This is a genomic window from Streptomyces sp. NPDC048718 (assembly GCF_043198875.1).
In the GTDB taxonomy this organism is placed as follows: domain Bacteria; phylum Actinomycetota; class Actinomycetes; order Streptomycetales; family Streptomycetaceae; genus Streptomyces.
In genome coordinates, this window is record NZ_JBICVG010000029.1 from 1 (window position 1) to 48459 (window position 48459).

General features: G+C 69.8%; 31 protein-coding genes and 6 pseudogenes. 15 read left to right on the plus strand and 22 right to left on the minus strand.

What is annotated here, in order from left to right; genetic code table 11:
• Positions 1-143 precede the first annotated feature (143 nt).
• Positions 144-644 carry a VOC family protein gene (locus tag ACGFRB_RS32800; protein ID WP_393248260.1) on the minus strand — a complete coding sequence of 167 codons (501 nt, stop codon included), beginning with the start codon at positions 642-644 and terminating at the stop codon, positions 144-146.
• A 128-nt stretch (positions 645-772) separates the two neighbouring features.
• Here ACGFRB_RS32800 and ACGFRB_RS32805 point away from each other — a divergent pair, with 128 nt between their 5' ends.
• Positions 773-2152, plus strand: coding sequence for a cytochrome P450 (locus ACGFRB_RS32805; protein WP_393248262.1), 1380 nt, complete (start codon positions 773-775; stop codon positions 2150-2152).
• A gap of 132 nt (positions 2153-2284) precedes the next feature.
• Here the strand turns inward: ACGFRB_RS32805 and ACGFRB_RS32810 are convergent, their stop codons facing one another.
• Positions 2285-3076: a putative protein N(5)-glutamine methyltransferase gene (locus ACGFRB_RS32810; RefSeq protein WP_363007837.1), complete on the minus strand. Its 792-nt coding sequence runs from the start codon at positions 3074-3076 to the stop codon at positions 2285-2287.
• A complete protein-coding gene (locus ACGFRB_RS32815; RefSeq protein WP_363007839.1) occupies positions 3069-3551 on the minus strand; it encodes a glutathione peroxidase in 483 nt (160 codons plus the stop codon). Before ACGFRB_RS32815 ends, ACGFRB_RS32810 begins: the two co-directional genes overlap by 8 nt.
• Before the next feature lie 56 nt (positions 3552-3607).
• Here ACGFRB_RS32815 and ACGFRB_RS32820 point away from each other — a divergent pair, with 56 nt between their 5' ends.
• Positions 3608-3847: a DUF6011 domain-containing protein gene (locus ACGFRB_RS32820; protein ID WP_393248264.1), complete on the plus strand. Its 240-nt coding sequence runs from the start codon at positions 3608-3610 to the stop codon at positions 3845-3847.
• A gap of 105 nt (positions 3848-3952) precedes the next feature.
• Here the strand turns inward: ACGFRB_RS32820 and ACGFRB_RS32825 are convergent, their stop codons facing one another.
• Entirely contained in the window at positions 3953-4816 is an 864-nt protein-coding gene (locus tag ACGFRB_RS32825; protein WP_363007843.1) for an acyl-CoA thioesterase II, read from the minus strand.
• 52 nt (positions 4817-4868) lie between these two features.
• Positions 4869-7391 carry a DEAD/DEAH box helicase gene (locus ACGFRB_RS32830; RefSeq protein ID WP_393248266.1) on the minus strand — a complete coding sequence of 841 codons (2523 nt, stop codon included), beginning with the start codon at positions 7389-7391 and terminating at the stop codon, positions 4869-4871.
• Between the two features lie 147 nt (positions 7392-7538).
• Here ACGFRB_RS32830 and ACGFRB_RS32835 point away from each other — a divergent pair, with 147 nt between their 5' ends.
• A complete protein-coding gene (locus ACGFRB_RS32835) occupies positions 7539-8330 on the plus strand; it encodes a metal-dependent hydrolase (RefSeq protein ID WP_393248268.1) in 792 nt (263 codons plus the stop codon).
• 469 nt (positions 8331-8799) lie between these two features.
• Here the strand turns inward: ACGFRB_RS32835 and ACGFRB_RS32840 are convergent, their stop codons facing one another.
• The 8 genes from ACGFRB_RS32840 to ACGFRB_RS32875 form a co-directional block, all read right to left on the minus strand.
• Positions 8800-9432: a hypothetical protein gene (locus ACGFRB_RS32840; protein ID WP_393248306.1), complete on the minus strand. Its 633-nt coding sequence runs from the start codon at positions 9430-9432 to the stop codon at positions 8800-8802.
• 591 nt (positions 9433-10023) lie between these two features.
• Positions 10024-11157 carry an FAD-dependent monooxygenase gene (locus ACGFRB_RS32845; RefSeq protein WP_393248270.1) on the minus strand — a complete coding sequence of 378 codons (1134 nt, stop codon included), beginning with the start codon at positions 11155-11157 and terminating at the stop codon, positions 10024-10026.
• An 89-nt stretch (positions 11158-11246) separates the two neighbouring features.
• Entirely contained in the window at positions 11247-11816 is a 570-nt protein-coding gene (locus ACGFRB_RS32850; protein ID WP_393248272.1) for an ATP/GTP-binding protein, read from the minus strand.
• A 6-nt stretch (positions 11817-11822) separates the two neighbouring features.
• On the minus strand, positions 11823-12248 hold the full coding sequence (locus tag ACGFRB_RS32855; protein ID WP_393248274.1) for a DUF742 domain-containing protein: 426 nt from the start codon (positions 12246-12248) through the stop codon (positions 11823-11825).
• Positions 12245-12676: a roadblock/LC7 domain-containing protein gene (locus ACGFRB_RS32860; RefSeq protein ID WP_361235554.1), complete on the minus strand. Its 432-nt coding sequence runs from the start codon at positions 12674-12676 to the stop codon at positions 12245-12247. Before ACGFRB_RS32860 ends, ACGFRB_RS32855 begins: the two co-directional genes overlap by 4 nt.
• A complete protein-coding gene (locus ACGFRB_RS32865) occupies positions 12673-15777 on the minus strand; it encodes a nitrate- and nitrite sensing domain-containing protein (RefSeq protein WP_393248276.1) in 3105 nt (1034 codons plus the stop codon). Before ACGFRB_RS32865 ends, ACGFRB_RS32860 begins: the two co-directional genes overlap by 4 nt.
• A 506-nt stretch (positions 15778-16283) precedes the next feature.
• Complete coding sequence (locus tag ACGFRB_RS32870) at positions 16284-19214, minus strand: FAD-binding and (Fe-S)-binding domain-containing protein (RefSeq protein ID WP_393248278.1); 2931 nt, start codon at positions 19212-19214, stop codon at positions 16284-16286.
• Positions 19215-19305: 91 nt separating this feature from the next.
• Complete coding sequence (locus tag ACGFRB_RS32875; protein ID WP_393248280.1) at positions 19306-19776, minus strand: MarR family winged helix-turn-helix transcriptional regulator; 471 nt, start codon at positions 19774-19776, stop codon at positions 19306-19308.
• Between the two features lie 289 nt (positions 19777-20065).
• Here ACGFRB_RS32875 and ACGFRB_RS32880 point away from each other — a divergent pair, with 289 nt between their 5' ends.
• Positions 20066-21901, plus strand: coding sequence for an ABC transporter ATP-binding protein (locus tag ACGFRB_RS32880; protein WP_393248282.1), 1836 nt, complete (start codon positions 20066-20068; stop codon positions 21899-21901).
• Between the two features lie 315 nt (positions 21902-22216).
• On the opposite strand, the gene ACGFRB_RS32885 is transcribed toward ACGFRB_RS32880, so the two are convergent.
• Positions 22217-23359, minus strand: a complete 1143-nt coding sequence (locus ACGFRB_RS32885) for an NAD(P)-binding domain-containing protein (RefSeq protein WP_393248284.1) — start codon at positions 23357-23359, stop codon at positions 22217-22219.
• Positions 23360-23445: 86 nt separating this feature from the next.
• On the opposite strand from ACGFRB_RS32885, the gene ACGFRB_RS32890 reads away from it, so the two are divergent.
• From ACGFRB_RS32890 to ACGFRB_RS32900, 3 genes and pseudogenes are all read left to right on the plus strand, one after another.
• Positions 23446-23838: a secondary thiamine-phosphate synthase enzyme YjbQ gene (locus tag ACGFRB_RS32890; protein WP_393248286.1), complete on the plus strand. Its 393-nt coding sequence runs from the start codon at positions 23446-23448 to the stop codon at positions 23836-23838.
• Positions 23839-24020: 182 nt separating this feature from the next.
• Entirely contained in the window at positions 24021-27755 is a 3735-nt protein-coding gene (locus ACGFRB_RS32895; RefSeq protein ID WP_393248288.1) for an ATP-binding protein, read from the plus strand.
• A 50-nt stretch (positions 27756-27805) separates the two neighbouring features.
• A pseudogene (locus ACGFRB_RS32900) lies at positions 27806-28692 on the plus strand (IS5 family transposase).
• 5 nt (positions 28693-28697) lie between these two features.
• Here the strand turns inward: ACGFRB_RS32900 and ACGFRB_RS32905 are convergent.
• Together ACGFRB_RS32905 and ACGFRB_RS32910 are read right to left on the minus strand one after the other, a co-directional pair.
• Entirely contained in the window at positions 28698-29276 is a 579-nt protein-coding gene (locus ACGFRB_RS32905; RefSeq protein WP_393248290.1) for a DUF6368 family protein, read from the minus strand.
• A 170-nt stretch (positions 29277-29446) separates the two neighbouring features.
• The gene (locus ACGFRB_RS32910; RefSeq protein WP_393248292.1) at positions 29447-29611 is read right to left on the minus strand and encodes a hypothetical protein; all 165 of its coding nucleotides are present in this window, start codon (positions 29609-29611) and stop codon (positions 29447-29449) included.
• Between the two features lie 79 nt (positions 29612-29690).
• Between ACGFRB_RS32910 and ACGFRB_RS32915 the strand changes: the two are divergent.
• The 3 pseudogenes from ACGFRB_RS32915 to ACGFRB_RS32925 all read left to right on the plus strand — a co-directional run.
• A pseudogene (locus tag ACGFRB_RS32915) lies at positions 29691-30008 on the plus strand (IS5/IS1182 family transposase); the annotation flags it as partial.
• Between the two features lie 15 nt (positions 30009-30023).
• Positions 30024-31225, plus strand: a pseudogene (locus tag ACGFRB_RS32920) (IS110 family transposase).
• Positions 31216-31452, plus strand: a pseudogene (locus ACGFRB_RS32925) (IS5/IS1182 family transposase); the annotation flags it as partial. The pseudogenes ACGFRB_RS32920 and ACGFRB_RS32925, both read left to right, overlap by 10 nt.
• Before the next feature lie 40 nt (positions 31453-31492).
• On the opposite strand, the gene ACGFRB_RS32930 reads toward ACGFRB_RS32925, so the two are convergent.
• The 4 genes and pseudogenes from ACGFRB_RS32930 to ACGFRB_RS32945 all read right to left on the minus strand — a co-directional run bounded on the left by ACGFRB_RS32930 (position 31493) and on the right by ACGFRB_RS32945 (position 42224).
• Positions 31493-32383, minus strand: coding sequence for a serine peptidase (locus ACGFRB_RS32930; protein ID WP_363007870.1), 891 nt, complete (start codon positions 32381-32383; stop codon positions 31493-31495).
• On the minus strand, positions 32383-36966 hold the full coding sequence (locus ACGFRB_RS32935; RefSeq protein ID WP_393248294.1) for an AAA family ATPase: 4584 nt from the start codon (positions 36964-36966) through the stop codon (positions 32383-32385). Before ACGFRB_RS32935 ends, ACGFRB_RS32930 begins: the two co-directional genes overlap by 1 nt.
• Positions 36967-37175: 209 nt before the next feature.
• Entirely contained in the window at positions 37176-41201 is a 4026-nt protein-coding gene (locus ACGFRB_RS32940; RefSeq protein ID WP_393248296.1) for a hypothetical protein, read from the minus strand.
• A gap of 254 nt (positions 41202-41455) precedes the next feature.
• Positions 41456-42224, minus strand: a pseudogene (locus ACGFRB_RS32945) (transposase).
• Between the two features lie 93 nt (positions 42225-42317).
• Between ACGFRB_RS32945 and ACGFRB_RS32950 the strand changes: the two are divergent.
• Positions 42318-42868: pseudogene (locus ACGFRB_RS32950) on the plus strand (hypothetical protein).
• Between the two features lie 199 nt (positions 42869-43067).
• Here ACGFRB_RS32950 and ACGFRB_RS32955 read toward each other — a convergent pair.
• Complete coding sequence (locus ACGFRB_RS32955) at positions 43068-43271, minus strand: hypothetical protein (RefSeq protein ID WP_393248298.1); 204 nt, start codon at positions 43269-43271, stop codon at positions 43068-43070.
• A gap of 365 nt (positions 43272-43636) precedes the next feature.
• Complete coding sequence (locus tag ACGFRB_RS32960) at positions 43637-44803, minus strand: hypothetical protein (protein WP_393248300.1); 1167 nt, start codon at positions 44801-44803, stop codon at positions 43637-43639.
• A gap of 144 nt (positions 44804-44947) precedes the next feature.
• Between ACGFRB_RS32960 and ACGFRB_RS32965 the strand changes: the two genes are divergently transcribed.
• From ACGFRB_RS32965 to ACGFRB_RS32980, 4 genes are all read left to right on the plus strand, one after another.
• The gene (locus tag ACGFRB_RS32965) at positions 44948-45139 is read left to right on the plus strand and encodes a hypothetical protein (protein ID WP_393248302.1); all 192 of its coding nucleotides are present in this window, start codon (positions 44948-44950) and stop codon (positions 45137-45139) included.
• Between the two features lie 1399 nt (positions 45140-46538).
• Entirely contained in the window at positions 46539-47357 is an 819-nt protein-coding gene (locus ACGFRB_RS32970; RefSeq protein WP_363007889.1) for an ATP-binding protein, read from the plus strand.
• Positions 47354-48016 (plus strand): response regulator, encoded by a 663-nt coding sequence (locus tag ACGFRB_RS32975; protein ID WP_393248304.1) that lies wholly within the window; start codon positions 47354-47356, stop codon positions 48014-48016. Before ACGFRB_RS32970 ends, ACGFRB_RS32975 begins: the two co-directional genes overlap by 4 nt.
• A gap of 144 nt (positions 48017-48160) precedes the next feature.
• A complete protein-coding gene (locus tag ACGFRB_RS32980) occupies positions 48161-48283 on the plus strand; it encodes a lasso RiPP family leader peptide-containing protein (RefSeq protein ID WP_363007893.1) in 123 nt (40 codons plus the stop codon).
• The last annotated feature ends 176 nt before the right edge of the window (positions 48284-48459 follow it).

Genomic DNA, 48459 nt, shown 5'->3' on the forward strand with positions numbered 1-48459 from the left:
CCCGCCCGCGGGGGGGCGGGGCGGGGGGGGGGGCGGTGGGGGGGGGGGGGGGGGGGGGCGGGGGGGGGGCGGGGCGCGCGCCCCCCGCCCCCCCCCCCCCCCCCCCCCCCCCCCCGCTTCCGCTTCCGCCGCCCGCCCCGCGCTCACACCAGACAGAACTCGTTGCCCTCCGGGTCTTGGAGGACGACGGCGTAATAGGCCATCCCTTGCGGCTCGTCCATCACGTACGCCACGGACGCACCCAAGGCCGTCAACCGGGCCACTTCCGCGTCCACTCGGGCCCGGCGGACCGCGAGCGGCACCGCCCGACCGCCGCCGACCTTGAGATCCAGATGCAGCCGGTTCTTGACCGTCTTCGGCTCCGGCACCTGCTGGAACCACACCCGAGGTCCCCGCCTCTCGGGATCGACGATCGACTCCGGGATCTCCCCGGCGTCCCCGGCCAGTTCGTCCTCCGGAACGCCGGTGGCCTCCCAGTACGCGCGCCACGTCGGGTGGCCCTCGGGTGGCGGCTCGGGTACGTAGCGCAGGGCCTCGGCCCAGAAGGCGACCAGGCGCCGGGGATCGGCGCAGTCGATCGTGAGCTGCAGAAGCGGCCGGGGTGCGGCGGGCCGGCCGGATGCGTCCAACTCGGGGGTGTCCATGGGGAAAGCGTCCCAGGTACCACTGACAACGCCCCGAGACCGAGATCGCGGCCGCCGTCCGCGCGCCGGTCACGGCCGTGCGGCAGAATCGTTCGCGCCACCGAAGCGCACAAGGGGGAATGGCCACGATGGCGAACACCACACGGACAGTGCCCGAACTCACGGGAATGCCGCTGATCGGCTCCCTGCTCGAACTCAAGAACGACTCGCTCGGCACCTTCCTCAAGGCCTGCCACGAGCACGGCGACGTCGTCCGCATCACCGCCGGACCGCCCGGGATGCGGGCCACCATCCACTGCGTGTTCTCCGCCGAGGGCGCACAGCAGGTGCTCGCCACCCAGTCGGCCAACTTCCGTAAGGACAACAACTTCTACGAGGAGCTCCGGGTCTCCTTCGGGAACGGACTGCTCACCAGCCAGGACGACGACTACCTGCGTCAACGGCGGCTCGTCCAGCCGCTGTTCACCCGTCGCGCCGTCGACACGTACGCCGCCGCCATCGCCGCCGAGGTCGACCGGCTCACCGGCGTCTGGAGCGCGGAGCGGCGCGAAACGGTCGACGTCGTCCACGAGATGGGCCGGCTCGCGCTGCGCGCCGTCGCCCGCATCATCCTCGGCACGGACGTGGATGCCGCCGTCGGCATCGTCGAGCGCTGCTTCCCGGTGCTCGCCTCGTACGTCACCAAGCGAGGCTACGCGCCCCGCAGTGTTCCGCGCGAGTGGCCCACGCCCGGCAACCGGAAGGCCCTCGCCGCCCACGAGGAGCTGTACGCCGTCTGCGACCGCATCATCGCCGACCGGCGCGCGGCCGGCACGGACGAGCGGGAACGCGACCTGCTGACCCTGCTGATGGGCGCCGGGGGAGAGGAGGACGGGAGCGGCGTCGAGGGCTTCGACGCCACCGAACTGCGCGAGCAGGTCCTGGTGTTCCTGCTCGCCGGACACGAGACGACCGCGACCTCGCTCGCCTTCACGCTGCATCTGCTGGCCCGTCACCCCGAGGCGCGGCGGCGGGTCCACGAGGAACTGGACCGGGTGCTGGACGGCCGCACGCCCGGCGCCGCCGACCTCGACGAACTCCCTTACCTGGGACAGGTGCTGAAGGAGTCCATGCGGCTCTTCCCGGCCGCCCCGGCGATCGGCCGCCGGGCCGTCGAGGAGTGCGAGATCGACGGGCACCTCATCCCGGCCGGTGCCGACGTCATCCTCGCCCCGTGGGTGACGCACCGTCACCCCCGTTACTGGGAGGACCCGGAGCGCTTCGACCCCGACCGCTTCACGCCCGAGGCGGAGGCCGCCCGCCCCCGCTACGCCTGGTACCCCTTCGGCGGCGGCCCGCGCGCCTGCATCGGGCAGCACTTCTCGATGCTGGAGTCGGTGATCGCGCTCGCGATGATCCTCCAGCGCTACGAACTGGAGGCCATCGACACCCATGTTCCGCTGGACTCCGCGATCACCCTCCAGGCCGTCGGCCCGGCCCGCTGCCGGTTGAAGCCGCGGAGGGGCTGAGCGGCGGGAAGCGCGCGCTCGTTGGACAGTGTGACGCCCCGCTCGAAGGACGGAGACGGGTAGGGCGTCACCTGTGCCACAAGGACGGCCGGCCCGGAGCGAAGGCCCCGGCGCCGGGCGCCGCGCGTCAGGTCAGGCGCGGGTCGCCACGACCACCGTGGCGTACAGGTCCTCGTCTTCGAGGACCCGGGCCGTCAGGCCGTGGGCGGCGACCGCCGCCACGGCGGCGCCGGTCTGCCGCTCGCTCGTCTCGAACAGCAGATGGCCGCCCGGGGCGAGCCACTCGGCCGCCCCCGCCGCGACCCGGCGCAGCACCGCGAGGCCGTCCGCCCCGCCGTCCAGGGCGACGAGGGGCTCGTGCTCGCGGGCCTCGGCGGGCAGCAGGGCCACCTCGGCGGTCGGGACGTACGGGACGTTGGCGACCAGCACCTCGATCCGGCCGCGCAGGACGCCCGGCAACGGCGCGAAGAGGTCGCCCTCGTACACCAGCCCGCCGCGCGGCTCCACGTTCCGCCGCGCGCAGCGGACGGCGGCCGGCTCGATGTCGGCCGCGTGCACCTCCGCGTCCGCGACGGACGCGAGCAGCACCGCGGCCGCCGCGCCCGAGCCGCAGCACAGATCGACGCAGACGCCGCCGGGCCGGGCCAGCCGGACGGCCTCGGCGGCCAGGAACTCGGTACGGCGGCGCGGTACGAACACCCCGGTGTCCACCTCGATCCGCAGCCCCGCGAACTCGGCCCAGCCCACGACGTGTTCGAGCGGCAGCCCGGAGGCCCGGCGGCCGACCATGGCGTCGAGTTCGGCGGGGCCGGCCGCCGCCGCGGACAGCAGCTCCGCCTCCTCCTCGGCGAAGACGCAGCCGGCCGCCCGCAGGCGCGCCACGACCTCGGGTATCGGTCCTGGCGGCGCGACGTGGTCAGACAAGCCGGGCCTCGATCGCCGCCACCAGCTCCGGGGCGTCGGGCTCGGTGCGCGGACGGAACCGGGTCACCGAACCGTCCGGGCCGACGAGGAACTTCTCGAAGTTCCACTGCACGTCACCGGCCTCGCCGCCGGCGTCGGCGACCCGGGTCAGCTCCGTGTAGAGCGGGTGCCTGCCGGCCCCATTGACCTCGGTCTTCGCGAGGAGCGGGAAGCTCACCCCGTACGTCGTCGAGCAGAACGTCTCGATCTCCTCCGCGCTGCCCGGCTCTTGGCCGCCGAACTGGTTGCACGGCACGCCGAGCACGGTGAAGCCGCGCTTGGCGTACTCCTGCTGGAGCCGCTCCAGACCGGCGTACTGCGGGGTGAGACCGCAGCGGGAGGCCACGTTCACGATCAGGACGACCTGGTCGCGGTAGTCGGCGAGGGAGGTGGGGGCGCCGGCGAGTGTCGTCAGCGGAATCTCGTACAGGCTCAAGGAACGCTCCTCGTAGCGATGGGGCTTGCTCCACCCGGATGGGGTTTGATCTGACCATGGGAGACGAACCGCTGGCAATCGACATCGGGACGGCCGAACCGGCCGGGAACGCACGGGAAACGGGCGGCGGCGCGGCACGCCGCGTGTGGTGCCGGCTGTGCGGGCGCCCGCTGACCGGTGCCGCGTCCCGCCGCACCGGCCTCGGCCCGGCCTGCGACGCCAAACTGCACCCGCCGGGCCCGGACATCCGCACCCGGCGGCACGAGGTCGTGCAGGACACCCTGCCCGGACTCTGAACCGCCCGTCGCCCGTCGCCCGCCGCCCGTCGCCCGCCGCCCGTCGGCCGGGATTCTGCGATCCGTCACCGGCGAGCGGCGTCGGGCGTGTTCAGGGCGACACCGTCACAGCGCGCGGAACAGCCCCTCCTGCACCACCGACACCAGAAGCCGCCCCTCGCGGTCGAAGATCCGACCCCGGGCCAGCCCCCGGCCGCCGGTCGCGACCGGCGACTCCTGGTCGTACAGGAACCACTCGTCCGCCCGGAACGGCCGGTGGAACCACATGGCGTGGTCGAGCGAGGCCAGGTCGTACCCGCGCGGCCCCCACAGCGGCTCGACCGGGATCCGGACCGCGTCGAGAAGGGTCATGTCCGAGGCGTACGTCAGCGCGCAGGTGTGCACCAGCGGGTCGTCGCCCAGCGGCCCCACCGCCCGCATCCACACCGCGCTGCGCGGATCCGCGCCCCGGACCTCCTCGGGCGACCAGCGCAGCCGGTCCACGTACCGGATGTCGAACGGCTGACGGCGCGCCATCCGCTCCAGGGCCTCCGGCAGCGCCCCCAGATGGTCGCGGATCTCGTCCGCGAGCCGAGGCAGGCTCTCCGGGTCGGTGAGGTGCCGAGGCGGCAGCTGGTGCTCGAACGCGGCCTCCTCGGGCCGGTGGAAGGAGGCCGTCAGGGTGAAGATCGTCCGCCCCTCCTGGACGGCCGTGACCCGCCGGGTGGTGAAGGAACGGCCGTCGCGCACCCGCTCCACCTGGTACACGATCGGCACCCCCGGCCGGCCCGGCCGCAGGAAGTAGGCGTGCAGCGAGTGCACCGGCCGGCCGTCCTCCACGGTCCGCCCGGCCGCCACCAGGGCCTGGCCGGCGACCTGCCCGCCGAAGACCCGCTGCAACGACTCCTGCGGGCTCTGCCCGCGGAAGATGTCCACCTCGATCCGCTCCAGATCGAGCAGATCCACGAGTCCCTCGGCGGGATTGGTCACCTCGTACTCCTCCCGGAGCGCCCGGCCTCCTCCCGGAGTGCCCGGCGCGGCGCTACAGCTGTCCGACCGACGTCACACGGACGATCGCCCGGCCCTCCTCGTCCGAGGCCGCCAGGTCCACCTCCGCGCTGATACCCCAGTCATGGTCGCCGTTCGGGTCGGCGAAGGTCTGCCGGACGCGCCAGAGACCGTGCGCCGGATCCTCCTCGATGGCCAGCAGCTTCGGGCCGCGGGCGTCCGGACCGGTGCCGAGGTCGTCGTACTCGTCCCAGTACGCGTCCATCGCCTCGCCCCACGCGTCCGCGTCCCAGCCGGACTCGCCGTCCAGCTCGCCCAGCTCGTCCACGTGGTCCAGGGCCGCCAGCTCCACCCGGCGGAACATGGCGTTGCGCACCAGCACCCGGAAGGCGCGGGCGTTCGCCGTGACCGGCCGGACCTGGTCGGCGCGCTCCTGCGCCTCCTCGGCGGTCTCCACGTCCGGGTTGGCCAGCTGCTCCCACTCGTCGAGCAGCGAGGAGTCGACCTGCCGCACCATCTCGCCGAGCCAGGCGATCAGGTCCTCCAGATCCTCCGTCTTCAGGTCGTCCGGGATGGTGTGGTCCAGCGCCTTGTACGCGCCCGCCAGATAGCGCAGCACGATGCCCTCGGTCCGCGCCAGCTCGTAGAAGGACGTGAACTCCGTGAAGGACAGGGCCCGTTCGTACATGTCACGGATGACCGACTTCGGCGAGACCGGGTGGTCGCCGACCCACGGGTGCGAGGTGCGGTACACGCCGTACGCGTGCCACAGCAGCTCTTCGAGGGGCTTGGGGTACGAGACGTCCTGGAGCCGCTCCATGCGCTCCTCGTACTCGACCCCGTCGGCCTTCATCGCCGCGACCGCCTCGCCGCGCGCCTTGTTCTGCTGCGCGGCCAGGATCTGCCGGGGGTCGTCGAGGGTCGACTCCACGACCGAGACCATGTCGAGGGCGTACGAGGGGGACTGCGGGTCCAGCAGGTCGAAGGCGGCGAGCGCGAACGTCGACAGCGGCTGGTTGAGCGCGAAGTCCTGCTGGAGGTCGACCGTCAGCCGGATCGTGCGGCCCTCCGCGTCCGGGGTGTCCAGCTGCTCCACCACACCGCCGTCGAGCAGCGAGCGGTAGATCGCGATGGCCCGGCGGATGTGCTTCAGCTGGTTGCGGCGCGGCTCGTGGTTGTCCTCCAGGAGCTTGCGCATGGCCTCGAAGGCGTTGCCCGGGCGGGCGATCACCGACAGGAGCATGGTGTGGGTGACCCGGAAACGGGAGGTCAGCGGCTCCGGCTCGGCGGCGATCAGCTTCTCGAAGCTGCCCTCCGTCCAGCCGACGAAGCCCTCCGGGGCCTTCTTGCGGACCACCTTGCGGCGCTTCTTCGGGTCGTCGCCCGCCTTGGCGAGCGCCTTCTCGTTCTCGATGACGTGCTCGGGCGCCTGCGCGACCACCAGACCGGCGGTGTCGAAACCGGCCCGGCCGGCCCGGCCGGCGATCTGGTGGAACTCACGGGCGCGCAGCGTCCGCACCCGGTTGCCGTCGTACTTCGTCAGGGCCGTGAACAGCACCGTGCGGATGGGCACGTTGACGCCGACACCGAGGGTGTCCGTACCGCAGATGACCTTCAGCAGACCCGCCTGGGCCAGCTTCTCCACCAGCCGGCGGTACTTCGGCAGCATGCCCGCGTGGTGGACGCCGATGCCGTGCCGGACGTAACGCGAGAGGTTCTTGCCGAACTTGGTGGTGAACCGGAAGTTGCCGATCATCTCGGCGATCCGGTCCTTCTCCTCCCGCGTGCACATGTTGATGCTCATCAGCGACTGCGCCCGCTCCACGGCCTGCGCCTGGGTGAAGTGGACGATGTAGACCGGCGCCTGGCGGGTGTCGAGCAGCTCGGTGAGGGTGTCGGTGATGGGGGTCAGCCGGTACTCGTACGACAGCGGCACCGGCCGGGTCGCCGAGCGGACGGTCGCGGTCGGCCGGCCGGTCCGCCGGGTCAGGTCCTTCTCGAACATCGACACGTCGCCGAGCGTGGCCGACATGAGGATGAACTGCGCCTGCGGCAGTTCGAGGATCGGGATCTGCCAGGCCCAGCCGCGGTCCTGCTCCGCGTAGAAGTGGAACTCGTCCATGACGACCTGGCCGATGTCGGCGTTCGTGCCGTCGCGCAGCGCGATCGAGGCGAGGACCTCGGCGGTGCAGCAGATCACCGGCGCGTCCGCGTTCACGGAGGCGTCGCCGGTGAGCATGCCGACGTTCTCGGTGCCGAAGATCTTGCACAGGTCGAAGAACTTCTCCGACACCAGCGCCTTGATCGGCGCGGTGTAGAAGGTGACCTGGTCATTGGCCAGGGCCGTGAAATGCGCACCCGCCGCCACCAGCGACTTTCCCGAGCCGGTGGGGGTGGAAAGGATCACGTTGGCCCCGGAGACCACCTCGATCAGCGCCTCCTCCTGGGCCGGGTAGAGCGTGATGCCCCGCTCTTCGGCCCAGGACGAGAAGGCTTCGAAGAGGGCGTCGGGGTCGGCGGTCGGCGGCAACTGATCGATAAGGGTCACGCCCCCCATCTTGCCTGGATTCCGCTCCGATGCGGGAACCGGCCACCGCCCTGAAGATCACGGACGGTAGGCTGACCCGTCGGCCGGCCGCCCGGGCGGCCGGCGTACCGGACGCCAACTGGGCACCGGTGGAGGAGAAATGGGGCGGGAACGACCATGATGGGACCGGCGCACTCGCTGTCCGGAGCGGCGGCCTGGCTGGGCGTCGGAGCGGCGGCAGCGGCCTTCGACCAGCCCATGCCCTGGCCAGTCCTCCTCGTCGGCGCGCTCATCTGCGCGGGCGCGGCCCTCGCCCCCGACCTCGACCACAAGTCGGCGACCATCTCGCGCGCCTTCGGCCCCGTCTCCCGGGGCCTGTGCGAGATCGTCGACAAACTGTCGTACGCCGTCTACAAGGCCACCCGCTCCAAGGCCGACCCGCGCCGCTCCGGCGGCCACCGCACCCTCACCCACACCTGGCTGTGGGCGGTCCTGATCGGCGGCGGCGGCTCCTTCGCCGCCGTCACCGGCGGTCGCTGGGCCGTCCTCGGTATCCTTTTCGTCCACCTGGTCCTCGCGGTCGAAGGCCTGCTGTGGCGGGCCGCGCGGATGTCCAGCGACGTGCTCGTCTGGCTGCTCGGTGCCACCAGCGCCTGGATACTCGCCGGCGTCCTCGACCAGCCGGGCAACGGCTCGGACTGGCTCTTCAGCGGCCCCGGCCAGGAGTATCTGTGGCTCGGCCTGCCGATCGTGCTCGGCGCCCTCGTCCACGACATCGGCGACGCGCTGACGGTCTCCGGCTGCCCGATCCTGTGGCCCATCCCGATCGGCCGCAAGCGCTGGTACCCGCTCGGCTCCCCGAAGCCGCTGCGCTTCCGGGCGGGCAGCTGGGTCGAGCTGAAGGTCCTCATGCCGGCCTTCATGGTCCTCGGCGGGATAGGCGGGGCGTCGGCGCTGAATCTCTTCTAGCGCGGGTACGGGGGCGGGCGGCGTCTTTCGAAGGTACGTCTCCCGACGGGGAGGCCCCCGTACGCCCCCGTGACGCCACAAGGGCCGCACCGGAGATGGTGGTTTCCAGGGGTCGTTGCAACACGTGGTTGTTTGTTTAGGCCGCGATGAGTTTATGCAGGCGCTCGGCCGGGGTTTCCCAGCCGAGTGTTTTGCGTGGGCGGCGGTTGAGCTGGTCGGCGACGGCCGCGAGGTGCTCGGGGCTTGTAGGGTCCGCGTTCCGATGTCACATGGCGAGTCCGTGAGGTGTGCGTTTCTTTGAATCCGCGCTCTGTGTCACCTTGATCGTTCCGGGTTTCATGTCACTTCCCCGGACGGTGTTGGCGTACGCCTGAAGATGCTCAGCCAGGTACACGCGAACGTGCTCGCTGCGGCCGGGCACGACGGCCGTGTCAGCTCGGTCCAGCCGGCGGAAACTGGGACCGCTGCTCTACTGCTCGGAGGGTACGGCCGGCGCGGGCAGGTCGAGGACTCGGGCGAGGGCGGCGGTGACGGGAGCCTGGTGGCACGGCAGGTGCCGGTGGGCCCAGTCGGCGGCCAGTGCGAGGAAGTCGGTCAGGTCGCGTTCAGCAGTGGCGAGCAGGTGGCGGAGTTCGGTGACTGGCAGCTCGATCACCGGGCTGTTGCTCTGCTCGGCGTTGACCGTGAGCCGGACGGTGTCGCCGAAGCGCTCCGCGACTGGTGACACCGGATCGTGGCCGAAGCCGAGCAAGCCGCCGCCCTCCACGAGCCGGTGCCAGTCACGCCAGTCCTCCAGCCCGTCGCAGCAACCGGGCATGAACGTGACACCGGTGGACTCGTCGGTGACCCCAAGGCCGCCGGCCGCGAAGGGCTTGTCAAAAGTCAGCAGTCCGTGGAGGAAGGAGCCGAGTGGGTCGGCGGGCCGGGGCAGGCGGTCGCCGTCGGGGTCAATGTCGTTGCAGCTTACGATGCGCATCACGGCCATCCCGACCTCGGCGGTCGAGAGCCCGCCGCTGAGGGGCAGGAAGGCGGCCGACCCAACATCGGCGACCGGCCAGAGGTCGAAGCCGTCGGGGGCGCTGAGTTCCAGGACGGGCTGCATCACGATCACCCGGAGAAGTGTTCCGCATCGCCCGCCCGTGACGCCTCCCGATTATGCCGGGCCGCCTCTCTTGTGCCGAGCCTGAATCAGCACGGGAGCTGAGCACCTTTGGCTGTACCGCCCTGGGCAGATACAGGTGTACGGTGAGGCGCCAGCGCAGGGGCCGGCGGCCGGCGTCTTCGGCCAGGCACTGCGGGCAGTAGCGGGAGCCGATCGGCACCTCCTGATGGGGCTCTCCAACCCACATCACCAAGGTGAAGCTGCAACCACCGGGTTGGGGCCGCAGGCCGGAGGTATCACAGCTGCTACATCGAATCCGGCCCGCCCGCCGGCCGCCTGCCGGGTGGTCAGCCCGTCGGCTGATCTTCGATCGGCGGATCGGGCGAGATCCGGCATGACCGTGGTCCGCGAAGCGCACCGCTTCGCGGACCACGGCTACATCGGAGGCTTGGATCGGCCGTACAGCCACGGCTGGAAGACCCGTGCGCAGCGAGCGCCCGGCGTCCCGCTCGGCGAACGCCACGAAATCCTCGGGGGCCCGCGCCTGACATCCCTGGTCGACCCGGTTACGGCCCGCGGTCCCGCGGTGCCTCAGTAGGGCTGGACCAGGACCGTCGACGAGCCGGCGACACCGACCTTCAGAAGCTCGTCCTCCTCCGGCGTGGTCGGCGCGCCCATCTCGTGCCGCAGCACCGCGCGGGACAGCGCCTGCACCCACATGGCCCGGGGCCGGCGCCGCTCCTCCCACGCCTTCAGCGCCGCCGCCACGTCCTCGTGCGCGTCCAGCGACTCGGCCAGCACGACCGCGTCCTCGACCGCCATCGCCGCGCCCTGCGCCAGCTGCGGGGCGCTGGCGTGCGCCGCGTCACCGGCCAGCACGACCCGGCCCACGTGCCACGGCTCCTCGACCGTCACCTGGGAGATCCGGGAGTAGACCACGTCGGAGGGGGACGTGACCGACGCGAGCGCCTCGGCGACGGGACCGGAGAACATCGAAAGACGTTCGGTGAGCTGCTCGTGGGCGCGCTCGGGGTCCGGGCGGAAGTCCTCGGACTCGGCGAACACCGAGGCGAGGTACATCGACTCCTCGGAGATCGGGTTGAGCATCGCCTTCGCGTCCGATCCGGCCACGCTCATCACCACCCCGCGCACCCGGGGCAGCCGGGGCACGGTCGCCCGCCAGTTCGCGAAGCCGGTGTACTCGGGGGTGTAGCGGTCCCCGTACAGCCGGGTGCGCAGCGGCGAGCCGATGCCGTCGAAGCCGACCACCAGGTCGAAGCGGCCGGTGGTGCCGTCGGACAGGACGACGTCGACGCCCGTGCCGTCGTCGGTGAGGTCGGTGAGGGTGGTGGAGAAGCGGATCGTGGCCCCGGCCGCCGCGGCGGCCTTCCCGAGCAGCTTGGCGAGCGCCGGGCGCGGGATGCCGTTGTTCGGCGGGATGTCGCCCATCCGGGGCTGCGGTATCTCGGCCAGGGTGGTGCCCGAGGGGTCGGCGATCGTCAGCACCTCCCACTCGTACCCGGCCTCCAGGCAGTCGGCGAGCACACCGATCTCGTTGAGGGCGTGCAGGGCGTTGGAGGGCTGGAGGATGCCCACGCCGAGCGCGTCCAGCTCGTTGCGGAGTTCCGCGACCTCCACGGTGTGGCCGCGCCGGGCCAGCGCCGTGGCCAGGGTGAGGCCGCCGATGCCTCCGCCGTGGATCAGGACCTTCAGGGGTGTCGTCATGTGGGTTGGCTCCAAAGGGAGAAGGAGGAAGGGCGGGTCGGCGGACCCGGCCGGTCCGGGGCGGACCGGCCGGCCGGGGTCCGCCGGGGTCAGCCGGTGGCCGTCGGCAGGCTGAGCAGATGGTCGACCAGGGCGAGCAGCGCTTCCTTGCCGAACGCGCGCTGCCGGACGTCGCCGATCAGCAGGGGGATGTGCGGATCGAGGTCCAGCGCGGCCCGGATCTCCTCGGCCGTACGGGTGTTGTGGCCGTGGAAGCAGTTGATGGCCACCACGAACGGGATGCCCCGGCTCTCGAAGAAGTCGATCGAGGCGAAGCTGGTCTCCAGACGCCGGGTGTCCGCGATGACGATCCCGCCGAGCGCACCGGTGACCAGGTCGTTCCACATGAACCAGAAGCGTTCCTGCCCCGGCGTGCCGAAGAGGTAGACGACGACCTCGTCACTGATCGTGATCCGCCCGAAGTCCAGGGCGACGGTCGTCGTCTCCTTGTCGTGGATCCCGGCGAGGTCGTCGACTCCGACGCTGGCCTGGGTCATGTACTCCTCGGTGCGCAGCGGGGTGACCTCGCTGACCGTGCCCACCAGGGTGGTCTTGCCGACGCCGAACCCTCCGGCGACAAGGATCTTGACGGCGGCGGGGTCCGCCTGTCTGTTGCTCATGGTGTCCTAAAGTCTCCGAAGTCCTTCGCGAACGGTGGTCAGCAGCTCCCTGGTGGCGCCCCCCGACGCCTGGGCGACCGAGATCGGCGGGCGCGCGTTCAGCAGCCCCTGGGCGATCAGGTCGGCCAGCAGGATCTTGGTCACCGACACGGGGAGGTCGAGTTCCGCGGCGACCTCCGCGACGGCCACCGGCAACCGGCACCGGTCGAGGATGATCCGGTGCTCCGGCTGGAGCCGGCCCGGCCGCAGCGGGACACCGCGCTCGTCGCGCGGGTCCTCCACCGTCGACAGCACCGTGATCAGGGTGAGGTCGTCGCGCACGGGAGCCGTCCGCCCCCGGGTGATGGTGTAGGGGCGCACCATGGTCTCGCCGGCGTCCTCCCCCGTGTCCCCCGGGTCCGCCGCGTCCCCGTACTCCCAGGGCGGGGTCACGCGCCCGGCCCGGTCCCGAACGCGTCGAACTCGCCGCGCGCCGCGGTGCCGAGCTTCTGTCCGACCTGCTGGACGAGGTTGTGCATGGCCAGCGACATGACCTCCGCGTCGACCTCCTGGGAGGCGACCACGGCCAGATGCGTGCCCTGCCCGGCGGAGATGATGAACAGCCACAGGTCGGACAGTTCCACGATCACCTGGTGCACGGAGCCGCCCCGGAAGAGCTGGCCGACGCCCCGGGCCAGGCTCTGCTGGCCGGTGCAGATGGCGGCCAGCCGCTCGGCGTCCGCGCGGGCGATGGTCCGGGAGTGGCTGACGACCAGTCCGTCGTCGGAGAGCAGGACCGCGTTCCTGGTCTCGGCGACCGACTCGACGAGGCCGTCCAGCAGCCAGTCGAGGTCCTGATGGGTTGCGGTGGTACGTGTCATGATCCGTCTTCTTCTCTCGTGGGGTGGTGGGACGCGCCCGGCCCGGCGGGTGCGTCCGGCTCGGCGGCCCGGGCCGCCCGCGACCGGCGCTGGAAGGCGCCGATCGTGGCTCCGGCGCGGCGCGGCGCGGGCCGGAGCATGGGGTCGTCCTGCCAGCGCGGCGGCTGGGGGGTACCGGGGGAGGAGGTGGGGTCCAGCCGGAGTTCGTCGACGAGGCTGGCCTGCCGCACGCGGCGGGGCAGCGGTGCCTCGCCGCCATTCGCCGGAGCCGATGCCGGGGCCGGTGACGGTGACTCGGGTGCGGCGGCCGGTGCGGCGGGTGGCGCCCCAGGCGCGGGCGTGTGGCCCGCGTGGGACGGCAGCGGGGTGACGTACCGCGCCGTGAACCCGCCCTGCTCCGCCGGAGCGGCGGGCTGCCCGCCGTGCTCCGGAGCGCCGAAGCCGTCGAACGCGCCGGTGTCGCTGTGGCCGTGCCCGTGGCCGTGTCCGGTGCCGTGCGCGTCGGGGCGGCCGTGTCCCAGGTCGCTTTCGTGGCCGCTTCCGTGACTGGTTTCGTGGACCGGGCCGTGGCCGCCGCCGAAGTGGCCGTCGGATACGGCCTGGCCGGTGCCGTCCGGTTGCTCGTGCGGGACGGGGTACGCGTCCGCGGTTCCGTAGGGCCGCGTGGAACCGTACGCGGGAGCGGCGGACGGGAAGCCCGCCTCGGGCGCGGCCGGCGGCCCGGGCACGAAGGGATCGGCGACCGGGTGCGGCTCGCCGTACGGACCCTGCTCCTCCAGCGAGGTCTCGTACGGAGCGGCCGGGACCGGCTCGTACGACGGATGGCCCTCGGTGTGCCGCGCCCCCACGGGAGTCTCCGGCATCCCGGCGGTCTCCGGCGCCGCGTACGGGTGGTGACCCGGGTACTCGGTCTCGGCGTGACCGGGGTAGTCCGACTTGGAGTGACCGAGGTGCCCGGCGTGACCGGCATACTCCGGCTCGGGCTGCCCGGCGTACTCCCGCCCCGCGTACTCCTGCTCGCCGTACTCCGGCTCGGGGTGCTGCGAGGCCGGCCGGACCTGCGGGGAGAGCCGGGTGACCGCGGCCAGGGCCTGACCCTGCCGCCGGGACGGCAGCGGGTCGTGCGCGCCGGCGGGCGCCGGAAGCGGAGCGGGCGCGGGCTCGATGTCGGGCACGGCCACCGGACCGGTCTGCTGCGGTGCGCTGACGATCAGGTCGCCGGGCACGAGCAGGACGACCCGGGTGCCGCCGTAGGCGGACGGCCGGAACTCGACGCTGAGACCGTACTGGTGGGTCAGCCGGGCGACCACGTGCAGACCGAGCCGGATGTCCTCGGCGTGGGCGAGGATGTCGAGCCGCGGCGGGTGGAGCATCAGGGCGTTGGCCTCGGCCATCTGCTCCTCCTCCATGCCCAGGCCCCGGTCCTCGACCTCGATGGCCAGACCGCGGCTGACGACCGCCGCCCGCACCTCGACCGGGTTCGGGGGACGGGAGAAGGACAGCGCGTTCTCGATCAGCTCGGCCAGGATGTGCGCGACCGGACCGACGGCGCGGGACGCCAGCCACGGGCTGCCGTCGAGGTCGAGGACGACCCGCCGGTAGTCCTGCACCTCGCCCTGGGCCGAGCGCATCACGTCGAGCAGCGCGACCGGCTTGCGCCAGCGGCGGTGCGGCGTACCGCCGGACAGGATGACCAGGTTCTCCTCGTACCGGCGCAGACGCGCGGTGAGGTGGTCGAGGTCGAAGAGGCCGTCGAGCACCTCCGCGTCCTCGTGCCGGCGCTCCATCTCGTCCAGCTTCTTCAGCTGCTGGCCGATCAGCTGCTGGGTACGGCGGGCGACTCGCTGGAGCAGGCGCTCGAAGCCCCGGTGCTGGTCGGCCTGGCTGACCGCCGCCTGGAGGGCGCTGGTGCGCGCGAGGTTGAGGGCCTTGCCCAGCTGGGCCAGCTCGTCGGTCCGGCCGTCGTCGGTGTCCTGCTCGATGGCCCGGGCCTCGGCCTCGACGTCGATCTGCTCGCCCCGGGCGAGCCGCTCGACGACCTCGGGGAGCGACTTCTCCAGCGCCTCGGCCTGCTCCTGGAGCCGGCCGATGCGCAGCCGCAGGCCGCGGGTCAGCCGCCAGGTGGTCCAGATGACCGCGAGGACGGCGGCGAGGCCGACCACGGTGGTCAGGACCAGGCGGATGAGCAGCGACAGCACGCTGTCCAGGCCCTGGTCGATGACCCGCTGCGTGCGGTGCTCCAGCAGCTTCTCGTACGGCGTGGTGACGCCGTCGATCGACGCGCGCCACTTCTTGTGCTGGTCGCCGATCGCGATCCGGCCGTTCTCGTCCGGCTCGGCGGGGCGGAGCAGGGACTGTTCGACGGCGGTCTTGTCCCGCCACGCCTGACTGGCGGTCATCTCCCGCCACATCGCCAGCTCGTCCTCTGGCAGATAGGGCGTGACCTTGGAGTCGGCCTGGAACGACTGGGTGAGGATGCCCTGCTGGACCTGCTGGAAGTCCTTGACGCTCAGCCCGTCCCGGCCCCAGCCGCGGGCCAGCAGCGCGTCGGACCGGGAGATCATCTCCTTCGTCCAGAAGAGCTCCACGAGCGGCTGCGAGGCCGTGGTGACCTTGCCGTCGTCCACATGGCTGAGTGCCGTGAACAGCTTCAGGTCGACGGCGATCAGATCCGTGTAGTACCGATAGACCGTCTCCTGCTGACCGGCGTCGCCGTCGTCGACGAGCGCCCGCTGGACGGACAGCCGGCCGATCGCCTCACGCGCGGTGTTGACCGCGTCGCGCACCTCGTCGGAGGCGTTGTCGACGGCCGGGTCGTCGGAGAGGGTCAGGAAGGTCTTCACCGCCTTGTCGGTCTCTTCCCGCTGCCCGGTGAGCGCCGTCGCGGCCTCGCTCCGCCCGGCGAGGACGTCGGCGCTCAGCCGCCGTTCCCGCTGCAGGTTGTAGTACACGATGTTGGACGGCTGACCGGCCTTCTCGGCGAGCTGGCCCTGGGCCGCCATCCGCTGGAAGTCGAAGAAGGTCTGACCGCTGGCGACCGCCCAGAGGGCGGTCAGGGCGATTCCTGGGACGAAGGCGAGGACGAGCAGAGCGGTCCGCAAGGAAAGGGACTTCGAGCTTGTCCGCCGTGACGCGCGCGTGCGCAGGGTGATGCTCCCTTACGAAGGCCGGTCGTCCGACCGGTCATTGCTGGTCCGTGCTACGACGCGTGCATATTAGTCACACTGTGAAGAAGGGGCGGAGATGACCCCGCACTCTGGTGACCTGCGCAGGTGTGCCAGAGTTGTCGGCGGAGCTCCCCGGAGGTGACGAAGTCCCGGGCTGTTTTCCGTCATGACGCGGCGTCGGCAAGGGCGTCGGTCCCCTGACGTGAAATCGGACGCGGCATCAGGCGGGCGAGGGGCGAGGGGCGAGGGGCGGTCCGGCGCGTGCGGCGGCATGCGGGGCGCGGTCTCGCCGATACCCGATATCGCGGCTGATGCCGGGGGATGTCGCTGTTGTGGGCAATGGCGGTGAAGGCGCGGTGGAGAAGTCGGCCGTGGGGTACGCGGCGTACGTCGTGTACGTGGGCTACGCGGCGTACGCGGCCGGGGGAGAGCGGGCCGCGTCAGGCCGGCGGCCGGGTCGCGCGCTCCAGTTCCAGCAGCACCGAGGTGTAGGTCCGGCCGGTGGCGCGGTCCATCCCGATCTCGCACGTCCGGTTGGCCGACACGTACGCGTCGAAGGGCCGGGCGGCGACCTCGGCGGCCTCCCGCGCCGAGGCCGAGTCGGTCAGCTCCGGGTGCAGCATGCCCCGGTCCCCCGCGAACGCGCAGCAGCCGGCGTCGAGGGGGACGACGACCTCCTCCGCGCAGGCCTCGGCGAGCGCGGTCAGCCGGTCCTCGTCCCCCAAGTGCCGCATGGAACAGGTCGGATGGATGACGGCTGAGCCGATCCGCCGATGCACGCCGAGCTGCGGCAGCAGTTCGTCCGCCGCCCACACCAGCGAGTCGAGCACGGTCAGCTCCGCGTGCAACTCCCGGTTGTCGTCGGTGAGATACGGCACCACCTCGCGTGCGATGCCGAGCGTGCACGAGGAGGCGTCCACCACCAGCGGCAGCCGGCCCCCGGCCGTCCACCCCCAGGCGGCCTCCACGATCCGGTTGGCCATCACCTCGTTGCCCCGCTCGTACCCCTTGGAGTGCCAGATCGTCGCGCAGCACGTGCCGCGGACATCGTCCGGGATCCACACCGGCCGGCCGGCCCGCGCCGACAGCGCCACCACCGCCTCCGGCAGCGAAGGCCCCTGGTATCCCTCCGGATTGCCGAAGATCCGGTTCACACAGGCCGGGTAGTAGACGGCGACGGCGGCCGGCCGGTGGGTGCGCGGCAGCCGGCGGGCCGCCGCGCCGGGGATCTGGGGCAGCCACTCCGGTACGAGATCGGGGCGCGTGGCCCGGCGCGCGAACCCCGTCAGCGAGGCGAGCAGCCGGTCGTCGACCCGCCGCGCGGTGCCCACCGCGAGCCGCGCCGCGGCCTCCACGGCCCGGAAGTTCCGGGCGGCCAGGGCGGCGGCCCGCTCTTCGTTCGGCGAATGGCGCTCGTGCCGGAACTCCTTCATCAGCGCCCCGGTGTCGATGCCGACCGGGCAGGCCGGCTTGCACGTGGAGTCGCCCGCGCAGGTGTCGACCGCGTCGTAGCCGTACGACGCGAGCAGATTGGTCTCCACCGGGGACCCGTCGGCCTGCCGCATCATCTCCCGCCGCAGCACGATGCGCTGGCGCGGTGTGGTCGTCAGATCCCGGCTGGGGCAGGTCGGTTCGCAAAATCCGCACTCGATGCACGGGTCGGCGATCGGCTCGACCACCGGAATGGTCTTCAGACCGCGCAGATGCGCCCGCGGGTCGCGGTCGAGCATGATCCGGGGCGCGAGGATTCCGTGGGGATCGATGATCTCCTTGATCCGCCACATGAGCGCGGTCGCCTTCGGCCCCCACTCCCGCTCCAGGAACGGCGCGATGTTCCGGCCGGTGGCGTGCTCGGCCTTCAGCGAACCGTCGAAGCGTTCCACGGTGAGCGCGCAGAACTCCTCCATGAACGCGGCGTACCGCTCCACGTCGGCCGGGTCGGCGGCGTCGAAGGTGAGCAGGAAGTGCAGATTGCCGTGGGCCGCGTGCCCGGCGACGGCGGCATCGAAGCCGTGCCGGGCCTGGAGGGCGAGCAGCTCCGCGCAGGCCTCGGCGAGCCGGTCCGGGGGTACCGCGAAGTCCTCGGTGATCAGCGTCGTACCGGACGGGCGGCCGCCGCCGACCGCCGCCACGAAGGCCTTGCGGGCCTTCCAGTAGCCGGCGATTTTCCCGGGGTCCCGGGTGAAGGCGTTGTCGACGGAGGCGACCGGGGCCACCAGCTCCAGTTCGTCCAGGACCCGGGCCGCCGCCGTCTCGTACGCCTGCCGGGCCGCCTCGTCCGGCGCCCGGAACTCCACCAGGAGCGCGGTCGTCTCCCGGGGCAGCTCCGCCCAGTCGGCGGGCACCCCGGATACCCGCACCGAGGCCCGCAGCGTGTTGCCGTCCATCAGTTCCACGGCCCGCGCGCCCGCCTGCGTGAAACGGGGCACGGCCGCGGCGGCGGCCGGCAGCGACGGGAAGAAGAGCAGCGCGGCCGACACCTTCCGGTCCAGCGGGAGGGTGTCGAAGACGACCTCGGAGAGGAAGCCGAGGGTGCCCTCGGAACCGACCATCAGACCGCGCAGGATCCCGGCCGGGGTGGCGCCGTCGAGGAAGGCGTCGAGCCGGTAGCCGTTGGTGTTCTTGAGCGTGTACTTCGCACGGATCCGGGCGGTGAGTTCCGGGTCGGCCTCGATCTCCGCCTTCAGCGCCATCAAGCCGGTGCACAGCCGGGGTTCGGCGCGTGCCAGCTCCTCGTCGGCGGCCGGGTCGGCGGTGTCGACGACCGTGCCGCTCGGCAGGACGACGGTGAGCGAGGCGACCGTCCGGTAGGAGTTGCGGGTGGTGCCCGCGGTCATGCCGGAGGCGTTGTTGGCGACCACGCCGCCGATCGTGCAGGCGATCGCGCTCGCCGGGTCGGGGCCCAGCACCCGGCCGTACGGGGCGAGGGCCGCGTTGGCCCGGACGACCGTGGTGCCCGGCCGGATCCGGGCGCGGGCCCCGCCGTCCAGGACCTCCACGCCCGCCCAGTGCCGGCGTACGTCCACCAGGATGTCCTCGCCCTGCGCCTGTCCGTTGAGACTGGTGCCGGCGGCCCGGAACACCACCTCGCGGCCCTTGCCGTGCGCGTACGACAGGACCGCCGAGACGTCGTCGATGTCCTCCGGCACCACGACGACCTGCGGGACGAAACGGTAGGGGCTCGCATCCGAGGCGTAGCGGACCAGATCGGAGATGGTGCCCAGCACCTTCTCGGGGCCGAGCAGGGCGGTCAGCTCCTCCCGCAGATGCCGGGGGGTGCCCCGGGCCTGGAGGTCGGGCACCCGGTCGGGCGCCGCCTGCCGCCGCGTTCCGGCACGCAGGATCTGCGGATTCGGTTCCCGTACGGGCATGGCCGGCGCTCCCTTCGGCGCGCGCCGGGCCCGGGCGCCGGGCGGTCCGGCGGTGCTTCCCGCCCCTGTCGCCGGTCGCGGCCGTCGCGGCTCAGCAGGCGCGCTCGGGGCCGGGGCCGACCAGGGCGGACAGCAGACCTCCCAGTACCTCGCGCTGTTCGACGGTCAGTGGGGCCAGGATGTCCTCTGCCGCGGTGCGGCGCGCGCTGCGCAGCTCTCTCAGCGTGTCGCGGCCGGTGTCGGTGAGCTCGACCCGGACCACCCGGCGGCTGTGCGCGTCGGGCACCCGGCGGACCCGGCCCGCCGCCTCCAGGGCGTCGACCAGGCTGGTCACCGCGCGCGGGACCACTTCCAGGCGGGCGGCGAGGTCGGCCATCCGGGGCGGCTCGGGGGACCGCGCCACCGTCCGCAGCAGCCGGAACTGCGCCGGGGTGATGCCCGCCGGCTCCAGATACAGCTTGTGGAAGCGGTGCAGCCGACGGGCCAGCCGGAGCAGCTGCTCGGCGAGCAGACCGTCGGGGTCGGAGGCTTCGGAGGCTTCGGGAGCGGCCGGGGTGCTCATGGCGGAACAATATCAGGATGAAGTTCATTGTGAGGATAGGTAACAATGAACTACCCTCCGAAAGGTATCGCCGCCCCCTCGCCCGCCGTCCCGGATCCGTCATCCGTACGGCTACCACGCGGCCACCGACGCCACCGCGCCACCGGGCCGTACCCGGGCCGTACGTGACACGCGCCGCACGGTCGTCGGGCACGGGCACGGGCACGGCGTACCCGCCGACCCGCCGCCACCGCCGGAAAGGCGCCGAAAAGTCACCGAGAAGCCGTCATCGCACCCCGCGCAGGAGCCCATGCATCCGCACCCGACGTCCTCCTGGACGCCTCCCGATCGTGAACCCGGCAGCCCCGAGGAGCCCGCCCAGCTGCGGCGCATCCTGCGGCTCTTCCACCCCTACCTGGCCCGCCTCGCGCTCGTCGGCCTGCTGGTCGCCGCGTCGTCGCTGGTCTCGGTCGCCTCCCCGTTCCTGCTCCGCGAGATCCTGGACACCGCGATCCCCGAGGGCCGCACCGGGCTGCTCAGCCTGCTGGCCCTCGGCATGATCGCCACGGCCGTGGTCTCCGGTGTCTTCAACGTCCTGCAGACCCTGATCTCCACCACCGTCGGCCAGCGCGTCATGCACGATCTGCGCACCGCGGTCTACGGCCGGCTCCAGCGGATGTCCCTGGCCTTCTTCACCCGCACCCGCACCGGCGAGGTCCAGTCCCGGATCGCCAACGACATCGGCGGCATGCAGGCGACGGTCACCTCCACCGCCACCTCCCTCGTCTCCAACCTCACCGGCGTCGTCGCCTCCGTCGTCGCCATGCTCGCCCTCGACTGGCGGCTGACCGTCGTCTCGCTGCTCCTGCTGCCGCTCTTCGTCTGGATCAGCCGCCGGGTCGGCCGCGAGCGCAAGCGGATCACCACCCGGCGCCAGAAGCAGATGGCCGTCATGGCCGCCACGGTCACCGAGTCCCTGTCCGTCAGCGGCATCCTGCTCGGCCGCACCATGGGCCGCGCGGACTCCCTCACCCGCTCCTTCGCCGACGAGTCCGAGCGCCTGGTCGATCTGGAGGTCCGCTCGTCGATGGCCGGCCGGTGGCGGATGTCCGTCATCGGCATCGTCATGGCCGCGATGCCCGCGCTGCTCTACTGGGCGGCCGGCCTCACCCTCCAGTTCGGCGGCCCCGCCGTCTCCCTCGGCACGCTGGTCGCGTTCGTCTCCCTCCAGCAGGGCCTCTTCCGCCCGACCGTCAGCCTGCTGTCGACCGGTGTGGACATCCAGACCTCCCTCGCGCTCTTCCAGCGCATCTTCGAGTACCTCGACCTGCCCATCGACATCACCGAACCCGAGGAGCCCGTCCGGCTGCCGCGGGTGGCCGGCGAGGTCGTCTTCGAGAAGGTCGGTTTCCGCTACGACCCCGAGGGCAAGGGCCGGGCCGTCCTCGACGCCGTCGACCTGACCGTCCCGGCCGGCAGCAGCCTGGCCGTCGTCGGCTCGACCGGCGCCGGGAAGTCGACGCTCGGCCATCTGGTGCCCCGGCTGTACGACGTCACCCAGGGGCGCGTCCTGCTCGACGGGGTCGACGTACGCGATCTCGACTTCGACACCCTGTCCCGCGCCGTCGGCGTGGTCTCCCAGGACGCCTATCTCTTCCATGCCTCCGTCGCCGACAATCTGCGCTTCGCCAAGCCCGACGCCACCGACGAGCAGATCGAGGCCGCGGCCCGCGCCGCCCAGATCCACGACCACATCGCCTCGCTGCCCGACGGCTACGACACCCTGGTCGGCGAGCGCGGCCACCGCTTCTCGGGCGGCGAGAAGCAGCGCCTCGCCCTCGCCCGCACGATCCTGCGCGACCCGCCGGTGCTGATCCTCGACGAGGCGACGAGCGCCCTGGACACCCGTACCGAACACGCCGTACAGCAGGCCGTCGACGCCCTGTCCGCCGGGCGCACCACGCTCACCATCGCGCACCGGCTCTCCACCGTCCGCGACGCGGATCAGATCGTCGTCCTGGACGGCGGCCGGATCGCCGAACGCGGCACCCACGAGGAACTGCTCGCCCTCGACGGCCGGTACGCGGCCCTGGTGCGCCGAGACGAACGTACGAACGTAGGAGCGGTTGTTCCCCAGAACGTGTGATCGCTGCGGGATGACGTTGCTCCGAACGGGTGTGGCGTCGGATGCTGTTGGGGCGCAAGCGACGGGCTGCAGACCGCGATCGCGTATGTCCCACAGAACTCTGTACGAGGAGAACGCGCCACCATGAACGTCATCACCAACCTGCTCGCCTGTGTCGTCCACTTCGTGGGCTGGCTGATCTGACGCCACCCGACACGGCAGAGCGCGGCGCCGTCGGTTCCCCGTCCCAGGGGGCCGGCGGCGCCGCCGCGTGTGCGCGGGGCGGCCCTGGCCGGACCCGGTCGGGCCGGTCGGGTTGGCCGGGGCGGGCGGGGCTCAGCCGGTGACGGCGGTCGCCGCCGTGCGCGGAGTGGCCCCGAGCGGCGCGGGCGGCGAGCCGCCGAGCAGCGCGCGGATCTCGCGGACGGCCGCGCGGCCCGCCCGGTTGGCCCCGATGGTCGACGCGGAGGGGCCGTAGCCCACGAGGTGAACCCGAGCGTTCCGTACGGCCCGGGTCCCCTCCAGCCGGATGCCGCCGCCCGGCTCGCGCAGCCGCAGCGGCGCGAGATGGTCGATCGCCGCCCGGAACCCGGTCGCCCAGAGGATCACGTCCGCTTCGACCGTCCGTCCGTCGTCCCAGGCCACCCCGGTCGGGGTGATCCGGTCGAACATCGGCAGCCGGTCGAGGACCCCGCTCGCGCGGGCCTTGCGGATGGCGTCGTTCAGCGGGAGCCCGGTCACCGACACCACACTGCGCGGCGGCAGCCCCTGCCGTACCCGCTCCTCGACCAGCGCGACCGCGGCCCGGCCCGCCTCTTCGTCGAAGGGGCCCTCGCGGAACACCGGATCGCGCCGGGTGACCCAGGTCGTGGCGGCGGCGTGGCGGGCGATCTCCATCAGATGCTGTGTGCCGGACGCGCCGCCCCCCACGACGATCACCCGCTGCCCGGCGAACGCCTCGGGCCCCGGGTAGTGGGCGGTGTGCAGCTGACGTCCGAGGAAGGTCTCCTGGCCCGGGTAGTGCGGCCGAAACGGGCGCTCCCAGGTGCCGGTCGCGCTGATCAGCGCCCGCGTGGCGTACACGCCCTCGGACGTCTCGACCCGCAGCCGTCCACCCTCGCCCTCCCGGCCCTCCCGTACCGCCGCGACGTCCACCGGCCGGTGCACCGGCAGTCCGAAGGCTTCCTCGTACGCGGCGAAGTACTCCCCGATCACCTGCGAGGACGGCCGGTCGGGATCGGCCCCGGTCAGCTCCATGCCGGGCAGCGCGTGCATCCCGTGCACCTTGCCGTAGGTGAGCGACGGCCAGCGGAACTGCCAGGCCCCACCCGGCTGCGGCGCGTGGTCCAGCACCACGAAGTCCCGCTCCGGCTCGAACCCGGTGCGGCGCAGGTGATACGCCGCCGAAAGGCCGGCCTGCCCGGCGCCGACGACCACGACGTCGACCGCGCGCTCCTCGTGCACCCCGAAATCGTTCACGATTCCACTAACGCTGCCCGGGCCCGCCGTCTTCCCGCACCGCCGCCGCACCTGTGCGCCCCGCCCGGGAGCGGCAGGATGACCCCATGGCCTTCGACACCACGCTCCTCACCCTCACCACGGGCTCCAGCGAGACCGTCACCGACCTCACCCGCCACTGCGAGGACTTCCTCGCCTCCACCGCCCACGGCCGCGACGGCCTGCTCCACCTTTTCGTCCCGCACGCGACGGCGGGCCTCGCCATCCTGGAGACCGGCTCGGGCAGCGACCACGACCTCCTCGCCACCCTCCACCACCTCCTCCCGGCCGACGACCGCTGGCAGCACCGCCACGGCTCCCCGGGCCACGGCCGCGACCACGTCCTGCCCGCCCTCGTTCCCCCGCACGCGACGGTCCCGGTCCTGGCCGGCCGCCTGGAACTGGGGACCTGGCAATCGATCTGTCTGGTCGAGTCGAGGGGTAGTAACCGAGACAACTGACCGCGCATGACGAGGCATATGGCGACTGCCGTCAGGTGGCGTCGTTCGGACTGGCTTCAGCTCGTAGAGGATCGATCACAGGCATCCCGGGGCAGGGATACCGGTCCTCTGCAGCCTTTGGACGTGTCACGGGATCCGCTTGGTGAGGTGCAGGTATCCGGCCTTGAGGCCTCCTCCGTGCTATGACTGACGGCATGGGGGAAACGGAGGCCCGGAACCATGTGGACGGCGGCACTTTCCACGGGCCGGTGATTCAGGGCGGGACTGTCTACGTTCAGTTGGATGGCAGCCTGCCGCCTGTTGGCACCGCAGCGGAGATGGACCCCTGGGTGGCGTCGGCTGCCGAGTCGTCTGTCTGGTGTCACGTGCCGCCGGACCGAGACGTGACGGTTGCACGGACACATGCGCTGGCTGTCGTCGGAGCGTTGGCAGCGGTACGCGACCGGGCCGAAGCCGCGCTTGGCGACGATCCTTGGCAGGACCCGGGTATGGCGATGCGGTTCGCCGAGCGGGTGGAGTGGCTGCTGGGTGAACCGGACGCGGAGGGCGCTTTCGAGTTGTACCCCGCAGAGGCGGCGCTACTTGTCATCCTGCCGTTCCTCTACCGCGCCAACCAGCTGCAGGCTGTCGCCCGGTGGGCGACTGCCGTTGTGCCGGAGCGACTGGGTCACACCGTGGCTGGCGCAGGCCCCGAACGGCAGTCCTTCGAGGCATTCAGTGACGAACACGGCATGCTGCGGGAACGCAGCAGACTGCGCCCTCAGTCGGCGGCGCCGATCGGTTGGTGGCTGTTCCACCGGTGGCTGCTGCGTCGAGGAGGGCTCGCTGACCCGGCGGATGTGGCGGAACTGCTCTCGGCGGTGGATGAACAGTCCCGCCCCCTCGGCGAGATCCTGGGTGCCCGTCGGGTCACGCGCCTGTTGCATGGCATCCGGCGAGGGCCTGATGTGGCCAACGCCGAGTTCCTGGAGCAGTTGCCGGCCGACGACCGGGTGCGTGGACCGGGACATCAGCGGGTGCGCGAGCGTCGGCTGGTCTTGCTGCTCGCCCTGGCCTTCAGCACTTGCTTGGACATCACAGCGCTACCGGACGTCGTGGTGGAACACCTCGGCATCCCGCACTCCGTAGACCTCGGACAGCTGCGGGAAACGGTCGAACGCGCGGTCTGGGGAGGCGAGTCGACGCTGCCCGTGCTGCGTGCTGACTGCCACCACGAGGCTGTCATCGAGGGTCTCCGGGCCTACACGGCGCGCGCTGACGAAGTCCTGCACGCCGTCGACCGTGCCGGCCGGGAGCGGATCACCTGCGCCATGCCGAGCCTGCCGTCCCGGCTGTCGGCAGACCAGGTCCGCCCGCCCGACGGTGTGTTCGACGGGTGGGCCGGGTTCCGGATGGACGAGCGTAAAGTGCGTGAACTCCTCATGGGTGTCCATCTGTACAAGGACCGCGATCTCGCGGTGCGCGAGCTCTACCAGAACGCGTTGGACGCCTGCCGCTACCGCCGGGCGCGCACCGAGTACCTCGACCGGACTGAGTACGCTTCCTACCCCTACGAGGGCCACATCGCCTTCGAACAGGGCGTCGACGCGGAAGGTCGCGGGTACGTGGAGTGCCGGGATAACGGAATTGGCATGGGGGACGCGGAATTGCGCGGCGTGTTCTCCCAGGCTGGAGCGCGGTTCGCCGAGCAACCTGAGTTCAGACTCGAACGCGCCATGTGGGATCGGCTGGACCCGCCCGTCGCACTGTTCCCCAACAGCCGGTTCGGCATCGGCGTGCTCAGCTACTTCATGCTGGCCGATGAGCTCACGGTCACCACCTGTCGGATGGACCCGACCGGCCGTCCGGGGCCGGTCTTGGAGGTGTCGATCCACGGACCCGGCCACCTGTTCCGGATCGTCGAGCGGGCGTCCAGGGGCGAGGAGTGTGGGACCACAGTCCGGCTCCGCCTGCGGGAACCAGCGGCGGACTGGTCCTGTGTGGACGTGCTGGAACGGGTACTCGGCGTTGCGGAGTTCGACACCGTGGCCGTGTACGGGGACCGCCACGCCAATTGGCCGGCCGGCCAGGTGCAGGTGCGGAAGCAGCCGGAGCGTGAGCGCTTCGGCTTTGACGCCCACGGGGCCCGGGCAGTATGGACCGACGCACCGCACGGCGTTCAGGTCACCTGGACGGAACACGGTGGGGCACTTCTGGTGGACGGTCTGGTCGTCCAGCCGTCGGTCCGTGCCGGGATTTTGTCGACGAGTGATGCTGGTCTGAGTGGCGTCGTGGTCAACCTCACCGGGGCGTACGCTCCGAATCAGCTGTCCGCTGACCGCATTCAGGTGCTCGACGATGTCTCCCCTGCCTTGCTCGACCTCCTCATCCCGGCGGCGGAGGCTCTGGCAAAAGCAGACGAGCATCTTCCGGAGTACGACTGGCTGTGCTGGATCGCCCGGACCAGCCCGCAACTCGCGGACCTGCTGACAGCGGCGGCTATGGCGGCCGGCCGGGCCCTGAGGTTCGAGGGGCGAGCGGCCGACCTCGCGCGTACGGGCGTACTTCCGGGGGACACGCACCTCCTGTCGGGAGGGGTCTCGCACCGAGGAAAGGTGTCCTGGGACTTCTCAGGCTTTCCACCCGATCACATCTTCCTCTGGCGACTCCTCGCGCATGCTCCGAACAAGATTCTCGATGACCTTGCCGAGCACTGTCCGGAGTTGCGGGACACTGCTCCGGTGCTGGCCGCCATGCCGTCAGACCAACTGCTGCTTTCTGAGAAGGGCGAGGAGAGCCGCTACTGGTCCTGGCACGCATCCGCAGACCTCAAGGGGGACCATTGGTCCGAAGCGGTGAACCGTTGGGGCGTCTCGCCGCACGAAGTGGCTCATCGGGCCGCCAGAATCGGCCTGAATGGCCCCCGGCCCCAGAGCCTCTCTGACGGGGCCATGCGCAAGGCGATGTTCGAAGGGCTGTTGCGTCGCGACAGTGCCCGGCCGGAGGACGGGTGGTTCGACACCGGCGACACAGTGCCGGCCGGCCGGATCGCACAGGCCAGCCTGGAACATGGTCTCAGTGTCCCCGAGGTTTGCTCACAGTTCCGCGATCACGGGTTGACTGCCGAGCCCGCAAGCCTGCCGAATCGCCCCTCGGCGGAGGCCGTGGAACTGCTCAGAGACCTCTGCGCAGAGTCGCCGTCCTGGTTGGATCGTGATCGCTGCCTGCCGCCCTTGCAGATTCTCAAAGCCGCGAAGGCTCTGGAGAAGCCCCCGGCAGAGATCCTTCGCAGGTACCCGGAACTGGGCTTCCAAGTACCGAAGACGTTCCCCGCGAACGCCTCAATCAACGACATCGCCCTATTCCAGGACAGCTGGAGCGGGCTGGCCGCAGACAGGTGCCCACCCGGTCCTGTGCCCTATCAGCCGATTCTTGAGGCAGCGTACGGAGGGTCACTGCCGGACGTGATTTCGAGGCTGGAGGACTATGGGTATCACGTACCCCTGCGTGCTCCCGTCACCCTGGACGAACTGGACAAGCAGCTGCTGGGCCCTCACGGGCCATGCTCATGGTGGGAAGTGGCAACGGGCGAGGCGATGCCATTCGCTCATCTCCTGGTAGCGGCACAGAGTTTGTTCCACATGCCCCACGTACTCGTGGAACGGTTTGACGCCTACGGAGTCCCCCTCTCCTGCCGCACGCTTCCCCAAGGGCTCACTCTGACCACTGCGATACAGCTTCTGAGGAGAAGCGAGTACTCGGACGACGACCACCTGTCGAAGGAAAGCAAAGTCTCGTTGGAAGAGCTGGTCGAGAGGGCCCAGAGACTGAACACATCCACTGCACAGGTCGTCGACTGGCTCACCCAACTGGGCATCTCGGTACCAGACGTCCGACGGCTCCTGCGTGACGCGCTCGACCGAGTCCCGCGCCCGTAGGTCTGCACCCAGTCGGCGGTCCTAGGTCGTGTCTCATAATTGATCTTGTGGTGGGGCGAGGAGAGCTGACAGGCGCGGCCTGGGCGCGAATAGAGCCGTTGCTGCCGAAGCATGACGGGGCTGGCCGGCCGTGGCGGGATCACCGCCAGGTGGTCAACGGAGTGATGTGGCGCCTGCGGACCGGGGCGCCGTGGCGTGATCTGCCGTCGAGATACGGCCCCTGGCAGACCGTCTACCGGCGCTTCGCTCACTGGGAGAAGGACGGCACCTGGGCCAAGTTGTTGGAAGAATTCCAGGTTCGCGACGACGCGGTGGGTGCCGTGGAGTGGACGGTATCGATCGACTCCACGGTCGCCCGGGCGCACCAACACGCCGCTGGCGCTCGGAAAAAGGGGATGGACCCGGGGACGAATCGGAAGATCCGGCAGCAGTTGCGCGTCGCGAGGCACTCGGCCGGTCGCGAGGCGGGCTGACCACGAAGGTCCACCTGGCGGTCGACGGCCGGGGCCTGCCGCTGTCGATCGTGCTGAGCACGGGCAACACCGCCGACTGCACCATGCTGCCCGTCGTGCTGGACGCGATCCGGGTCCAGCGTGCCGGAAGCGGACGACCTCGTACCAGGCCCGACCGGGTCGTGGCGGACCGGGCGTACTCCTCGCGGAAGATCCGTCATCTGCTGCGGTAGCGGAAGATCAGAACGACGATTCCCGAACGGCGCGACCAGATCGCCAACCGGGCTCGCCGCGGCGGACTGGGCGGCCGGCCTCCCGCGTTCGACGCGCAGGCCTACCGTGGCCGGAACGTGGTCGAACGGTGCTTCGCGCGGCTGAAACAGTTCCGGGCGGTCGCCACCCGGTTCGACAAGCTGGCGGCACGCTACCGTGCCGGCGTGCTGATCGCGTCGCTGGTGCTGTGGCTGCGGGAGACCACGGGCTGAGCCGACTACTTGATCAGGTGGAACTCCGGGTGCTGCAGCCAGGCGGCCAGGAACTCCGTATCACCGACGTGCCGGAACCAGCGGTCGCCGCCGCCCATGTCGTAGGAGACCTCCGCGACCGTCCCCGGTAGGGATGCCACCAGTGTCCTCGCCGTGGCGAGGTCCGCCTCGTCGCGTGTTTCATCGCGCGGGGCGGGGTAGCCCAGGACGCCGTCGAAGTCGACCAGCGTGCCGAGACGGCGGGCCATCCCGAGGGCCAGATGGCCGAGCAGCAGGTGGTTCTCCGGCCCCGAGCAGCCGGCGCAGAGGATCAGTCCCTGCACCGGCGGCACCGGAAAGGCCGAGTAGTCCTCGTCGTCGGCCGGTAGGCACTCGTCCTCCGACAGGAAGAAGCCGCAGGCGCCGGCCGGATCGACGTTCTGCAGTCCCAGGTGCGAGGCGTTTCGCACCCGGAAGCTCAGATCGCCGCCGGCCTCGGTCTCGACCGGTTCGCAAAAGGTCTGCAGCCACGGGACTACGTCGGTCAGGATGTTCTCGAAGCCACGAGGCTCGAAGAGCCACAGCCCGACTGCTGGTCCCGACACGATGCCTCCAGAGACGCGTGGTCCGCCGCCACATGTGACTCGGTTCTACCAGCCCCTGGAAGTCCGTGCGTGATCATTTATGAGACACGGCCTAAGGGCTGTCCCGTAACTGCTGTCGCCAGTCCGCGCGGCATCCTGCGATCGGATGCACCGCGCCGGCTCGCCGCACTTCACGCCGCTGGAGTAGAGGCCCCCTCGTGATTGCGTCCCATGAACTTGATGCCTTGGGTGCGCCGCTCCACATGAGCTAGCAGGAGGGCTTCAGCGCCCGACTTGGTCGAGAGCTCCAGGAGGTTACCGGGCTGGAGATTCCCGGCGAGGACATCGATCGTCATGGCGGGGATGGTACGGCTTGATCGCGAGATGGATCAGCCAAGGATGACTGACGTGCGGTAGCAGGCTGGCCATGGTGGGATGATCTTGCTGCGGCTGGCATTGATCACGGCGTCGGAGCCGCCCCGGACAGCGCCTTCACGGGCGGTTGGGAAGATGGTGACAGCGTTGCGGCGCGAGTCCGCAAGGGCCGACCGTGGAGCCTTCCTCTGGAGGACCGGGCCCTGCTCGTCATGGACTGACGCATGAACATGGCTATGCGCCAGCTCGCCGCCGTTCGGTGTGTCCAAGTCTGAGGCGGACAGAATCATCGATCACCGCGGGCTGATTCTTGCTCTCCGGCCGCGAAAGCGGTTCGCCAACGACACCGTGCTCATCGTGGACGGCACCTTTGTCCCCGCCTGGGAGTAGCGAGTGACAGCGATATGGGCCGGTATCGACGCCCGGAAGACCCATCACCACTGCACGGTGATCGACGACACCGGCAAGCGGCTGCTGTCCCGGCGCGTCGCCAACGACGAGAACGACCTGCTCAAGCTGCTCGGGGACGTCCTCGACCTGGGCGACGAAGAGACGTGGGGCATCGACCTGGCGGACGGCGGGGCAGCCCTGGTCATCGCGGCCCTGCTCAACCACAATCAGCAGCTCCTCTACATCCCCGGACGGACGGTCAACCGGGCTTCCGAGGGCTACCGGGGCGACGGCAAGACCGACGCCAAGGACGCGGCGGTCATCGCCGACCAAGCCCGCATCCGACGCGACCTCGCACCCTTGCGGCCCGGCGGCGAGCTGGTGTCCGAGCTGAAGGTCCTCACCCGCCACCGCCGAGATCTCAGCGACGCCCGCACTCGGACCATCAACCGGCTCCGCGGCCACCTCACCGAGATCTTCCCCGGCCTGGAACGCGAACTCGACCCGGGCGACATCGGCCCCCTGGTGCTGCTGACCGGCTACCGGACCCCGGCCGCCATCCGCCGCACCGGCCGACGACGCCTGGCCGCCTGGCTGCGCAACCGCAAGGTCCGCAACGCGGACGAACTCGCCGCCACGGCCGTCCAGACGGCCGAAGGGCAGCACATCACTATCCCCGGCGAGGACACGACCGCCCAGGTCGTGCACTCCCTGACCAGGGAGGCGATGGCCCTCAACGAGAAGATCGCGGAGACCGACAAGCTCATCGAGGGCCGGTTTCGCCACCACCGCAGCGCGGAAGCGATCACGAGCATGCCCGGCATCGGCGTCCTGCTGGGCGCCGAGTTCCTGGCCGCCACCGGTGGAGACATGGGCGCCTTCGCCAGCCCGGCCGGCTGGCCGCCTTCGCCGGCGTCTCCCCAGTGCCTCGCGACTCCGGGAAGGTCAGCGGCAACCTGCACCGCCCCACCCGCTACAGCCGATGCCTCCAACGCGTCTTCTACACCTCCGCGTTGGTCCGCATCCGTTGCTGCGACGAATCCCGCCGCTTCTACGATCGCAAGCGCGCCGAAGGTAAACGGCACAGCCAGACCGTGATGGTTCTCGCCCGCCGGCAGGTCAACGTCCTGTGGGCCCACTTGCGTGACGGGCGGTACTACGACCCGATACAGCCCGTCATGCTGGCCGCTTGGCAACTCCCTTAGGAATCGTAGGCGGCAGGCGGCTCGCCTGGAACCGCAACGACTGCAAGGCATGGGAGGAATTCGGCGGCAATGCGGCCGCCGGCTAGACCCTCGCGTTGGCCGACGGACGCTACCCGGGCACCGGACTGGTCATCCCGCAGCGCCGCGAGCGCCGCCAGACCGAACTTCCGGACTGGACAGAAATACGCGACAAGTCCCACAAGAAGGTCCGAGCCCGGGTTGAGTACGCTCCTTCGCAGAGGCATTACCTGCGATGACGGATCGTTGCTACGACGCGCCCTGCCGGATTCTCGGGTGATCCGTGTTGAGGATCGCCGGGTCGCGGACGAAGGGAGAGATCGCCGCAGCGGTGAGCGGGGAGGACAAGTACGCTCCGAAGGAGTGGAAGTCGATACGGCCCATCGGCGTGTCGGCGTGTTGGTCAACGGGGAATCGGTCGCCGAGTCGACGAGGAACCGCCACCAGATCACCTGTGTCGGCGAGGTTCACCCAGTAGTGGACCCCGGCAGGCCGGGTACCCCGATCGGCGATTGGCGCGGGCACCAGGTGCTCGAATATTCCTCCCGGGAGGCCAAGAGGAGAGCCCAAGGTCACGAAGCAGTCCACGGTCAGTTCCGGGTGAGTGTGGAGAGCCTCGTACGCTACGACCGAGCCGAGCGAATGGGCCAGCACCACGCGGGGGCGGACCTGCCGGATCGACTCGGCCACAGCAGATCGGGCGGCATCCCGTATCTGCGGAACGTGGAGGTAGCGGCGGACCTCGCCCGCTAGCTGGACGGCAAGTCGAATGACTGTCCCGATGGGGATGCTGCGGCGTTGGGACACCCAGGACAGGATCTGGCGCAGTGGCGCAGTGGCCAATCCCTGCCGTTCCCGGAAGGTGGGTGAGCCGAGGGCCAGCGCCCACGCGATGACGATGGCCTCTTCTCGCTTATCGAGAGCAGGTACGTCCAGCACGGCAGCCTGCCGCTCCGCGGCGTGGGTGTGGTGAGCGTAGTACGCGGCGTGTATGGCAGGGAGCAGGTAGTCGTTCAGTCCTGCAGCCGAGAACCCCTGCTGCAGCTTGAGCCTCCACTGCCCTGCCAGTTTGGTGGCCGCCTGTTCCGGCGAGCGGCCGCTCAGGTGGTTGCCGATGCCGTGCACTGCGACGATCGTCACTATTCCGGTCCTTCCTCGACGTAACAATGAACGGAGTACGCCGGGAAGCGCCACGGGCCGCCAGCAGTCACGCCGGCGACCCCGCTGATCTCGTACCAGCGCGCTTCCAGCCGTAGGACCTCGAATCCGTGCGGCGTGAGTATGTCTACGAGAACATCGTGTAGCTCAGCTGTCGTCACAGTGATGGGACGGGAGTACACCAGATTGTGGGAAGGGGGCAGTCCTCCCTCCCATTCGTCGATGGTGTGCAACTCCCATCCGTCTGCGCCGGCATCTCCACATAGCAGTTCGCCCGGCAGCCAAGCCAGGACATGGGTGATGCGGACGGTCGGCTGCGCTGGGCGGGTTGCCGGCGCCGTTGCGGAACAGGCCCACCCGAGGGCCGCAACATGGCCGGCCGTGGTGCCTACCAGCACACCGCTTTTGTAGGGGACGAGTGCGTGCACCTGCCCCGGCACCGGGACCGGATGCCCGAGTAGGTCGCCGGATTCGGCGTCCCAAGCCTGGACCGCTTCCTCGCCGACAGCGGCCACGAGGACCGGCCTGCCGTTCACTTGGCTGACAGTCACGACCTGCGGGTCGGTGACGGGTGCGGAGCCTATGAGCGAGGCTGTTGCGAGGTCCCAGACCCGTACCTGATCGCCGTCCGAGGACCGCTCCGCAGCGAACAGGCGCCCGTCGTGCGTCGCGATCGCTTCGATCCGGTCCAGCGTGATCGAATGCAACAGGGTGCTGTCAGCCAGGGACCAGAGACAGGCTGTGCGTTCGTTGTGGACGCTGATCAGGAGAGAATCGCTGCCGACGTTGCCCGCGACCAGTTGCGTGACCGGCCCCTCCACACTGCTGAGGACGCGGGAGGGCGACTGCTTGCTCGTGTCCCACACGCGGATGCTGCCGTCGGCACCGCCGACCACGGCCCACACCGAATCTCCGTGGGGCACAGCGGCCAATGAGGTGGCCGGGGCGGGGAGACGAACCGTCGATGCGAGGACATCCTCAAGGACATTCCAGGTGTCGAGCTCATTTTCCTTGGTCACCGTGACGACGTAAGACGCGGTGTCAGTCGTCACGGTGGCGACGTGGCTGAGCTCGCCCAAGTCGCTCAGCTCGTGATCCTGGGAGCCGGTGATCAGGTCCCAAGCCTTGACCTCGCCGGACGCGAGTTCGGCGCTGAGGACGAGTTCTGAGTTGCCGAGTCGGATGGTGCCGAGCACTGTGGTGTGGTGCCCATGGTCTTGGCCATGGCCGAACCGGGGACAAACGTCGAGGTCCCACACCCGCATGTTCCCGTCGCGATGGGCGGTCAGCGCGAGCTGAAAGCGGTCGACACGGCGAATGTCCGCGAGTCTCACCCCGCGGTCTTGGGCTCCGGTGACCACATGGACGGTCTCACCGTTCCCTCGTACCGCATACATGACGGGGTGGTAGGCGATGAGGGAGAAGAGCGGGGCGCGCGCGTTGACGGGCAGGATCCGCACTTCCTGTAGCGGACCCTCCGATGAGATGGTGACTGGCCGCTTGTCCAGATGCCGCACCACCCTCGGCTCGTGATCCTGAGGTGCGGCGGGCACAAAGTGAAAGCGGAGGGAGCCGTCTTCGGACTCCAGGCCGAGCAGCGAAGCAATGGCGGCGTTCCCGGCCTCGACGGTGTCGAAGATCGTGCCGAAGGACTCGTCCAGCAGGCCGACCAGACTGATCTCTCCACTGACCCGACCGACTGCAAGGACAGCCTGGTCGCCGGTGCCGACGAGGGCCAAGGCTGAGACTCTCTCACCGTCGAGGTGTGCGTTGGCGAGGGGGGAACCCGTCGCGAGGTCGTACATCTGGAGTACGTTCTGGCCAGTGACCGAGACAATTACCGCCTGCTCGTCCAGATCCATGATCGCCATCTGGGTGATGGTGCCCTCGCCCGTCCGAGGAGTCGAGAAGTGCCGGAACGCAGTGTCGGGGCTCGGCGTGACGTCCCATGCCTGGAGGGAGCCGTCGGTGCCGGCGAATACGGTGAGGAGTCGTCGTCCGGAAGAGCCCAGGGCCAGGGCTGACACCGAGGTGCCCAACTCGTCTTCGCCGATGACGTAAAGCAGGGACTCCTCGGACACGCCCGTGCTCCAGTGCGGACGGAGTACGGCCCGTTCATCACGGAGACCGCGTGTCAGCTCTGCAGCCCGATAGGTCGCCAGGGACTGGCGAAGCTTGGCACGGCGAGTCTCCAGCGGCATGCGCTGGCCAAAGCGGTTGCCGGAATCGAAGCGACCGAAGGCCGTTCGGTAGGCGACCCCAGCCCGCCTCGCCGCCGGGGTTCGCGTCCGGTGAACGGCCTCCCAGATGCTGCTGTGGTCGGCGTGAACCAGGTACTCCGGGTCCAGGAACAAGTGGTCGACCGCGGATCCGTACGGTGCAGCGACTGCATGCTCCATGAGGTGTCGCAGGAGGTACGGTGCGGCGAGGTCCCACCGAGGCCCCTCGGCGGCCCATCGCCCGGGGACGGTCGCCAGTAGCTCGTGAAAGAGGGTGTCGGCGTACCCTTCGAATTCGGCCCCGGCGTTACGGAAGTGCTCGGTGATCGTCTCGTGGAAGAACCGGTAAAGCTGACGCCCGTCAGAGTCGATGCTCGTCCGCAGATAGAAGCGGGCGGTCGCCAGCTTCTCGTGAGCCTCGCCCGGGGTAAGCGGGCGAAGCTCGTGACCCGCGGCCATGGCGGCAGCGGTCGCCGCTGCTGCCACAAGCTCCAGAGGCATACCCTGCCCCCGGGCTTGCGCCAGCCCGACCATCAGGTGCCGCATCCACGGGTCGTCGTCCAGGGTGTTCCGCAGGTGTAGTTCGAGTAGGTGCGGCAGGCTCTGCGGCAGTTGGGCGACCGCCTCGGCGGGATTCAGGGGTACACCGGTTCGCAGAAAGTCGGCGAAGAGCGCTGCGACGAGGAAGGTGCTGCGATCGGGGCTATGAGCGATCGCGGTAGCGACCGCACGGGCTACGGATTCACGAAGGGCCTGGTCCTCGTAACTGGGCGCGCTATACAGGATGTCGGCGATGTAGGTCGTGAGGTCGCCTGTGAGGTCTTCGGCACTAGAGGAGGTATCCAGGTCGAGCACCCGCTCGTGGGCACCGGGCACGTCCCAGACCTGGTGTCCGTCCGTCTGCGGCGGGCGCATCCCCACGAGTGCCCGGAAGGCGGGGCTGCCGTCAGAGCGATGCGTTCTCAGGAGCTCGGTTCGCAGAAGACTGACGATACGGTCGCTCTCCAGGGCTTCGTCAATGGCATCGAGGATGAGTACCACCGGCTCCGGAAGGTCCTGAGCGATGCGTTTGAGCTCGTCCAGCGCTTGCTCACTGTCAGCGACGGTCGGCTTCGATTCCTCGGGATTCAGCTGAGCCAGGATCGAAGCCACCACCTCGTCCCTGCTCCGGTGCCGGGCATGGACCGCGACAAGGGTCGGGTACCGACGCTCCGGGCGATACTGAGCAGGAATGCGACCAACCAGTCCAGTGCTCAGCTCGGCGAGCTGGTTGTGCGACAGAAAGACGGTTACCCCCAGTAGCGCCGACTTTCCGGACCCAGGGCTTCCCGTGACTAGCAACAGGGGTTCGTTGCTCGCCAACCAGGAGCGGATCCGTGTCAGTTCACGGGTCCGCCCCGTGAACAGACTGCCCGTAATCGCTGAGGCGTCGCCAAGGCGGCCGGACGCCCGGGTGAGGAAGTGCACGGGGTCCAGACCAGGGTCGAACTCCGCCGCCAGCTCCCGGACTGCCAGCCGAAGCCGGCCCCGAAGCCGCTGCCAGCCGTCTGTACTGAATGCCGGGTTGGCGAAGAACTCCGGTACAGGCAACGAGGCGGCTCGGCGTGGCGAGTGCACCACGGTCTGCGGATACCCCTCGCCGAGGCGGCCCAGCTCCCGCGCGATCTCGTCGGCTACGGTTTCCACCGGTACGTGGGACAGCGCCGGAGAAATGTCCCAGTGCCCCAAGCGGAGCCGCTCCAGGGCCTGGGCTGCGGCCTTGGTGAACCGCGCGGCGTAGGCGCTCTCGTCCGCTGTGCAGGCTGCAATCACCCAAGTTTTTCGGTCGCCTTCGGGAACGTCCTGGAACAGCTGATAGTCCGTCGCGGCCCCTGCACCGCAAACATCTAGCAGGAGTAGGACGGGGGACTGGTCGGAGCCATGCTCGACCTCATTCAGCCATCGGCCGACGTCGATTGCCGATCCTGGAAGGTCAGTCGGACGGGTATCGTGCACAGGCAGGTACAAGACCCTTCCGCGAAGGACCCCGTGTCCGGCAAAGTGCACGATACGTGGCAGGCCCCCCGAATCGTGCCGCAACCGCCGCCAGTGTTCCTCGACGCCGACCCGGTCTGCATTGATCACCGGGTCACCGATGTGCAGCCCGTCGAATCGTGAGAGCGCCACGCCAAGTTCACGTACCTGCGGTTCAACCGATGGCAGGGGAGACAATCCCGCCGAGGAGGGACTCCACTCGCCATCAGCCGCGTTCTCAAAGTTCCCAACTCCGAGCAGAAGTGCTCGAACCATCGTTCCCCCGCGCCCGTTCGATTGGATCTCCAGACTATCGGGATCGAGACTGCTCACTCCTCACGATCAGATTCACTGCTTGACTTGCGACTGTCAGCATGCATGTCCGTAGAGGCTGCAAGACGGCGTTGGCCCCGCACCTGAGATCTTGTGCCCATGGCAGCGTGTGCGCCGGGCTACTCCAGGCGTGATGTCCCCTTGGTTCTGGTCTGGGTGGTGCTCGATCGGCGGCGGCCGGCCGGCTGATCCTTGGCCCGCACATGCCTTCAGTCGGTCGCTGGGAGGAGTCGTGCCGCACGGTCGGGATCGAGATCCCATTGCAGGGTGATGGTTGTCATGCCTTCCAGCTGCAGATAGTCCTCTGTCATACGGCCGACTGCTCCTTGAGCGATGGCGCTTGCGAGGTTGGGTACGTCAGAGTTTCCAAGGGATGGGTCCTCAGTGATCTCGCTCTCGACCCGACGAGCAAGGGTGTCGAGGAAGTCGAGAGTCATATTGATGACCGGATCCCACTGGCGGAGGCCCGTGATTACGAGGCGTGCCTGCTGGAAATGCGTCACCGCCTCGTCGGCGGTGTTCTGGTGTCTCTGGTCCGTGTCCCGCAGGGTCGCGAGGTGAGCCAGCCCGGAGAGGCACTGGAGGGCCTGGTGGGCGGCGATGGCAGCATCGGTGAGGGGGGTCGGGTGTGCCTTGGGAAGGTCGGAGCTCCAAGTGTCGAACAGGTCGAATCCCGGCCACGGAGTCGTCTGAAGCTGTCGCGCCAAGAGCCTTACCGGCTTGCCGTCGAAGAGAGGAACGAGCAGGACAGACCTACGGTTGCCCTGGGTGCCGGGATCGTGCTTCAGGAGCGAGCACAGCTGTTCCACTGCCGTTGGCCACTGGGTGAGTTCGACGAGCTTCACGCCCACCGCGAGTTCCACGGCAGGCCACTCCGTTGAGTCTGGCTCGGAGATGGGTCTGGTGTACAGGCTGACATGGAGCCCTGCTGTCCTGGCATCGGACTGGAGTTTCAGGGGCACGATCTCTGCTCGCGCACTGGCAGTTCGGCGGGCGAAGTCTGCCGCTCGACCGAGTGCCTGGGCGGAGGGCCCTGACCGCGCCGCGGCTGTGAGTTTCTTGGGTCCGAGAGCGCCCCAGGCGAGTTCGGCCAGGACTGCGTGCAAGTCGGAGAGCGTGCTCACAAGGTGATCGAGGACATCCGGAGGCTCCTGGCCGATGAGGTGCCAGCGCTCCTTCTCCCGTACCTGCAAGGCGAGGTGCGTCAGAGAGTCACCCACGTAGCCGGCCAGCGCTGCGTACCCCTTGGGGTCTGCGAGCCTTGCCGTGAGGTTCTCGGCAATCCCGCTCACGAGCTGTTGCAGGTGGTCGGCTCCACCTCCTGGAACGTCATCGCCGACGGGCAGCGTGGACAGAAAAGAAGTGTCGACGGGGAGTGTCAGTGAGGCGGCCCAACTCTGTAGCGCTGCCTGCGCTGTGCGCAGGTCCTCGGCGTCTTTGGGCTGACCACGACCGACGCACCAGATCCGGGTCAGATGCGTCAGATACCGGTGAAGCACGGGAAGTGAAGAGGCTGCGGTCGCGGCTCGGGTGGTCCAGTCGGCTTGGCCAGCCACCATTGCACCGATCAACGCGCGCGTGCGTGTCCACGCCATCGAGGCGGACGGTCTGTCGAACTGCCGCTTCAGACGGCTGACTCCGCTGGTGAAGTCGCTGATGGTGAGGGGCAGACCGCTGGGCATCAGATTCTGGACGTCGACACTGTCGCACTGCGGAAGACAGCGCAGCAACAGTTGCCCAAGCGCTCTGACCTCCCGTTCCGCGTCCGGCCGCGCCTGGTCCGACACGAGAAGCAGGCGGGCGAACGCGACCCGGCTGTCCTCACGACTGACGACGGACGCCTCAGTGATCCACGGCGAATGGGTCGTAATGGCGTGCAGCACTCGCTCCTCTCCACCCGCGATCTTTAACAGCTGTTCGGCCAGGGGGACCGACACCGCCCGGGCGGTGGAAAGAATGTCTCCCAGGAGATCGAGCGGTGCATTGGCGAGCAGTTGATTGAACGGGGAATCGGAGAGGGCCGCCGGCCAATCTGTGAGATCCAGATCCGTTCCGGCAAGGACGGCGAGCAACCGCTGGGATTCGACCGGCTCCCCGCACTCCGACAGGAGGAGGCTGATCGCTGCCGTGCCGAGTCGCTCCGCGAGTGCGTCGCGCAGTGGGGAACCGGACGAATCGGCTGCCCGGATCTCAGTGATGGCCGCAGCGATCTCGGGTTTGAGCTGTGGCAGCAGCTCTCCGTCCACGAGCGCGAACTGGATGGTGGTGCGGCGCAGCGCGGGTGGGATCCGGTGTCGGTCGAGGGTCCGGAGCCAGGCGGCCGCGGTGCGGTTGACGTCGACCAGCCGAAGAGCTTGCAGAACGCCGACGGTCGCCTCCACCGAGGGGCGGTTGCCGAGTCGGACCGCGATCTGGTCCAGCACGACGGGATCCAGCTCGGGGTGGTCAGTGAGGACGCCGGCGATGAACGGCTGAAGCTGTGCGTCCGCCAGCAGCTGCATCACTGAGAGCACGGTCTCATCCAAGACCGGCGGTGGAATCGCGTGCACGGCGTCGGCCAGGTGTGCCGAGCGCAGCTGGTGCAGCCCGGACAGTCGTCCGCTCCGCTCGTGAACGAGGTGCTCATCAGCCAGGCGGGACAGCGCTATGCGGAGGTCCGTGTTTCCCAGCCCCAGCTGCTGCTGAAGTGTTCGTACGGGCAGATCGACGCCCCAACGGTGGGCGATCGAGATCCTGGCCAGGATCTCGATCTCTGTCTCCCGCCCTTCGATGACTCGCCGCTCGACCTGCTCGGTCAGGAGCTCCGAGAGCCTTCGTCCGCGGGTGAGGAGATGAGTGAACTCCAGGGTCAATCCGTTTGCCGCGTTGTACGCCTCTCGCCAATGCGCGGCTGTCGTGGCTCCGGTAGCCGACAGCCCGGCGTGAATCTGCTCAGCGACCTCCTCATCGAGGGTCACCTCGATCTGGGCACAGTCGGCCCGGCTTCGAAGAGGCAGCAGGTCCTCACTTCGGACCGAGCCCAGGAGTAGGACACCAGGGATCGGGGCGAGTTCGCGGTAGAGGGTATCCCACGCCTCGGCCGCTCCGATGCCGATGCCGTCCACGATGAATCCGACCGGAGAACGGGCCGAGGGCTGCAACGCCTGCGCCAGCCTTACCAGAGGGACAGCGTCGTCGGCCTGTAGCCGCCTGATGCGATACCAGAGCACATGCCTCGTCACATAGGCGGCCATCCACATCACGGTGGACTTGCCGATACCGGAGGGGCCGGTCACGAGGACACTCTGACCTCGATGGATCGCGTCTGCTACCTGCCCGGTTAGGGCCGGGCGAGGGGCCGGAAGACCGGCAGCGATGTGGCCGGGCCGCACGTCGATGCCTTCGTGGAAGCCGGCTGACGGGAGCGGCCGGTCGAAGTCCACCGGCTCGCAGAGGCCCGTGGCCAGCGCCTCCTCCAGAGATGCGTGGTCGATGGTTTCCGCGACCTCGGTTGCCATCCGTGCAATATTCGCGCGACTCAGCCCTGCTGCTCCCTGCAGGCTTGTCTCAGCGTTGGCATCGGCCTGACGTGCGACGGCGCTGCGTAGAGCCAGGACGACTGTCTCCGCAGCTGCCGGCAACAGCCCGAGTCGATGGGTCACAGCGCTGCGGGTGTCCTCGGCGGCGGCACGCCAAGGCAGGACGTAGAGACTGACGGCATTGCACCATGCGTCGATTTCGCCCTTGTTCAGGCCGGCCTTGGCGGCTTTGGCGTTGAATGCCTGTAGCAATCGATGGCCTTGCGGGAGGTTACTCAGGGGAGCGCCCCACTGGGTGAGCCATTCACCTTCGATCGGCCGCTCTAGCACAAGAAGGGATCGGCCTGCCACACCTGCCTTGACGCGCTTCATGTGTGCTAGAGCCATGGTGACAAGATGCCCGGCAACTTCAGGAGCGATGAAGTCGCCCATCCGTTCCTGGCGGGACTTCACTTGCACGTGCCAGGGCGTCGGCCCCTCACATGAGAGGTCTTCCAGCCCTTCAGGGACGATGCGATCGGCATCGAGTGCACCGGAGATGATGCGGCCACACAGCCAGGCCCCGACAGCGTCCTGATAGTGGAACCCACGCCCGGCCCGTGCTCCCGACCGCGTGGTTGCCCACAAGGTCTCCCCAGGACCGCCGCCCGGTTCGCCTGGCTGAACGGGGGCGGAGGGCTTGACCCTGCTGTGCTGCCCTCTGCTCTTGCTGGTCATCCGAGAAGCATTGCAGACCCAGCTGGGAAGCCGTGCGGCTCTCCAGCTACAGCCGGTCGCGCTTCTTGAAGATCACGTGCAGGCTTGTGAAGGCCACCGCCCGGCTGGCACCTGGGGGAGAGGGAGGAGGGGTATGGCCCCAATAGCCTTAAGGAGACTGCCGTTGGGAACATAAGGTAAGGGTTGTCCTAAGGGTTGTCCCGTTAAGGATCTTGGAGTCGCCGGACGTAGCGGCCCACCGTGCCGCATACGGCCTATCCGGCGAGGGTGAGGTTGTGTAGACGGGCGATGCCGAGCATGGCGTGGTGGACGCCGTCGCCTTTGAGGCGGCAGTCGCGGAGGATCTTCCAGGTCTTCATGCGGGCGAAGACGTGCTCGACGCGGGCCCGGACCTGCTTGTGGGACTTGTTGTGCTCCTCCTTCCAGTCCGGAAGTTGGCTCTGGCCGCGCTTGCGGCGGTGCGGGATGACAAGTCCGGTGCCCGGGTATCCGCCGTCGGCGATCGTCATGGTCTTGCCGACGGCGGCCCTGGCGCCGGACTCCTCCCATGCCTTGCAGTCGTTTCGGTTCCCGGCGAGCGGTCGGCCGACCACGACGACCCGGCGTGTGTCGGCGTCGATGACGACCTGGTGGTTGGTGGAGTACCGGTAGTTCTTCGACCGCTCCGATGCTGTGGTCGCGGGTGGGCACGAGGGTGCCGTCCACGATGAGCACGGTGTCTTTGGCGAACCGCTTGCGGGACTGGAGTGCGAGCAGGGGGCCGAGGTGGTTGATGACTCGGCCGGCCGTGGACTTCGAGATGCCGAACAGCGGGGCGAGCTGCCGCAACGTCAGGTTCGTGCGCCAGTATGCCGTGACCAGCAGAACCCTGTCCTCCAGCGGCAGACTCCACGGCCGGCCTCGGTGGATCACATCTGCTCCATCGCGCCGCAGCGCGGTCAGCAGCTTGCCGAAGCAGCGCGGGCTCAGTCCTGCGAACGGGGTTGTCCAGGACGGCTCCAACGCCGTGATCACACTCGCCACTTCATGATCATCACCCGGGCTGGTTCCATGCCGTGACAATCCCGCAGCTACGCTGACCAGGGCAGTCCACAGTGAGTAAGACCGGGGGAAACCGTGAACCGACCGCTGCTGTTCCTCGACGTGGACGGGCCACTCAACCCTTACGCAGCCAAGCCGGAGAGACGTCCAGACGGCTACACCACAATCCGAGTTCCCAGGAACGACGCCCATGGAGACGACAGAGGCCTCTCGTCCCGACGGCGCCCCCTGCGGGTCTGGCTCAACCCAGAGCACGGGCGAAACCTGCTCCGGCTCGGCTTCGAGCTGTGCTGGGCCACCACCTGGATGGACGACGCCAACCGGTGGATCGCACCGGTCCTCGGCCTTCCGGAACTTCCCTTCGTCGACTTCGGCGACGCCCTACTTCAAGAACGCCCCGATGGAGTCCACTGGAAGACCGGACCGCTGGTGAACTACGCAGACGGCCGTCCTTTCGCCTGGGTGGACGACGAGCAGAGCGAGCTGGACCAGACGTACGTGACCGCCCACCACCAGGGAACGGGCTCCTGCACCACGTCAACCCACGGATCGGTCTCCGGGAGAACGACTTCCACACGCTCGCCGGCTTCGCCTGGTCCCTGAGCACCTCACGAACCACCAGCTGAGCACCCACCAGCTCTTCAGACCGCTCCGGACCCCCAGCCAAGATCTTTGCGGGACAGCCCTTAATGGAGGTTGGCGGAGCCGAGGGCTAGCGACATAGACAACTGCGGAGCGTGCCTATAGCCGGAAAGCGGGTCCTCCTCACAGTCCGACCTCGGCCCATGAGAGGGCCGAAATGCCGCTGTGCTGTCCTGTCGTTGGTCAGGGGCAGCCGGGGAATCGGGGTACAGGCAGCGGGTCCGGGAGCGGGTGGCGCGTCCAGCCGGTGTCGTGGTCCCAGTGCAGGACGTGGGTCTGGTCCAGCAGGCAGCCGACCCAGAGGCCGGTGATGCCGGCCGGTACGTTCGGAGACCGCGAGGGCAGCAGGCCCGGGGCGGCGAGGCGGTGCCATGCGGAGGAACGCATCCAGGTGAGCCAGAAGAACACCTCGCGGCGCGGTCGGTCGGAAGCCGCGTTCAGTTTCAGGGCCAGGTCCTCGTGCAGCCCGAAGCAGAATCCGCACGTGCTGATCCAGTTCCTCGATCATGGTCGAGGGCAGGCCGACGGCCTCCGGGATGACCCACGCATCCCGCAGGAGCAGCGCCAGATCGGTATCGCCAACCGGCAGATGGAAATGCAGCTCCCAAGAAGGGACGGTCAACAGACGGCCCCGTACCGCCCGGCTCCGCCGCGCGAGCAAGCGCCGCCCGGCCACTTGGAGAGCACGCAGCACCGCCATTTCGGCCATGGCCGCCGCCACGGTCTCACGAGGGCTCTGGTTCATGATTCTCCTACTGGATCTCGGAGGCGCGCCGCGGCTGGAGGAACGGGACCAGCGGGGCCGGCAGCATGGCGGGAGACCCGAGCAGCTCCCATCGGCAGTCCGGCACTTTGCCGTCGAGGTCGCGCAACGACCGCCGCATCATCAACAGGATCAGGGTGTCCGACGCCCGGTCCGTGGGGGACCAGTGGCGGTCTCCCACCTGGGCTATCAGCACCAGCCCCGACACGAAGGCCCTGCCCATCAGCCAGGCGAGGGCCGCGTCGCCCAGCTCGCCGGCCTCGAACTCCGCCTCGACCCGTGCGCACAGGTCCAGCGCCCACTCGCGGGTCGCCCCGCTCACCTCCCAGGCGTCCCGCAGGTCCTCCAGGGTGGCCGTCTCCGCCAGACCCAGCAGGGCGCCGCGGACGTCACCGGCGGGAACGGTGCTCATCCCGCCGTCCGGGAGGAACACCTCCTGGGCGGCATCAGGGACGTCATCGACCGTGTACTCGGCGAGCGACGCCCCAGGGTTGCCCCACCCCGTCGGCTGCACGGCCCGCAGCACGTCACCGATCCCCTGCGGCGTGACGGCGGCACCTCCACGCAGCACCGTGGTCACCGCGGTAGCCGTGACCTCCCCGCCGGACAGGCTCGGAGGTTCCGGGTTCGCGTCCAGGTCGGCCAGCTCGGGAGGGGGCCACGCCACCCCCCGCTCACGCATGTACCGGGCGATGCCCTCATCGATCCGACGCACCCGCGCGGGAACGAGCCTCACCCGCCGCCCCGAGACGACCACCTCGTCGGCGACGCGCTCCGCCCACTCCTCCTCGTCCTCCCCCTCTTCCGGACCTTCCTCGCCGAGCCCTGCGCCCAGGCCCCGGACCGCCTTGCCGAAGGCGTCCCGCACGGTCTCCTCCGGCACCGGGTGCCCTTCGCCGAACAGCGCCAGCGCCAGGTGAGAGGGCCGAGCCCCCCTCCGCGCCAGCCGGGCGAGCGCCACGACCAGACCGAATGCCTCGTCGCCCGGAACCGAAGCGCTCCCACGCCCTCGGCCCAGCGCCCGCTTCGTGTGTTCCGGCAACAGCCCCGCCCGCCGCCACGACGCAAGCTGCTTCGCCGACACCACGAAACCGTGCTGACGCGCGTGCTCGACGAGCTGCTGATCAGCGGAGACCGGACCACCAGGAGAAGACATGCCGCGAACCTACCCACTTCCGTCGGAAGAGGCCGCGCCTTCGGGAAATAGAGACCCCCCACCTTTACCCGGGCCGGGCGCACCGGGCCTGGTGACCTGGGGGAACCGCCGAGCGCACGGCCCGGCGGCACATCAGGAGGAACCATGCTCACTGCACTGACCGCCCTGCTCCCGACCACCGGCCCCCTGCCCTGGGCCCTGATCACCGTCCTGCACATCTGGATCACCGTGTACGTCGTCATCGTCGGCGTCGCCCTGCTGCACCCCCGCCGCTCCCGCCGGAGGGAAGCCCGCCAGATCCTCGACTGCCACCTCCCCGTCCCCAGGTCCCTGTGACCCTGCTGGAGAAGTGACCGCGGGGTGGTGGCAAGGGCCGCCCCGGCCCCACGGAGCAACCTCTGACCGCCGGTCGGAGGTTGCTCCGTGGGCAGGCGTACGTTGCCATCCGGATAGGCCGGTGTTGCCTTGACGGAGTTTGGTCGACACCAACGTCGACAATCCGGAGCGCCAGGTGCGGTCGAGCTTCCTGAGCCGACCGGGGCGACCGAGGTCGTACTGGGTGTGGCCGCCGTATCTCCTTATGCTCCGGTGAACCGGGAGAGAGGTGCGTGGCGCCACCATGGGTGAGATCGAGCGGTCGTCCGACGGCTGCGGGAATGCCTGCTCCCCGGCCTCGGTCCGATCCCGCAGGCGGTCGACGAACGTGTCGGCGTCGCCGTTCTCACTGGTGAACGTCGTGCATGGCTGCATCAGTGCGCCGTCCCGGGCCGGCGTGGGAAGACGCGCCGGGACCGGATCAGGTGGGTCGACCCGCCGGCCCATCGGCAGTGGGAAGAGGGCCGTGGGCTTGGTTGTGTGTGGGGTTGCTTCAACGGAGGTACCTGTGCCCGGCCCACGAATCGTGCTATAGTGCCGGCCACTTGCGGGAGGAAGGCTTGCTTTCCTCCCTCGGGGTTGAAGACGCGAATGCCGTGCACGAAGCTCGCTGGGCAGGTGACTCCTGGCCAGGTGGCGCTGTCTGGTTCCCCTGGGGGAGGGCGGCGTCTCCCGGCGCCGTGGTGGCCGGGGGCGTCCACAACCGTGACGGAGGCCGGCCGGGCGGGCCGACGCTCTACCGGATGGCGTGGCGGTACCTACTGGCTGTGGCCGTGGTGTGAGGAGGGGAAGGGCTGCTCAAGCAGCGACCGACCCCTTGCCGGTACCGCGGCAACCTGGGTGACCGGCTGGAGGTGCCGGCCGGCGCCGACTGACAGCGCGGACGCCGGATTATTTCCTCTTCCGAAAACCCGGGCGGTAACCGTCTTTCGTGGTTCGGCCATTCCGCTCGCGGTTTCTCCGCTGTACTTGACGGATTTCTCTCTACGCTCCGGACAAAATGCCCGGGCAAGCGGACTGTCGACCGCTTTGGCGGAACGCGGCCTCGCAGTCCCGCGGTTCTGCGAGAAGGGCGGATTCCTCGACCCTTGGGCCGACAGCTTGCCCTGGCGCCCGGCGTGCCCAATGCGGAGGTTTGAGACGGCGGGCGGCTTTCCCACGACGTCCGGAATCCGGCTCCCTCGTGTGCCGACAGCGAGTTAACTTCGGTCACATGAGAATGCGGCGGGGGAGAGAACGTCACAGGGAGAGAACGGAGCAGAGCGGTTGTCGGGAGGAGGAAATTCCGCTGGGCCGGTTACGGGCCGGGTGGGGAAGTCTCCCCCTGGACGGGTTGCGGCTGAGTATGGGAGTAGGCCTCGTGCTCGTGCTCGGACTGGCCCCTTTCGGGCTGTTCGGGATCGTGCCGAGGCCCTCGGGACTGGATCTGGCTGACGCGGCGTCCGTGGCCCTGTGTCTCCTGGGACTCGTGGGCAACGCCTGGGGTCTGCTGCCGCGCTGGCAACTGGCGCGGCAGGTGGAGCTGTCCGGCACTGGGCTGGGCGAACAGCTCGTCGCCGCCAGAGAGGACGAGCGCAGCCGTCTCAGGGTCGATCTACACGACAGCCTCGGCCCGGCGCTCGCGGGGATCAGGCTCCGTCTCGACGTCGCAGCCGAGCGGGTCGCCCAACCGGGCACCCGGCGGCTCATCCTTGACGCGGCCGCCGAGACCGCCCGCACCGTCGACGACATCCGGCGCATCATTGACGACCTTCGCCCACCGGACCTGGAGGGCGGAGGACTCCACAGCGCGCTGCGCCAACTGGCGCGCCGGGCAGGCGGCGTGGAGCGGTTCGACGTCCGCGTCGAACTGCCCGAGTACGAACCGGCGCGCAGGCTTTCCTCCGCCACCGAACTCGCCGTATATCGCATCGCCTCGGAAGCCCTGACGAACGTCCTGCGTCACGCGAAGGCACGGACCGCGACCGTGCGGCTGGCCGATCGCGATGGCTGGCTGATCCTGGAGGTCTGCGACGACGGGAGCGGCCCACCCGGGCCGGAAGCCAGTCGGCGCGGGGTCGGACTCGCGTCCATGGCCCGGCGGGCCGAGGAAGTGGGGGGCTGGTGTCAGGTGCTGCCCCGGCACGACGGCCGGGCCGGAACACTCGTCCGCGCGACCCTGCCCTGGAGTGAGGCATGACGATACGTGTTTTCCTGGTGGACGATCACTCGCTGTTCCGTGCGGGAGTGCGGCTTGCGATGGAGGATGTGGAGGACATGGAGGTGGTCGGCGAGGCCGACAGCGGCGAGGAGGCCGTCAAGGCCCTCGTCGACGAACGGGTCCAGGCCGACGTCATCCTGATGGACATCCAGATGCCCGGTCTGTCCGGGGTCGCCGCGGTCTCCGCCCTCGCGGCTGCCCACCGCCCCGGCGAGGAGAGCCCGCGTGTGCTGATGATGTCCGTGACGGACGACGACGACATGATCGTCGCGGCCCTCAGGGCGGGCGCCCACGGCTACCTACTCAAGGGCGCCCCCCGGGCCGAACTCATCCGGGCGGTGCGCACTGCCGCCGCGAGCGGCGCGGTGTTCAGCCCGACCGTGGCGGCACGGCTCAGCGGATACTTCTCCGCGGTCCACGAGATGCCGATCCGCGTTGCTTTCCCCCAGCTCACCGAGCGTGAACGGCAGATCCTCGACCTGATCGCCCGGGGGTATCCGAACCGCCGGATCGCCCGCGAACTGGTGCTGGCCGAGAAGACCGTGCGCAACCACGTCTCGCATGTCTTCGCCAAGATCGAGGTGAGCGACAGGGCGGCCGCCATGGTCCGGGCCCGCGACGCCGGACTCGGCGCCTGACGGCACGACGGGACCCGGTCGGGTCCGTGGACCCAGGAGCCTGGGACGACGGGAGTCGTACGTTGGCGATGCAACGCCGGGGCGGACCGGTGGAGATGACCGGCGGTCCGCCCCGGACCAACCCGAAGCGAAGGATGTGATCACATGGCCACGTACGAGGAATACGAGACGCCCGAGCTGGTCGAGGTCGGCGACTTCTCCGAGCTGACCCTCGGCTGGGACAACCAGTGCGTCGATTGGTACGGCGGCGGTGCCTGGGTCTGCTGACCCGGCTTCATCCGTACCCCGGGCCGTGACGGCCCGACCCACCCGGGGGGGGGGGGGGGGGGGGCCCCCCCCCCCCCCCCGCGGGGGGGGGGGGGGGGGGGGGGGGGGGGGCCCCCGCCGGTGTGGTGGCTCCGGGGCGCGATGGGTCGGAGGTGCCGTGGCTCGGGGTGTCGTGG

What these genes read in the sequence shown, in the direction of transcription:
- ACGFRB_RS32850 (WP_393248272.1), bottom strand. Translation starts at nt 11,816, where the DNA reads ATGAGCAACAGACAGGCGGACCCCGCCGCCGTCAAGATCCTTGTCGCC.
- ACGFRB_RS32960 (WP_393248300.1), bottom strand. Translation starts at nt 44,803, where the DNA reads ATGTCTTCTCCTGGTGGTCCGGTCTCCGCTGATCAGCAGCTCGTCGAG.
- ACGFRB_RS32975 (WP_393248304.1), top strand. Translation starts at nt 47,354, where the DNA reads ATGACGATACGTGTTTTCCTGGTGGACGATCACTCGCTGTTCCGTGCG.
- ACGFRB_RS32980 (WP_363007893.1), top strand. Translation starts at nt 48,161, where the DNA reads ATGGCCACGTACGAGGAATACGAGACGCCCGAGCTGGTCGAGGTCGGC.
- ACGFRB_RS32820 (WP_393248264.1), top strand. Translation starts at nt 3,608, where the DNA reads ATGGGAGACGAACCGCTGGCAATCGACATCGGGACGGCCGAACCGGCC.
- ACGFRB_RS32830 (WP_393248266.1), bottom strand. Translation starts at nt 7,391, where the DNA reads ATGGGGGGCGTGACCCTTATCGATCAGTTGCCGCCGACCGCCGACCCC.
- ACGFRB_RS32940 (WP_393248296.1), bottom strand. Translation starts at nt 41,201, where the DNA reads ATGACCAGCAAGAGCAGAGGGCAGCACAGCAGGGTCAAGCCCTCCGCC.
- ACGFRB_RS32890 (WP_393248286.1), top strand. Translation starts at nt 23,446, where the DNA reads ATGGCCTTCGACACCACGCTCCTCACCCTCACCACGGGCTCCAGCGAG.
- ACGFRB_RS32875 (WP_393248280.1), bottom strand. Translation starts at nt 19,776, where the DNA reads ATGAGCACCCCGGCCGCTCCCGAAGCCTCCGAAGCCTCCGACCCCGAC.
- ACGFRB_RS32840 (WP_393248306.1), bottom strand. Translation starts at nt 9,432, where the DNA reads ATGCAGCCCGTCCTGGAACTCAGCGCCCCCGACGGCTTCGACCTCTGG.
- ACGFRB_RS32860 (WP_361235554.1), bottom strand. Translation starts at nt 12,676, where the DNA reads ATGACACGTACCACCGCAACCCATCAGGACCTCGACTGGCTGCTGGAC.
- ACGFRB_RS32880 (WP_393248282.1), top strand. Translation starts at nt 20,066, where the DNA reads ATGCATCCGCACCCGACGTCCTCCTGGACGCCTCCCGATCGTGAACCC.
- ACGFRB_RS32845 (WP_393248270.1), bottom strand. Translation starts at nt 11,157, where the DNA reads ATGACGACACCCCTGAAGGTCCTGATCCACGGCGGAGGCATCGGCGGC.
- ACGFRB_RS32965 (WP_393248302.1), top strand. Translation starts at nt 44,948, where the DNA reads ATGCTCACTGCACTGACCGCCCTGCTCCCGACCACCGGCCCCCTGCCC.
- ACGFRB_RS32910 (WP_393248292.1), bottom strand. Translation starts at nt 29,611, where the DNA reads ATGACGATCGATGTCCTCGCCGGGAATCTCCAGCCCGGTAACCTCCTG.
- ACGFRB_RS32800 (WP_393248260.1), bottom strand. Translation starts at nt 644, where the DNA reads ATGGACACCCCCGAGTTGGACGCATCCGGCCGGCCCGCCGCACCCCGG.
- ACGFRB_RS32955 (WP_393248298.1), bottom strand. Translation starts at nt 43,271, where the DNA reads ATGCGTTCCTCCGCATGGCACCGCCTCGCCGCCCCGGGCCTGCTGCCC.
- ACGFRB_RS32835 (WP_393248268.1), top strand. Translation starts at nt 7,539, where the DNA reads ATGATGGGACCGGCGCACTCGCTGTCCGGAGCGGCGGCCTGGCTGGGC.
- ACGFRB_RS32870 (WP_393248278.1), bottom strand. Translation starts at nt 19,214, where the DNA reads ATGCCCGTACGGGAACCGAATCCGCAGATCCTGCGTGCCGGAACGCGG.
- ACGFRB_RS32805 (WP_393248262.1), top strand. Translation starts at nt 773, where the DNA reads ATGGCGAACACCACACGGACAGTGCCCGAACTCACGGGAATGCCGCTG.
- ACGFRB_RS32895 (WP_393248288.1), top strand. Translation starts at nt 24,021, where the DNA reads ATGACTGACGGCATGGGGGAAACGGAGGCCCGGAACCATGTGGACGGC.